At 70.6% G+C, this 57671-nt stretch carries 42 protein-coding genes and 1 pseudogene (1 of these 43 cut by a window edge); 24 read left to right on the forward strand and 19 right to left on the reverse strand.

What is annotated here, in order from left to right; genetic code table 11:
- Positions 1 to 158: 158 nt before the first annotated feature.
- Complete coding sequence (locus tag ACWFR3_RS23665) at positions 159 to 845, reverse strand: response regulator (RefSeq protein WP_453736604.1); 687 nt, start codon at positions 843 to 845, stop codon at positions 159 to 161.
- Positions 842 to 2518 (reverse strand): sensor histidine kinase, encoded by a 1677-nt coding sequence (locus ACWFR3_RS23670; protein WP_453736605.1) that lies wholly within the window; start codon positions 2516 to 2518, stop codon positions 842 to 844. Before ACWFR3_RS23670 ends, ACWFR3_RS23665 begins: the two co-directional genes overlap by 4 nt.
- Positions 2519 to 2699: 181 nt before the next feature.
- Here ACWFR3_RS23670 and ACWFR3_RS23675 point away from each other — a divergent pair, with 181 nt between their 5' ends.
- The 9 genes from ACWFR3_RS23675 to ACWFR3_RS23715 all read left to right on the forward strand — a co-directional run bounded on the left by ACWFR3_RS23675 (position 2700) and on the right by ACWFR3_RS23715 (position 10981).
- Positions 2700 to 4088 (forward strand): cation:dicarboxylate symporter family transporter, encoded by a 1389-nt coding sequence (locus ACWFR3_RS23675; protein WP_453736642.1) that lies wholly within the window; start codon positions 2700 to 2702, stop codon positions 4086 to 4088.
- Between the two features lie 158 nt (positions 4089 to 4246).
- On the forward strand, positions 4247 to 4474 hold the full coding sequence (locus tag ACWFR3_RS23680; protein ID WP_453736606.1) for a hypothetical protein: 228 nt from the start codon (positions 4247 to 4249) through the stop codon (positions 4472 to 4474).
- Entirely contained in the window at positions 4471 to 4998 is a 528-nt protein-coding gene (locus ACWFR3_RS23685; protein WP_453736607.1) for an HIT family protein, read from the forward strand. Before ACWFR3_RS23680 ends, ACWFR3_RS23685 begins: the two co-directional genes overlap by 4 nt.
- Positions 4999 to 5160: 162 nt before the next feature.
- On the forward strand, positions 5161 to 6066 hold the full coding sequence (locus tag ACWFR3_RS23690; RefSeq protein WP_453736608.1) for an SGNH/GDSL hydrolase family protein: 906 nt from the start codon (positions 5161 to 5163) through the stop codon (positions 6064 to 6066).
- Between the two features lie 26 nt (positions 6067 to 6092).
- Positions 6093 to 6698: a mycothiol-dependent nitroreductase Rv2466c family protein gene (locus ACWFR3_RS23695; RefSeq protein ID WP_453736609.1), complete on the forward strand. Its 606-nt coding sequence runs from the start codon at positions 6093 to 6095 to the stop codon at positions 6696 to 6698.
- 102 nt (positions 6699 to 6800) lie between these two features.
- A complete protein-coding gene (locus tag ACWFR3_RS23700) occupies positions 6801 to 7745 on the forward strand; it encodes an NAD(P)-dependent oxidoreductase (RefSeq protein ID WP_453736610.1) in 945 nt (314 codons plus the stop codon).
- A 35-nt stretch (positions 7746 to 7780) separates the two neighbouring features.
- Positions 7781 to 8173, forward strand: coding sequence for a MerR family transcriptional regulator (locus tag ACWFR3_RS23705; protein WP_453736611.1), 393 nt, complete (start codon positions 7781 to 7783; stop codon positions 8171 to 8173).
- A 20-nt stretch (positions 8174 to 8193) separates the two neighbouring features.
- Entirely contained in the window at positions 8194 to 8532 is a 339-nt protein-coding gene (gene trxA / locus ACWFR3_RS23710; protein WP_453736643.1) for a thioredoxin, read from the forward strand.
- A gap of 184 nt (positions 8533 to 8716) precedes the next feature.
- Positions 8717 to 10981: a HelD family protein gene (locus ACWFR3_RS23715; protein ID WP_453736612.1), complete on the forward strand. Its 2265-nt coding sequence runs from the start codon at positions 8717 to 8719 to the stop codon at positions 10979 to 10981.
- On the opposite strand, the gene glgB is transcribed toward ACWFR3_RS23715, so the two are convergent.
- The 5 genes from glgB to ACWFR3_RS23740 all read right to left on the reverse strand — a co-directional run bounded on the left by glgB (position 10938) and on the right by ACWFR3_RS23740 (position 20322).
- Positions 10938 to 13100 carry a 1,4-alpha-glucan branching enzyme gene (gene glgB, locus ACWFR3_RS23720; protein ID WP_453736644.1) on the reverse strand — a complete coding sequence of 721 codons (2163 nt, stop codon included), beginning with the start codon at positions 13098 to 13100 and terminating at the stop codon, positions 10938 to 10940. The two genes, ACWFR3_RS23715 and glgB, sit on opposite strands and share 44 nt — an antisense overlap.
- 185 nt (positions 13101 to 13285) lie before the next feature.
- Positions 13286 to 14737: a maltokinase N-terminal cap-like domain-containing protein gene (locus tag ACWFR3_RS23725; protein ID WP_453736613.1), complete on the reverse strand. Its 1452-nt coding sequence runs from the start codon at positions 14735 to 14737 to the stop codon at positions 13286 to 13288.
- A 118-nt stretch (positions 14738 to 14855) separates the two neighbouring features.
- The gene (gene treS / locus ACWFR3_RS23730; RefSeq protein ID WP_453736614.1) at positions 14856 to 16556 is read right to left on the reverse strand and encodes a maltose alpha-D-glucosyltransferase; all 1701 of its coding nucleotides are present in this window, start codon (positions 16554 to 16556) and stop codon (positions 14856 to 14858) included.
- A complete protein-coding gene (locus ACWFR3_RS23735; RefSeq protein ID WP_453736615.1) occupies positions 16553 to 18757 on the reverse strand; it encodes an alpha-1,4-glucan--maltose-1-phosphate maltosyltransferase in 2205 nt (734 codons plus the stop codon). The genes treS and ACWFR3_RS23735 overlap by 4 nt, the downstream gene beginning before the upstream one ends.
- Positions 18758 to 19110: 353 nt before the next feature.
- Positions 19111 to 20322 (reverse strand): S8 family peptidase, encoded by a 1212-nt coding sequence (locus ACWFR3_RS23740; protein WP_453736616.1) that lies wholly within the window; start codon positions 20320 to 20322, stop codon positions 19111 to 19113.
- A 296-nt stretch (positions 20323 to 20618) separates the two neighbouring features.
- Between ACWFR3_RS23740 and ACWFR3_RS23745 the strand changes: the two genes are divergently transcribed.
- Positions 20619 to 21062 carry a nuclear transport factor 2 family protein gene (locus tag ACWFR3_RS23745; protein ID WP_453736617.1) on the forward strand — a complete coding sequence of 148 codons (444 nt, stop codon included), beginning with the start codon at positions 20619 to 20621 and terminating at the stop codon, positions 21060 to 21062.
- Positions 21063 to 21066: 4 nt separating this feature from the next.
- On the opposite strand, the gene ACWFR3_RS23750 is transcribed toward ACWFR3_RS23745, so the two are convergent.
- Together ACWFR3_RS23750 and ACWFR3_RS23755 are read right to left on the reverse strand one after the other, a co-directional pair.
- Positions 21067 to 23352 (reverse strand): protein kinase domain-containing protein, encoded by a 2286-nt coding sequence (locus ACWFR3_RS23750; RefSeq protein ID WP_453736618.1) that lies wholly within the window; start codon positions 23350 to 23352, stop codon positions 21067 to 21069.
- Positions 23353 to 23445: 93 nt separating this feature from the next.
- Complete coding sequence (locus ACWFR3_RS23755; protein ID WP_453736619.1) at positions 23446 to 26088, reverse strand: protein kinase domain-containing protein; 2643 nt, start codon at positions 26086 to 26088, stop codon at positions 23446 to 23448.
- A 192-nt stretch (positions 26089 to 26280) separates the two neighbouring features.
- Here ACWFR3_RS23755 and glgP point away from each other — a divergent pair, with 192 nt between their 5' ends.
- Positions 26281 to 28911, forward strand: a complete 2631-nt coding sequence (gene glgP / locus ACWFR3_RS23760; RefSeq protein WP_453736620.1) for an alpha-glucan family phosphorylase — start codon at positions 26281 to 26283, stop codon at positions 28909 to 28911.
- A gap of 63 nt (positions 28912 to 28974) precedes the next feature.
- Here glgP and ACWFR3_RS23765 read toward each other — a convergent pair whose 3' ends face one another.
- From ACWFR3_RS23765 to ACWFR3_RS23780, 4 genes are all read right to left on the reverse strand, one after another.
- Entirely contained in the window at positions 28975 to 30609 is a 1635-nt protein-coding gene (locus ACWFR3_RS23765) for a M4 family metallopeptidase (protein WP_453736621.1), read from the reverse strand.
- 287 nt (positions 30610 to 30896) lie between these two features.
- Entirely contained in the window at positions 30897 to 32951 is a 2055-nt protein-coding gene (locus ACWFR3_RS23770; RefSeq protein ID WP_453736622.1) for a M4 family metallopeptidase, read from the reverse strand.
- 379 nt (positions 32952 to 33330) lie between these two features.
- Positions 33331 to 35271 carry an ABC transporter ATP-binding protein gene (locus ACWFR3_RS23775; protein WP_453736623.1) on the reverse strand — a complete coding sequence of 647 codons (1941 nt, stop codon included), beginning with the start codon at positions 35269 to 35271 and terminating at the stop codon, positions 33331 to 33333.
- The gene (locus ACWFR3_RS23780; protein WP_453736624.1) at positions 35268 to 37523 is read right to left on the reverse strand and encodes an ABC transporter ATP-binding protein; all 2256 of its coding nucleotides are present in this window, start codon (positions 37521 to 37523) and stop codon (positions 35268 to 35270) included. Before ACWFR3_RS23780 ends, ACWFR3_RS23775 begins: the two co-directional genes overlap by 4 nt.
- A 206-nt stretch (positions 37524 to 37729) precedes the next feature.
- Here ACWFR3_RS23780 and ACWFR3_RS23785 point away from each other — a divergent pair, with 206 nt between their 5' ends.
- Genes ACWFR3_RS23785 through ACWFR3_RS23800 form a run of 4 tightly spaced genes read left to right on the forward strand, consistent with a single transcriptional unit; the run spans position 37730 to position 41339 of the window.
- A complete protein-coding gene (locus ACWFR3_RS23785; RefSeq protein ID WP_453736625.1) occupies positions 37730 to 38632 on the forward strand; it encodes an ABC transporter ATP-binding protein in 903 nt (300 codons plus the stop codon).
- On the forward strand, positions 38629 to 39414 hold the full coding sequence (locus ACWFR3_RS23790; protein WP_453736626.1) for an ABC transporter permease: 786 nt from the start codon (positions 38629 to 38631) through the stop codon (positions 39412 to 39414). Before ACWFR3_RS23785 ends, ACWFR3_RS23790 begins: the two co-directional genes overlap by 4 nt.
- A 43-nt stretch (positions 39415 to 39457) precedes the next feature.
- Positions 39458 to 40717, forward strand: a complete 1260-nt coding sequence (locus tag ACWFR3_RS23795) for a sensor histidine kinase (RefSeq protein ID WP_453736645.1) — start codon at positions 39458 to 39460, stop codon at positions 40715 to 40717.
- On the forward strand, positions 40710 to 41339 hold the full coding sequence (locus tag ACWFR3_RS23800; RefSeq protein WP_453736627.1) for a response regulator: 630 nt from the start codon (positions 40710 to 40712) through the stop codon (positions 41337 to 41339). Before ACWFR3_RS23795 ends, ACWFR3_RS23800 begins: the two co-directional genes overlap by 8 nt.
- Before the next feature lie 113 nt (positions 41340 to 41452).
- Here the strand turns inward: ACWFR3_RS23800 and ACWFR3_RS23805 are convergent, their stop codons facing one another.
- From ACWFR3_RS23805 to glgX, 3 genes are all read right to left on the reverse strand, one after another.
- Positions 41453 to 42817 carry a carbohydrate-binding protein gene (locus tag ACWFR3_RS23805; protein ID WP_453736628.1) on the reverse strand — a complete coding sequence of 455 codons (1365 nt, stop codon included), beginning with the start codon at positions 42815 to 42817 and terminating at the stop codon, positions 41453 to 41455.
- Between the two features lie 98 nt (positions 42818 to 42915).
- The gene (locus ACWFR3_RS23810; protein ID WP_453736629.1) at positions 42916 to 43869 is read right to left on the reverse strand and encodes a LysR substrate-binding domain-containing protein; all 954 of its coding nucleotides are present in this window, start codon (positions 43867 to 43869) and stop codon (positions 42916 to 42918) included.
- Between the two features lie 75 nt (positions 43870 to 43944).
- Positions 43945 to 46281: a glycogen debranching protein GlgX gene (gene glgX / locus ACWFR3_RS23815; protein WP_453736630.1), complete on the reverse strand. Its 2337-nt coding sequence runs from the start codon at positions 46279 to 46281 to the stop codon at positions 43945 to 43947.
- Between the two features lie 221 nt (positions 46282 to 46502).
- Here glgX and ACWFR3_RS23820 point away from each other — a divergent pair, with 221 nt between their 5' ends.
- From ACWFR3_RS23820 to ACWFR3_RS23850, 7 genes are all read left to right on the forward strand, one after another.
- A complete protein-coding gene (locus ACWFR3_RS23820; protein WP_453736631.1) occupies positions 46503 to 47678 on the forward strand; it encodes an Ig-like domain-containing protein in 1176 nt (391 codons plus the stop codon).
- Between the two features lie 181 nt (positions 47679 to 47859).
- The gene (locus ACWFR3_RS23825; protein WP_453736632.1) at positions 47860 to 49101 is read left to right on the forward strand and encodes a L,D-transpeptidase; all 1242 of its coding nucleotides are present in this window, start codon (positions 47860 to 47862) and stop codon (positions 49099 to 49101) included.
- Between the two features lie 68 nt (positions 49102 to 49169).
- A complete protein-coding gene (locus ACWFR3_RS23830) occupies positions 49170 to 49940 on the forward strand; it encodes an enoyl-CoA hydratase/isomerase family protein (RefSeq protein ID WP_453736633.1) in 771 nt (256 codons plus the stop codon).
- A 169-nt stretch (positions 49941 to 50109) separates the two neighbouring features.
- Positions 50110 to 50718, forward strand: coding sequence for an ATP-binding protein (locus tag ACWFR3_RS23835; RefSeq protein WP_453736646.1), 609 nt, complete (start codon positions 50110 to 50112; stop codon positions 50716 to 50718).
- A gap of 386 nt (positions 50719 to 51104) precedes the next feature.
- Positions 51105 to 51872: a polysaccharide deacetylase family protein gene (locus ACWFR3_RS23840; protein WP_453736634.1), complete on the forward strand. Its 768-nt coding sequence runs from the start codon at positions 51105 to 51107 to the stop codon at positions 51870 to 51872.
- Positions 51872 to 53068, forward strand: a complete 1197-nt coding sequence (locus tag ACWFR3_RS23845) for a YncE family protein (RefSeq protein ID WP_453736635.1) — start codon at positions 51872 to 51874, stop codon at positions 53066 to 53068. Before ACWFR3_RS23840 ends, ACWFR3_RS23845 begins: the two co-directional genes overlap by 1 nt.
- Positions 53069 to 53165: 97 nt before the next feature.
- Positions 53166 to 53717, forward strand: coding sequence for a glycoside hydrolase family 25 protein (locus ACWFR3_RS23850; RefSeq protein ID WP_453736636.1), 552 nt, complete (start codon positions 53166 to 53168; stop codon positions 53715 to 53717).
- 30 nt (positions 53718 to 53747) lie between these two features.
- On the opposite strand, the pseudogene ACWFR3_RS23855 reads toward ACWFR3_RS23850, so the two are convergent.
- Positions 53748 to 54458, reverse strand: a pseudogene (locus tag ACWFR3_RS23855) (NADPH-dependent F420 reductase); the annotation flags it as partial.
- A gap of 132 nt (positions 54459 to 54590) precedes the next feature.
- Between ACWFR3_RS23855 and ACWFR3_RS23860 the strand changes: the two are divergent.
- Positions 54591 to 55268, forward strand: coding sequence for an RNA polymerase sigma factor (locus tag ACWFR3_RS23860; protein WP_453736647.1), 678 nt, complete (start codon positions 54591 to 54593; stop codon positions 55266 to 55268).
- The gene (locus ACWFR3_RS23865) at positions 55265 to 56413 is read left to right on the forward strand and encodes a CU044_5270 family protein (protein ID WP_453736637.1); all 1149 of its coding nucleotides are present in this window, start codon (positions 55265 to 55267) and stop codon (positions 56411 to 56413) included. Before ACWFR3_RS23860 ends, ACWFR3_RS23865 begins: the two co-directional genes overlap by 4 nt.
- Here the strand turns inward: ACWFR3_RS23865 and ACWFR3_RS23870 are convergent.
- Positions 56353 to 56844, reverse strand: a complete 492-nt coding sequence (locus tag ACWFR3_RS23870; protein WP_453736638.1) for an ABA4-like family protein — start codon at positions 56842 to 56844, stop codon at positions 56353 to 56355. The genes ACWFR3_RS23865 and ACWFR3_RS23870 overlap by 61 nt on opposite strands.
- Positions 56841 to 57671 carry the 3' portion of a hypothetical protein gene (locus ACWFR3_RS23875; RefSeq protein WP_453736639.1) on the reverse strand. The gene runs 156 nt beyond the window's last position, so the window shows 831 of its 987 coding nt (coding positions 157-987); its start codon lies off the right edge, out of view; it ends in the stop codon at positions 56841 to 56843. Before ACWFR3_RS23875 ends, ACWFR3_RS23870 begins: the two co-directional genes overlap by 4 nt.

Below are 57671 nucleotides of genomic sequence, written 5' to 3' on the forward strand. Positions count from 1 at the left end.
CTCTTTTTTCCGCCCCCCCTCGGGGGGGGGGGGCGGCGGCTCTTGGGGGGGGGCGGGGGGGGGGGGGGGGGGGGGGGCGGGGCGCGTTTTTTGGGCGCCGCCACCCCGCCCCCACCATTCGGGTGAGCCCGGGACGGCTGTATGCGCGGGGGCGCGGGTCAGGCCGCCGACGTCAGCCAGCGGTACACGTACTCCGGGCGGCCGACGTGCCCGTACTGCGGGGTGCGGGTGGCGCGGCCCGTGGTGACCAGGTGTTCCAGGTAGCGGCGCGCGGTGATGCGGGAGATGCCCACCGTCTCGGCGGCGGCAGCGGCGGTGACGCCCTCGGGAGGTGCGTCGCGCAGGGTGCGGGTCACTCTCTCCAGGGTGGGGCCGCTGAGCCCTTTGGGCAGGGCGGCGGGGCTCGGCGCGCGCAGGGTGGCCAGGGCGCGGTCCACCTCGTCCTGGCCTGTGGCCTCGCCCGCGGCGGTGCGGAACTCGGCGTAGCGGGTGAGGCGGTCGCGGAGGGTGGCGAAGGTGAAGGGCTTCAGTACGTACTGGACGACGCCGAGCGAGACGCCCTCGCGTACGACCGCGAGATCGCGGGCCGACGTGACGGCGATGACGTCCGCGCGGTGGCCCGCGGCGCGCAGGGTGCGGGCCAGCTGGAGGCCGTGGCCGTCGGGGAGGTGCAGGTCGAGGAGGAGCAGGTCCACCTCGGTGCGGTCCAGGGCGCGTTTCGCCTCGGCGGCGCTGTGCGCCTTGCCCACGGCGCGGAAGCCGGGGATGCGGTTCACGTAGAGGACGTGGGCGTCCGCCGCCACGGGGTCGTCCTCCACGACCAGAACCCGGATCGGCTCTGTCACTCGGTGCCTCCGTTAGCTGCGTCCGGTGCACCGGACGCGTTGTTGTCGGCACCCGGCGTCGCGGGGGCCACGGAAGCGGCATCCGTCCGCAGGAGAACCTCGAACTCCGCGCCGCCCCCGGCCGCCTCCCGCACCTTAAGCGTCCCCTCGTGCTTGGTCACCGTCTGGTGGACCAGGGCGAGGCCGAGGCCGCGGCCCGCCGTGGCCTTCGTCGACCAGCCGCGCTGGAAGACCGCCTCCGTGTGCGCGGGGTCCACGCCGGGGCCCGTGTCCGACACCCGCAGGGTCAGCCCCGCCCCGTCCGCGCGTGCCGTCACCGTCACCCGGGCCGCGGGCGAGCCCTGCGCCGCGTCCACCGCGTTGTCGATCAGGTTGCCAAGGACCGTCACCAGGTCGCGCGCGGGCAGCCCCGGCGGCAGCATGCCGTCGTCGATGCTGCTGTCGGGGGAGACGACGAGCTCCACGCCGTGCTCGTTCGCCTGGGCCGCCTTGCCCAGGAGCAGGGCCGCAAGGACGGGCTCGCTCACCGCCGCGACCACCTGGTCCGTCAGCGTCTGGGCGAGCTCCAGCTCGGCCGTGGCGAAGTCGACCGCCTCGTCCGCGCGGCCCAGCTCGATGAGGGAGACCACCGTGTGGAGACGGTTCGCCGCCTCGTGGGCCTGCGAGCGCAGGGCGCGCGTGAAGCCGCGCTCCGAATCCAGTTCGCCGGTCAGCGCCTGCAGCTCGGTGTGGTCGCGCAGGGTGACCACCGTGCCGCGGCGCTCGCCGCTCGACACGGGCGAGGTGTTGACGACGACCACCCGGTCCGCCGTCAGGTGCAGCTCGTCGACGCGCGGCTCGGCCGCGAGCAGCGCGCCCGTCAGCGGTACGGGCAGGCCGAGCTCGGCGACGTTCCGGCCGACCAAGCCGCCCGATACGCCGAGCAGCTCGCGCCCTCCGTCGTTGATCAGGGCGATGCGCCGCTGCCCGTCCAGCATGAGAAGACCCTCGCGCACCGCGTGCAGCGCCGCCTCGTGGTAGTCGTGCATGCGGCTCAGCTCGGCGGCGTTCATGCCGTGGGTGTGGCGGCGCAGGCGGGCGTTGATCACGTAGGTGCCGATACCGCCGAGCGCGAGCGCGCCCGCCGCGACGCCGAGCAGCGCGAGCAGCTGGCCGCGCGCCGTCGCGCTGATCTCCTCGATGGTGATGCCCGCGCTGACCAGGCCGGTGATGCGGTCGCTGCCGTCGGCGGCCCGGATCGGGGTGACCACGCGTACGGAGGGCCCGAGCGTCCCGGTGTACGTCTCCGTGAAGGTCCGGCCCCGCAGCGCCTCCGCCCGGTGGCCGAGGAAGCGCTCGCCGATCTCCGCCTTGTCGGGGTGCGTCCAGCGGATGCCGTCCCTGTCCATGATCGTGACGAAGTCGACCCCGGTGTGGTGCAGCACGTCGGTCGCGTACGGCTGCAGGGTCTTCGTCGGATCCTCGCCGCGCACGGCCTCGCGTACCGAAGGAGAGTCCGCGACCGCCCGCGCCGCGGCCGTCGCCTGGCGGCGGGCACCCTCCTCGGCCTGCTGCCGGTCGCTCAGGAAAGTGAACAGTGCACATCCGGCCACCACGACGGTGACCAGGACGATCTGCATCGCGAAGAGCTGCCCGGCGAGGCTGCGGGGCCGGGGCGGGCGGGCGAGGGGCATGGTGCCAGTCTGCCTGGCCCTATAAGTGCGAACTAAATGAACGCAAGGGTGACCGCCCTCACAGGGCGAGAGATAGTCACCCGAGATTCGCCTGCCCAGGACGTGAGCCGCACGCACTGGCCGAAAACGCCGACGTAGTCGTTCAAGGAGGGCCCTCGTGGCCGACACCACCGACAGCCAGGTGGCACCTGCGCCCGCAGCCAAACGGGACCGCACCCACTACCTGTACATCGCAGTCATCATCGCCGTGGTCTTCGGTATCGGTGTCGGACTGCTCTTCCCCGACTTCGCCACGGAGCTCAAGCCGCTCGGCACCGGCTTCGTGAACCTGATCAAGATGATGATCTCGCCCATCATCTTCTGCACGATCGTCCTGGGCGTCGGCTCGGTCCGCAAGGCCGCCAAGGTCGGCAAGGTCGGCGGGCTCGCGCTCGGCTACTTCGTCGCCATGTCGGTCGTCGCGCTCGCCATCGGCCTGATCGTCGGCAACATCCTGCACCCGGGCTCGGGCATGGACATCTCCGACTCCGAGAAGGGCGCGGGCCACGACGCGGCCGAAGAGGCGAACAAGGGTCTCGTCGACTTCGCGCTCGGCATCATCCCGAAGACGATCGTGTCCGCCTTCACCGAGGGCGAGGTCCTCCAGACGCTGCTCGTCGCGCTGCTCGTGGGCTTCGCCCTGCAGGCCATGGGCCGCTCCGGGGAGCCGATCCTGCGCGGCATCGGGCACATCCAGCGCCTGGTCTTCCGCGTACTCGGCATGATCATGTGGGCCGCCCCGATCGGCGCGTTCGGCGCGATGGCGGCGGTGGTCGGCGAGACGGGCACGGACGCCCTGAAGGCCCTCGCCACGATCATGATCGGGTTCTACGTCACCTGTGCGCTGTTCATCCTGATCGTGCTCGGCACGCTCCTCCGCCTGGTGACCGGCGTCAACCTCTTCAAGCTCCTGAAGTACCTGGGCCGCGAGTTCCTGCTCATCCTGTCCACCTCCTCGTCCGAGTCCGCCCTGCCGCGGCTCATCGCGAAGATGGAGCACCTGGGCGTCAGCCGCCCGGTCGTCGGCATCACCGTCCCGACGGGCTACTCCTTCAACCTCGACGGCACGATGATCTACCTGACCATGTCGTCGCTCTTCATCGCCGAGGCGATGGACCAGCCGCTCGGCGTCGGTGAGCAGATCTCCCTGCTCCTGTTCATGATGATCGCGTCCAAGGGCGCGGCGGGTGTCTCCGGTTCCGGCATCGCGGTCCTGGCCAGTGGTCTGCAGTCGCACAAGCCGGGCCTGGTGGACGGCGTCGGCCTGATCATCGGTGTCGACCGCTTCATGAGTGAGGCGCGCGCCCTGACCAACTTCGCGGGCAACGCGGTGGCGACGCTCCTGATCGGTACGTGGACCAAGGAGGTCGACCGGCAGCGGGTGGACGACGTCCTCGCGGGACGGCTGCCGTTCGACGAGAAGACGCTGCTCGACGAGGGCGGCGCGGATTCCGAAACGGTGGACCCGGACGCCGCGGACGCCGTCCCGACGCAGCCGGACAGCAGCGAGAAGAAGTCCCTGACGGCATAGCCGTCGGCCACCGGATCGGTGGCGTGTGCGAGGCGGGCGGGTCCGCCGTGGTCGAAACGTGACTGCGGGCGGGCCCGCCCGCTTTTCACGTACCGGATAGCCTCAAGATCAGTCAGGCAACGGGGAAGCGAGAAGCAGGGAAGGGGGGGCGGGAGCTCATGGGGAACAAGCCGAGGCGAGCCTCCATCGGGGAGACGTGGATCAACTGCCAGGTCTGCCAGGGGGATCTGTTCCGTGACCGGGAGGTCAAGCTCAACAGCTCCGGCATGGAGCTCATGAACATGGCGTGGGCGAACGAGTCGGCGACCGGGCTCATCTGCTGGCGCTGCGGCTACGTCCATCTCTTCGTGAACCGCGACATCCGGATGCACCGAGTGGACAAGTGAGGCCGCAAGAGCCGCAAGAGGCGGAAGCGGACGCTGGCTGTCTGGCCTGTGACCTCGCCGCCGGCACCGCCCCCCTGCCCGGCGGCACGCTCCTGCGCACGCCGCACTGGACGGTCGAGCACTGCGTCGGCCCCCTCGGCACCGGCACGCTCATCGTCAAACCGCTGCGCCACATCACCGGCGTACACGAGATGAGTACGGGGGAGAGCGCCGAGCTCGGCCCGCTGCTGACCCGGGTGACTTCCGCCCTGCGTACGGCAGTCGGCGACGAGTGCGAGCAGGTCTACGTCTGTCTCTGGTCCCACGCCGGGCGCGTGCCCGGCCACATCCACTTCGTGGTGCAGCCCGCCCGTACGTCCGACATCGACCGCCACGGCGGTGCGTACGGACCCGCCCTCCAGGCGGCGATGTTCGCCGGGGGCGCGGAATTCGAGCAGGGTGCGGTGGAGGAACTGTGCGCGCGTGTGCGGCGTGCGCTCGCTGAGGATTCCGCCATCCAGGTGGGCCCGTGCGCAAACTGTTGACTGTTATTCAAACCTGCCAGTAACTTCAGCGTTGTACCACCAAGAACCGCCGAAAGCCGCTGAAGCCTGCCCAAATCCCCCACACAGCAAGGCTGTTGGCGCCCGCGGCTTGATCGCTCATCTCCGGGACTGACCCCCCATCGGATTCAAAGGAGACTCCAGATGGTGATCCGCGCACGCGCCCGCACCCGCTCCCTCCGCCCGGCAGCCGCCCTCGCCGCCCTCGCCACCGTCGGAACCGCCGCCCTCGGCCTGGCCGCACCGGCCCAAGCGTCCGGGAGCAGCAGCGAACCGCTCGACTACGTGGCCCTCGGCGACAGCTACAGCGCCGGATCCGGCGTTCTGCCCCTCGACGTGACCGCGCCGCTCCTCTGCGCACGCTCCACGGCCAACTACCCGCATGTCGTGGCCAAGCGCACCGGCGCCAAGCTCACCGACGTGACCTGCGGCGGCGCCCAGACCAAGGACTTCGCGGGCTCGCAGTACCCCGGTGTCGCCCCGCAACTCGACGCGGTCACCGCCGAAACCGACGTCGTGACGCTGACCATCGGCGGCAACGACAACAACACCTTCATCGGCGCGATCCTCGCCTGCGGCAGCGCCGGCGTGCTCTCCGGTGGCAAGGGCAGCCCCTGCAAGGACGCCAACGGGGACAAGTTCACCAAGGAGATCGACGACAGTACGTATCCCGCCCTGAAGAAGGCGCTGCGGGACATCAAGGCCAAGGCCCCCAACGCCCGTATCGGCATCCTCGGTTACCCGTGGATCGTCCCGGCCAAGGCCGACCCCACGTGCTTCGCCAAGATGCCGATCGCCACCGGAGACGTCCCCTACCTGCGGGATCTGCAGACCCATTTGAACAAGGCCGTGCAGAGCGCCGCCTCCGAGACGGGCGCCACGTTCGTCGACCTGGCCGCCGCGTCGGAGGGGCATGACGCCTGCAAGCCGAAGGGCACCCGCTGGATCGAGCCCGTGCTGTTCGGCACGAACTTCGTCCCGGTCCACCCGAACGCCCTGGGCGAGGCCAGGATGGCCGACCAGGCCATCGGCGGACTCAAGCTGGGCTGAACAGGGCGCTCTCGTACGGTGGTTGAGTGAACGCGACGCCGAACGCCGACTTCTGGTTCGACCCCGTGTGCCCGTACACCTGGCTCACCTCGCGGTGGATCCGCGAGGTCGAGCGGGTGCGGGACGTCACCGTGCGATGGCGCGTGATGAGCCTGTCGGCCCTGAACGAAGACCTCGACGTCGACCCCGAGGACCCCGAGGGGCAGTGGGGCGACTACATGCGGGGGCCGGGCCGGGTCTGCGCGGCCGTGGACGAGCGGTACGGGAGCGAGGCCCTCGGGCGGTATCTCGACGCGCTCGGGGCGCGGTTGCACGAACGGGGCGAGTGGGACGGCGCCGAGCGGGCTCTCGCCGACGCCGGCCTTCCCGCGGAGCTCGCGTCGGTGGCCTGGACTGGGGAGTACGACGATGCCGTACGGGCCTCGCACGAGCAGGGCGTCGCGCTGGTCGGCCCCGAGGCCGGCACCCCTGTGCTCTCCGTGCGGGGCGTGGGCGCGGTCTTCGGCCCGGTCGTCTCACCCGCGCCGAAGGGGGAGGCGGCGGGGCGGCTGTGGGACGGGGTGGTCCTGATGGCGGGCGTGCCGGACTTCCACGAGTTCAAGCGGCCGTACGGCGCACTCGATTTCGGCTGATGGCGGACGCCTCAACTCGCCCTCCATGCTTACCTTTTCGTAAGTACCTGACTAATTAGTCGGTACTTGTGAGGAAGCGGGCGTCCGCGAAGCATGGTCGTCATGACGAACCAGAGCCACAACCCTTCCGCGTCTCCTTCTGCCTCCCCTTCTCCTTCTCCTTCTTCTTCCACTGCCTCTGTCACTGTCCTCGGCCTCGGCGCCATGGGGCAGGCACTCGCCGGTGCTTTCCTCCGGGCCGGACACTCCACCACCGTCTGGAACCGCACGCCGGGCAAGGGCGACGACCTGGTGGCCAGGGGTGCCATTCGCGCGGTCACCGTCGCCGATGCGGTCCGCGCCTCGGATCTGGTGGTCGTCTGCCTCTACGACTACGAGGTGTCGCGGGCCGTGCTGGGCCCGGTCGCCGCGGAGTTCGAGGGCCGCGTCCTGGTCAACCTCACTTCGGACACCCCGGAGCGCTCGCGCGAGGCCGCCGCCTGGGCCGCCGAACACGGGATCGACTACCTGGACGGCGCCATCCTGGTGCCGGTGACGGTGATCGGTACGGCCGACGCGCTGCTCTTCCACAGCGGCCCGAAGTCCGTGTACGACCGGCATGCGAGCACGCTCAAGGCGCTCGGCGGCAACACCGTGCACCTCGGCGAGGACCACGGCCTCGCCGCCGTCTACGACAACGCCCTGCTCGACTTCTTCTGGACCAGCATGTCTGGCCTCGTGCACGCGTTCGCGCTGGCCGGGGCGGACGGCGTGAAGGGGGCGGATCTCGCCCCCTATATGAGCGCCCTGCTCTCCATCTTCCCGGCGGCCGTCGAGTCGACGGCAGTAGAGGTCGACTCCGGCGAGTATCCGGGCGAGCAGGCCCCGCTCGTCACCGAGGCCGCCAACGTCGACCACATCATCCACGCCTCCGCACACCGCGGTCTGGACGTGGAGTCCTTGAACGGCATCAAGGCCACCCTGGACCGGGCCATCGCCAAGGGCCACGGCGCGGACGGCTGGACGGCCGTCATCGAGGCCATCCGCGCGCCCGAAGCGGCGCACTAGCCTTGACGCCTGCGTCAAGGATTACCGTCGTAGACATGCGCATCGGCGAACTTGCGGAGCGGGCCGGCACCACCACGCGGACGCTTCGGTACTACGAGTCACGGGGGCTGCTGCCCGCTCGTCGCAGCGGCAACGGCTACCGCACCTACGACGAGGACGACGTACGCCTCCTCGAGCAGATCAGGACCTTGCAGGACTTCGGGTTCGATCTGGAGGAGACGCGGCCGTTCGTGGAGTGCCTGCGGTCGGGGCATCCGGCGGGCGACTCCTGCCCCGCGTCGCTCGACGTGTACCGCCGCAAGCTCGGTGAACTCGACTCGCTGATCAGTGAGTTGAGTGCGGTGCGCGAACAGGTGGGCGCGCAGTTGGTGCGTGCCGAGGCGGCGGTTCCGGGGGGTCCGGACCCGCAGTGCGAGCTGACGGGCTGAGAAGGAGCGCAGGCATGGGGATGGTCAAGGCGGACGGCGTGGCCGAGGTGACGGACGCGGACTTCGAGGGGGAGGTACTGGGGGCGGAACTGCCCGTGCTCGTGGAGTTCGGCGCGGAGTGGTGCGGGCCGTGCCGGCAGCTCGCGCCGGTGCTCAGCGAGATCTCGCGCGAGGAGGCGGACCGGCTCAAGATCGTGCAGGTGGACGTGGACCACAGCCCGCAGACCGCGATCGCGTACAACATCCTCTCGGTGCCGTCCCTGCTGGTGTTCCGGGGCGGTGAGCCGGTGAAGTCCATGGTGGGCGCCCGGCCCAAGCGCAAGCTCCTCGCGGACCTCGCCGAGGCCGGAGTGCTCTGACCCGGATCGCTCTGACACAGGCAGCCACCCGGTCACCGGCACAAGAAAGAGAAATACCCCGGACGAATTGACGTCCGGGGTATTTCTTCGCGTATATTGGATCCTTTCGCGACCCCTGGCACATTTGGGCAGACTGGAATCGCGAGAATCTGTATAAGAGCACTGTAACTGGCGAGGGGCTGAATTGTCAACCGAGGAATTGCGGGAAGAGCAGCAATTCGTCTCCGGGCTGTACGCGCGCCTCGACGCGCTGCGCGAGGAGGCGCAGGCCGCCGTGCAGGCATCGTTGTCGCAGGTCGGCAACGGTCTGCAGGCCAGGCTTGAGCGCGACGTCCTGGTGGCCGAGCGGTCCGGACTGCTGGCCGCCTTCGACGCGGGGGAGAACGGTCTCTGCTTCGGCAGGCTGGAATTCCGTGACGGCCGTGATCACCACATCGGACGCATCGGAATCCGTGCGTCCGACGTCGAACGCACCCCACTCGTGATCGATTGGCGTGCCGAAGTCGCGCGCCCCTTCTATCTCGCGACCGGTCATACGCCCATGGGGCTGCGTCGGCGCAGGCACATCACCACAAAGGGCCGTGACGTCACGGCCCTGCACGACGAGATCCTCGATCTCGGCGACACCACCCGCACCGGCCACGAGGGCGCGGACGCCGACGAGGTGCTGCTCGCCGCGCTCGACTCGGCCCGCACCGGACGCATGCACGACATCGTGCAGACCATCCAGGCCGAGCAGGACCGCATCATCCGGGCCCCGCACCACGGCGTCCTCGTCGTCGAGGGCGGCCCCGGCACCGGCAAGACGGTCGTGGCGCTGCACCGCGCCGCGTTCCTCCTCTACGCCCACCGCCAGCTGCTCGCCAAGCGCGCGGTCCTGATCGTCGGCCCGAACCCCGCCTTCCTCGGCTACATCAGCGAGGTCCTGCCCGCGCTCGGCGAGACGGGCGTGCTCCTCTCGACGGTCGGCGAGCTGTTCCCCGGCGTGACCGCGACCGGCACCGAAACGCCCGAGGCCGCCGAGGTGAAGGGCCGCGCGGAGATGGCGGACGTGCTCGCCGCCGCCCTGCGCGACCGGCAGCAGACCCCCGAGCCCGGCGCCCCGCTGATCATCGAGCACGACGACGGCGACCTCGTCCTGGACTGGACGATCGCTCACGAAGCACGCGAGGCGGCCCGTGAGGCGGACGTCCCGCACAATCTCGGCCGCCCGCACTTCGCCTTCCGCGTGATCGACATGCTCACCGAGCAGCTGGCCGAACGGCTCGGCGCGGACCCGTACGGCGGCCCGAACTTCCTCGGCCCCGACGACATCGCCCAGCTCGGCAAGGCGATCGCCGCGAGCCCCGAAGTGCACGCGGCCATCGAGGAGCTGTGGCCGCAGCTCACCCCGGAGCGCTTCCTCACGGACTTTCTTGAGGAGCCGACGCACCTCGCGGACGAGGACGCCGACCTGGTGCGGCGCCCGCGCGGCGGCGCGTGGACGGCCGCCGACGTCCCGCTGCTCGACGAGGCCGCCGAGCTGCTCGGCAACGACGACAGCGCGGCGAAGGCGCTGGCGGAGGCCGAACGGGCCAAGCAGATCGCCTACGCACAGGGCGTCCTCGACGTCTCGTACGCCTCGCGGACCTACGAGTTCGAGGACAAGGACGACGAGGAGTCCGAGGTCCTGCTCGCACACGACATCATCGACGCCGAGCGGATGGCCGAGCGCCAGGAGGAAGAGGACCACCGGAGCGCCGCCGAGCGTGCGGCGGCCGACCGGACCTGGGCGTTCGGGCACATCATCGTGGACGAGGCGCAGGAGCTCTCCGCGATGGCCTGGCGGCTGCTCATGCGGCGCTGTCCGACCCGCTCGATGACGCTGGTCGGCGACCCCGCGCAGACGGCGGAGGCCGGCGGCTGCGGCTCCTGGGAGTCGATCCTCGACCCGTACGTCGAGGACCGCTGGGAGTACACCCGGCTCGGCGTCAACTACCGCACGCCGGTGGAGATCATGGACGTGGCCGCCGAGGTGCCGCGCGTCGAGTACCCCGACTTCGAACCGCCCAGTTCGGTGCGGTCCACCGGGGTGCTCCCGTGGGCGCACCGCACGGACGACCTCGCCGCGGCGGTGGCCGACGCGGTGGCGGCCGAGGCGCGGGACGAGGGCCGCCTCGCGGTGATCGCACCTCGCGAGCTCCATGCGGAGCTCGCCGGAAAGCTCCCCGGTGTGACGGCCGGGGAGGCCCCGGACCTGACGCGGGCGGTCGTCCTGATCGACCCGCGCCAGGCGAAGGGCCTGGAGTTCGACACCGTCCTGGTCGTGGAGCCCGCCGGCTACGGCGCGAGCGACCTGTACGTGGCCCTCACCCGGGCCACGCAGCGCCTCGGCATCCTGCACGCGCAGGAGCTGCCGGTGGCGCTCAAGCAGGTCGCAGCCACACCGTGGCCAGCGGCGGCAGGGTGAGACGGAGGGACGCGGGGCGGCCGTGCGACGCCACCGGCTCGGTCTTGACCGGGTCCGGGTTGGTGACGTCGCCGCCGCCGTAGCGCGCCTCGTCCGTGTTCAGGACCTCGTGCCAGGCGGTGAACTCGCCGGGGACGCCCAGGCGGTACTCGTGGCGCACCACCGGTGAGAAGTTCGAGACGGCGAGGAGCGGTGAGCCGTCCGTGTCGTCGGCGGCATAGCGCAGGAACGCGAAGACGTTGTCCTCGGCGGCGTCGCCGTCGACCCAGGCGAAGCCGCCGGGGTCGGTGTCGCGCTGCCACAGGGACGGCTCGCGGCGGTAGACGGTGTTGAGGTCGCGCACGAGGTCCCGTACGCCTCTGTGGTCGGCCTCGGCCCCGTACGCGGGGTCGAGCAGCCACCAGTCCGGGCCGTGCCCCTCCGCCCACTCGGCGCCCTGGGCGAACTCCTGGCCCATGAAGATGAGCTGCTTGCCGGGGTGGGCCCACATGAAGCCCAGGTAGGCGCGGTGGTTGGCGCGCTGCTGCCACCAGTCGCCGGGCATCTTGGAGACCAGGGACCGCTTGCCGTGCACGACCTCGTCGTGGGAGATCGGCAGGACGTAGTTCTCGCTGTACGCGTACACCATCGAGAACGTCATCTCGTTGTGGTGGAACTTGCGGTGCACCGGCTCCTTCGACACGTAGTCGAGCGAGTCGTGCATCCACCCCATGTTCCACTTCAGGCCGAAGCCGAGCCCGCCGAAGCCGCCCGGGCCCTCGTGGTGCGTCGCGCGGGTCACGCCGTCCCAGGCCGTGGACTCCTCGGCGATGGTGACGACGCCGGGGGCGCGGCGGTAGACGGTGGCGTTCATCTCCTGGAGGAAGGCGACGGCGTCGAGGTTCTCGCGGCCACCGTGCGCGTTCGGGGACCATTCGCCGTGCTCGCGCGAGTAGTCGAGGTACAGCATCGAGGCGACGGCGTCCACGCGCAGGCCGTCGATGTGGAACTCCTCGCACCAGTAACTGGCGTTGGCGACCAGGAAGTTGCGCACCTCCTTGCGGCCGTAGTCGAACTCCAGGGTGCCCCAGTCGGGGTGCGCCGCCCGGTCCGGGTCCTCGTGCTCGTACAGGGTGCGCCCGTCGAACTCGGCGAGCGCCCAGTCGTCACGCGGGAAGTGCGCGGGCACCCAGTCCATCAGGACACCGATGCCCGCTCTGTGCAGCGCGTCCACGAGGAACTTGAAGTCGTCGGGCGTGCCCATGCGGGCGGTCGGCGCGTAGAACCCGGTGACCTGATAGCCCCAGGAGCCGCCGAAGGGATGCTCGGCGACGGGCATCAGCTCGACGTGCGTGAACCCCAGGTCGGCGACGTACGCGGGAAGCTGCTCGGCGAGCTGGCGATACGTCAGGCCCGGTCGCCAGGAAGCCAGATGGATCTCGTAGACGGAGAACGGCGCCTGATGCACGGGCACCTCCGCCCTGCGCTCCAGCCACTGGGCGTCATGCCACTCGTGGTGCGACTCGTGCACGATCGAGGAGTTCGCGGGCGGGGTCTCCGTGCGCTGGGCCAGCGGGTCGGCGCGCAGTGTCTTCGAGCCGTCGGGCCGGGTGATCTCGTACTTGTAGAGCTCGCCCTCGCCGACCGAAGGGACGAACAGCTCCCAGACACCGCTGCTGCCGAGCGACCGCATCGGGAATCCGGTGCCGTCCCAGAAGTTGAAGTTCCCCACCACGCGCACGCCCAGGGCATTGGGCGCCCACACCGTGAAGCGTGTCCCGGTCGCCCCCTCGTGCACCATCGGGCGTGACCCGAGCGCGTGCCACAGCTGCTCGTGGCGCCCCTCGCCGATCAGATGCAGATCGAACTCGCCGAGCGAGGGCAGGAAGCGGTACGCGTCGTGGATCTCCAGTTCGGCGTCGTCGTACGTGACGTGGAGCCGGTAGTCCCCGGGGATCTCCCGCAGCGGAAGCACCCCGGAGAAGAACCCGTCCCCGTCGTCCCGCAGCTCGGCCCGCACATCCTTGGCGACGACGGATACGGAGCGCGCGTACGGCCGCAGCGCGCGGAAGGCGATGCCCTCGCGCACGACGTGGGCGCCGAGGACTCCGTGTGGGTCGTGGTGCGTGCCGCCGAGCAGGCGGGCACGGTCGTCGCGGGGGACGGGCGACGTGGGGCGGCTGCTCTTGCGCTGCTTCTGCTTGGGCGGTTCGGGCGTCCGGCCCGCGGGCTCCGCCTTTCTCCTGCCCTTCTTGCTGGCCTCGTCGGACGGTTTGCGCGGCTGCGGGCGGGGGGTCACGGGGGCGCCTCCTCGGCGATGACGGATCAGTGCTGTTCGGTGGCGGGGCCGTTCGTGGCGAGACGCTTGATCGCCGAAAGGGGTACGGGGAGCCAGTCGGGGCGGTGGCGGGCCTCGTAGAGGACCTCGTACACCGCCTTGTCCGTTTCGTAGGCACGCAACAGAACCGGGTCCATGCGCGGATCGCGGCCCGAGACCTCCGCGTATCCCGTGCAGTACGCGGCCCGGCAGTCGCCCGCCCACTCCGGCGCCCACGGCTTGGGGGCCTCCGCCGCCCGAACGGAGTCGAGAGCCCGGGGACGCGAGCGTGCCGCGTAGTCGAAGGAACGGAGCATGCCCGCCACGTCACGCACCGGCGGCTGTGGCATCCTGCGCTCGGACAGCGGGCGGGAGGGCTCACCCTCGAAGTCGATGAGCGACCACTCCCCGGCGGGCGAGCGCAGGAACTGCCCCAGGTGCAGGTCCCCGTGGATGCGCTGCGCCGTCCAGGTTCCCTCGCCGCGGCCCAGGTCGGCGAGCGCCTCGAAGGTCGTGCGCAGGGCGGGGGCGTACGGCTGCAGGGCGGGCACCGCCTTGGCCGCAGCGTCCAGGCGCTCCGCCATGCCCTCGGCGATCAGCTCCATCTGGGCGCGGCCCAGGGTGACGGTGGGCAGCGCGCGGGCGAGCGCCAGATGCACCTCGGCCGTCGCGCGCCCGAGCGCCCGTGCCTCGCCGCTGAAGTCCCGGTCGGCCGCGAGCTCCCGAAGGGCCAGCTCCCAGCCGTCCGCGGTGCCTTTCAGATAGGGCTGGAGCACGCCCAGGACGTTCACCTCGTCGCCGGCGTCCGCCAGGAACCAGGCGGCGGGAGCCGGCACCTGCGCGCAGCGCTCGCGGGCCAGCATCAGGGGCAGTTCCAGGTCCGGATTGACTCCGGGCACGATGCGGCGGAACAGCTTCAAAATGAACGTATCTCCGTACACGAGCGAGGAGTTGGACTGCTCCACTCCAAGGACGCGCGGTGCGAGATCATCGCCTATGGCCTTGCGGGGGTCCCGCTCGAAGCGCAGTTTGCCGACGCGGGCCTGCGTCCGCAGTGCCTCCAGGAGGAAACCGGACATGCGGGTGTCGTGCAGTGCTTCGTAGACCGTGAACCCGGCGAGCGGGCCCTGTGTCACATGGCCGATCAGCGCGGACGCGAGCCGTGGCGGCAGCTCGCGCCTTACGCCGAGGAGGAGTTGATAGCAGTCCGGGGGCAGCGGGGGTGCGCCGCCGTTCTGCCCCGGCACCTGTGGCTGCCGGACCTGTATGAGCAGGTGCAGGAGCCCCAACTCGGAAGTCGGGGGCAGTAGTTCGGTCGCGGTGACCAAATTGAAGTCGCTGATCGGGCGGCCCTTGCCCGCGAACCAGCGCTGTCGTGGCAGCCACGCGCGCAGCAGCGGATCGAGCGAGGCGAGCAGCGCGTCCGCGGTGATGCCCGGGCGGGTGACGGCTTCCGACATGGCGTCGCGTCCTTTCCGCGGTGCGGACAGGGGTGAGTGCGGGAGTGCCGGTTGTGCGGGAGAGTTCCCGGGGCGGGGCGGTGGAAACCGCCCCGCGCAGGAGTAGCAGGGGTGGAGCCTACGCCGGATCCTTGCGCAGCCGGAACCAGTAGAAGCCATGTCCGGCCAGGGTGAGCAGGTAGGGCAGTTCACCGATGGCGGGAAAGCGCACCCCGCCGATCAGCTCGACCGGGTGGCGGCCGTTGAAGGTCTGCAGGTCGAGTTCGGTGGGCTGGGCGAAGCGGGAGAAGTTGTGGACGCACAGCACGAGGTCGTCCTTGTACTCCCGTAAGAAGGCGATCACGGCCGGGTTCGAGGAGGGCAGTTCGGTGTAGGAGCCGAGGCCGAAGGCGGGGTTCTGTTTGCGGATCTCGATCATCCTGCGGGTCCAGTGCAGGAGGGAGGAGGGCGAGGACATGGAGGCTTCTACGTTGGTGACCTGGTAGCCGTAGACCGGGTCCATGATGGTGGGCAGGTAGAGGCGGCCGGGGTCGCAGGACGAGAAGCCCGCGTTGCGGTCGGGGGTCCACTGCATGGGGGTGCGTACGGCGTCACGATCACCCAGCCAGATGTTGTCGCCCATGCCGATCTCGTCGCCGTAGTAGAGGATCGGGCTGCCGGGCAGGGAGAGCAGCAGGGCGGTGAAGAGTTCGATCTGGTTGCGGTCGTTGTCCAGGAGGGGTGCCAGGCGGCGGCGGATGCCGATGTTGGCGCGCATGCGGGGGTCTTTGGCGTATTCCGCGTACATGTAGTCGCGCTCTTCGTCGGTGACCATTTCCAGGGTCAGCTCGTCGTGGTTGCGCAGGAAGATGCCCCACTGGCAGCCCGCGGGGATCGCGGGGGTCTTGGCGAGGATCTCTGATACCGGATAGCGCGATTCGCGGCGGACGGCCATGAAGATGCGCGGCATGACGGGGAAGTGGAACGCCATGTGGCATTCGTCGCCGCCGTCCTTGAAGTCACCGAAGTAGTCGACGACGTCCTCGGGCCACTGGTTGGCCTCGGCGAGCAGGACCGTGTCGGGGTAGTGGGCGTCGATCTCCGCGCGCACCCGCTTCAGGAGGGCGTGGGAGCGCGGCAGGTTCTCGCAGTTGGTGCCCTCTTCGGCGAAGAGGTAGGGGACGGCGTCGAGGCGGAAGCCGTCGATGCCCAGGTCGAGCCAGAAGCGCAGGGCGGAGATGATCTCTTCCTGGACGGCGGGGTTCTCGTAGTTGAGGTCGGGTTGGTGGGAGAAGAAGCGGTGCCAGAAGTACTGCTTGCGGACGGGGTCGAAGGTCCAGTTGGAGGCTTCGGTGTCGACGAAGATGATGCGGGCGTCGGCGTACTGCTTGTCGTCGTCGGCCCAGACGTAGTAGTCGCCGTAGGGTCCGTCGGGGTCGGTGCGTGAGGCCTGGAACCACGGGTGCTGGTCGCTGGTGTGGTTCATGACGAAGTCGATGATGACGCGCATGCCGCGCTGGTGGGTGGAGTCGATGAATTCGACGAAGTCGGCCAGGTCGCCGAATTCGGGCAGGACGGCGGTGTAGTCGGAGACGTCGTAGCCGCCGTCGCGCAGCGGGGACTGGAAGAAGGGCGGCAGCCAGAGGCAGTCGACGCCGAGCCATTGGAGGTAGTCGAGTTTGGCGGTGATTCCTTTGAGGTCGCCGACGCCGTCGCCGTTGCTGTCCTGGAAGGAGCGGACGAGGACTTCGTAGAAGACGGCGCGTTTGAACCATTCGGGGTCGCGGTCCTTGGCGGGGGTGTCTTCGAAGGTGTCCTGGACGGGCTCGTTGATGATCATGTGGGTGACCCTCCGATCAACGGGGAGGACGGTCGCAGGACCGTGAGGAGGTGCGCGGGGGCGCGGCCCGGTTCCAGGCGCACGTAGTTGGTCCTGCCCCAGTGGTAGGTGTGGCCGGTGAGCTCGTCGCGCACCGGCACGCTCTCGTGCCAGTCGAGGCCGAGCGCCGGCATGTCCAACGACACCGTCGCCTCCCGGGTGTGGTGGGCGTCGAGGTTCACGACCACCAGAACCGTGTTCGATCCGTCCTTGTCGTGGGCCGTTTTCGAGTAGGCGATCACCGCGTCCTGGTCCGTGTCGTGGAAGTGCAGGTCACGCAGTTGCCGCAGCGCGGGGCTCGCGCGCCGCACGCGGTTCAGCGTGGTGATCAGGGGCGCGATGGTGGAGCCCGTGCGCTCCGCCGACTCCCAGTCACGCGGCCGCAGTTGGTACTTCTCCGAGTTCAGGTACTCCTCGCTGCCGGCCCGCGCAGGGGCGTTCTCGCACAGTTCGTATCCGCTGTAAACGCCCCAGGTCGGCGAGAGGGTTGCGGCGAGCACGGCGCGCGCCTCGAAGGCGGCACGTCCGCCGTTCTGCAGGTAGGCGTGCAGGATGTCCGGGGTGTTGACGAAGAAGTTGGGCCGCAGGTAATGGGCGGTCTCGCCCGCCAACTCACGCGAGTAGTCGGTCAGTTCACCCTTGTCGTTTCGCCAGGTGAAGTACGTGTAGGACTGCTGGAAGCCGATCGCGGCCAGGGTGCGCATCATCGCCGGGCGGGTGAAGGCCTCGGCCAGGAAGATGACGTCGGGGTCGGTGCGGTTGATGTCACCGAGCACGTGCTCCCAGAAGACGACGGGTTTGGTGTGCGGGTTGTCGACCCGGAAGATGCGCACGCCGTGGTCCATCCAGAACCGCAGCAGCCGTACGGTCTCGGCGACCAGGCCCGGCAGGTCGCGGTCGAAGGCCAGCGGGTAGATGTCCTGGTACTTCTTGGGCGGGTTCTCCGCGTAGGCGATGGAGCCGTCGGCGCGGTGCGCGAACCAGTCGGGGTGCTTGTCCACCCAGGGGTGGTCGGGGGAGCACTGCAGGGCGAAGTCCAGGGCGATCTCCAGGCCCAGGCCGACGGCCCGGCGCACGAAGGCGTCGAAGTCCTCCAGGGTGCCCAGCTCCGGGTGGATCGCGTCGTGGCCGCCCTCGGGGGAGCCGATCGCCCAGGGCACCCCCACGTCGTGCGGGCCGGGGGACAGGGAGTTGTTCGGGCCCTTGCGGAAGGTGGTGCCGATGGGGTGGACGGGCGGCAGGTAGACCACGTCGAAGCCCATCGCGGCGATCGCCGGGAGCCGGTCGGATGCGGTACGGAACGTGCCCGAGCGGGGCGGCTCGCCCTCCTTGACGATGGCTCCCTCCGAGCGCGGAAAGAACTCGTACCAGGACCCGAACAGCGCCCGCTGCCGCTCCACGACGAGCGGCAACCGCGGTGTTTCCGTGACCAGTTCGCGCAGTGGATGCGCGGCGAGTACCGCGTCCACCTCCGGGGTGAGGGCGGCGGCGAGGCGGGCCGCGACCGGGCGTTTTGTGTCGCGCAGGGCCTTGGCGGCGGCGCGCAGGACGGCCCGGCGGCCCTTGCTGGCCGGGGCGTCGGCGGCCGCGCGTTCGTACAGGCGGGCGCCCTCCTCCAGGACGAGGTCGGTGTCGATGCCCGCCGGTATCTTGATGTGCGCGTGGTGGCGCCACTGGGTGACGGGATCGCCCCACGCCTCGATGGAGTACGTCCAGTCGCCCTCCGCGTCCGGAGTGACGTCCGCGCCCCACCGGTCGGTGCCGGGGGCAAGTTCACGCATCGGGGTCCACGGTCCGGGGCGGCCCCGCGGATCGCGCAGGACGACATTGGCGGCGACGGCCTCGTGGCCCTCGCGGAAGACGGTGGCGGTCACCTGGAAGGTCTCGCCCACCACGGCTTTGGCGGGCCTTCGCCCGCCGTGGACGAGGGGTGCCACGTCGAGGACGGGTATGCGGCCGGTGACGGGGCCCGGCCGGGCCGGTCGCGGGGGCGGGTCCTGCGCGTCCTGCGGTTCGTTCGGGCCCGGGTCCTGCGGATCGTTCGCGACGTGCGGGTTTTTCGGGTGCTGCGGGTCCTGCGGGTCCTGCTGTGGTGCCGGTGATCCGGGCACCCTTGTAGAGGCCTTTCCCGAGGGCGAAGCCGACGGGCGAGTTGAGGGCATGACCGCTCCTGTCCGCGTTACATGAGTGGGGCGGATACGGGGGTGTGGAGGGGTTCTGCTTCTGTGCCGCGCTTGTTGGCCGTACCTAGCCGTACCTAGCCGTGACTGACCGTACTGAGCCGTGTGCGTTCCGGGGGAGCCTTCCCACCAATTTCGGGTGGGCAATCCGGCGCTTTATTAACTACTGGTGCGTAAGGCCCATACGAGGCCGCGTCGTATCCGAGGGTGCGTCGCCTCGGCCCCGGAGGCAAGTCCGCCGCCACGCGCAGAGAACCGGCCCCGCCGTGTGCGGCGGAGCCGGTTCTGTGTCGCGTCGTGGACGCGTCGCGTCCCACAGGCCTTCTGCGGGTGCCCTACGGGTTGTTGACCTGCAGCAACTTGTTGGGTGAGCCGAGCCCCGCGCCGGTCACCTTGCCCGCCGCGGCCCGTCCTGCCAACGCCTTGCTCACCTCGGCCGGTGTGGCCGACGGATGATCGGCGAGGTAGAGCGCCGCCGCGCCCGCCGCGTGCGGCGAGGCCATCGACGTACCCGAGATGGTGTCCGTGGCGGAGTCGTCGGTGTTCCACGCGGAGGTGATGTCCACGCCCGGCGCGAACAGGTCCAGGCTGCCGCCCCAGTTGGAGAAGCTCGCCTTGGCATCCTTCACGTCGGTCGCGCCGACCGTGACGGCTTCCTTCACGCGGGCCGGCGAGAACAGGACCGCCGGGAGTCCTTCGTTCCCGGCAGCGACCGTGTAAGTAACCCCGGACGCAATCGAGTTGCGCACGGCGGCGTCCAGCTGGGCGTTGGCCGTGCCGCCGAGGCTGAGGTTGGCGACCGCCGGCTTCTCGGCGTTCTTGGTCACCCAGTCGATGCCGGCGATGACCTGCGCGGTCGTCCCCGATCCGGCGTCGTCGAGCACCCGGACGCCCACGACCTCCGCCTTCTTGGCGACGCCGTGGCTCTTGCCCGCCACGGTCGCGGAGACGTGCGTGCCGTGTCCGTTGCCGTCCTGCGCCGTGGCGTCGTTGTCGATGAAGTCCCAGCCACTGCTCGCCCGGCCGCCGAAGTCCTTGTGCGTGGTGCGGACCCCGGTGTCGATGACGTACGCGGTCACGCCCTTACCGGCCGTCTCGGGCCAGGTGTAGGACTTGTCCAGCGGCAGGTTCTTCTGGTCGATCCGGTCGAGCCCCCAGGAGGGCGGGTTCTGCTGTGTGTGGTCCAGGGACACGGTGCTGTCCTGGACGACGGAGGCGACCCTCGGATCCCCCGCGAGTCTCTCGGCCTGGTCCGAACCCACCTTCACCGCATAACCGTTGAGCGCGGTGCTGTAGGTGTGGCGTATTTTCGCCCCGTACTTCGACGCGATGTCCTGGCCCGCGTCCGACGGGGCCTGCGTCCCGCCCTTGAGCGTGACGATGTAACTCCCGCTGACGGAACCGGGTTCCCCGGCGCCGAGTATCTCCCCCAGCGGGGCATCGGCGGGAGCGGCGTGTGCGGGCAGCGTGATGGCCGAAAGCACCGCCGCCGTGGTGGCGGTGACGGCTCCGGCCCACCGCAGACGCTTCGTTCGCGACAGAGTCATACGCTGGTTTCCCTCCCCAACTTTACGTGCCACCCGTGGAGTTGGACCGATACATGCCGGATTCCCCGTGTCCTCCACGAGCGCCACTTGGCAGCCTCTCGTGCGGCGTGAGGGCCTACAAGACCACACGACGTGGGGGAATCGGCCATACCGCCGGTGGGGGTGCTGTGAGGGTTGCGCCGATTTTCGGACGGGTTCGGGACGCCTGCGTGAGGTGCGGGGCCACGGGGTGACCGCCGCAGGTCAACGTCCGTTTCCCGCCGGTCGGGGGGCGCAGGGTCCGGCACGCTTTCGGCATGACTTCTCAAGCGGCGTCCGCCGCGCCGGACACGACGACCGTCCTCACCGGCATGTACGAGGCGGAGTCCCGCTACCTGGCGGCGGGCGGCCCCGGCAGCGCCTCGTTCGACCTGCTCGCCCCCTATTTCGCCCCCGATGTCGTGCTGCACCAGGCGCGGGCACTCCCGTACGGCGGCACCTGGCACGGTCACGAGGGGATGACCCGCTTCTTCCTCGCCATGAGCGAGACCTGGGAGACGTTCGAGATCGGCGAGCAGGAGTTCCTGGCCACGGGCGGGACCGCGGTGGTCCACACCACGGTCCGCGCGCGGGCCCGCGCCACGGGGCGTGAACTCGCCTTCCCGATCCTGCAGACGATCACCGTGCGGGACGGGCGGATCTCGCGGGTGCGGCCGTTCTACTGGGACACGGCGGCGATCGTGGCGGCGACGACTCCGTAGCGCGTCAGAGGGCGCGGCCGGAGACGAGGCGGCCTTCGACGGACTCCGCGAAGATCGCACCACCGAGGTAGAGCGGCGTCGACAGGGTGTCCGTCAGGCCGTCGATCGCCTTCGTGTCGGTGGTGGGGACCGTGCGCTGGGTCATGTTCTCCGCGTCGCCGTCCAGGGGCACGGTGCGGATCTCGTAGGAGCCCACGGACAGGAGCCGGTCACCGGAGAGGCCGAGGGCGCTGGGGGTGCCGCGGGCCGGGAGGTCCCAGAGCTCCCTGCCGGACTTCCACTCGTACGCGGTGAGGCGGTCTTGGAGCCCGGCCTTCTTGTCGGTGCTCGCGATGACCAGTACGCCCTTCTCGCCCACGACCGGCGCGACGTCGGGCTGCTTCCCGCCCCCGATCGTGCGGCGGGAGGCAAGCGTGTCGCCGTCGAGCACGCTGACGCCGGCCCGCTCCACCGACCAGCACAGGACCGCGCCGCCGTATCCGATGAGGTCGCCGCACGCGGGCTTCGACACCTTGGCCTTCTCGTCGCCGGTCCGGGTGGAGAGGGCGATGACGCCGCCCGCCTCCAGGGCCGCGTACAGCCGGTCGCCCGACACGAGCAGCGTGCCCGTGGGCTTGCCGTCGATCCTTGTCTCCCACAGCTGCCTGCCGGTGCTCGCGCGCCGGGCCCGCAGCACCGTCTTGTACGGGGCCGGCGCTGCCTGACTGCTGAACTCGGCGGTGTACAGCACCCCTTGTGCGTACGTCACCGATATCACGCCCGCGTACTCGGGAGCCTTGTGCCGCCAGACCTCGTCGCCCGTTGCCAGGTCGATGCCGCTCACGCCCAGTTCGCTGGGGACGAAGACCCGCTTGCCGTCGGTCTCGGGCGGGATCTCCTGGACCCCGGACGGCTGACCGCTGAAGCCGGGTGACTTCCAGCGGTCCTTGCCCGTCGCCGTGTCCAGGGCGGTCGCCGCGCCCCACCCGTCCCGGCACACGAGTGCGGACCGCGCGATGACGCAGCCCTTGCCCATGCTGTCCACGCCTTTCGGCTTCTTGCGCGACCACGGCCGCCAGCCCTCGGGAAGCGCGGCCTCGCGCACCGCCGACGTACCGAACTCGCCGGAGTGGCCCTGGTTGCCGTAGGCGGTGACCGTGCGGCTCGTGGAGGAGCCAGAGCCGGGGCCCGCCGTCCGGTCCGGACCCGGACTCGCGGCGGGAGTACCCGCCGGGTCGTCCGCGAGAGCGTCCGGCAGAACGATCGCCGCCACGGTGACCACCGCGGCGGCAGCGGCGGACGCCACGATCCACGGCAGGCGGCGGCGCCGCAGGACCGGTGCGGGACCGAACGACCCCAGGGCGGGCGGTGTCTCCGGCGGGGGCGGAGGCGGGGCGTCGTCACCGGTCGACTCGAACGCGGCCGCGGCGGAGCGGTACTCGGCGAAGAGGGACAGCACGTCGGAGGGCCAGGGGAACGGGCCCGGCGCACAGGCGCCGCTCAGGCGCTCGGCCAGCCCGGCAGGCGCGGGGCGGCGGGCCGGATCGGCGTCCAGGCACTCGGCGATGATGCCGCGCAGCTCGTCCGGCACACCGGAGAGGTCCGCGTCGCCCTGCGAGATGCGGAAGACGACGGATGCGAACTCCGGGTCGTCGAAGGGGCCGCGGCCCGACACCGCGTGGCACAGGACCGCTCCGAGGGAGAAGACGTCCGACGCGGGGACGACCGCGTGCGAGCCCGCGATCTGCTCCGGAGCCATGAATCCCGGCGTGCCCACGAGCATGCCGGTCGTCGTCAGGGCCGTCGCCTCGAAGGCCCGCGCGATGCCGAAGTCGATCAGGCGGGGCCCTTCGGGGGTGAGCAGCACGTTCCCCGGCTTCAGGTCGCGGTGCAGGACCTCGGCCGCGTGCACCGCGGCGAGCGCGCGGGCAAGACCCGCCCCGAGGGCGCGGACCGCCGCCGCGGGCAGCGGGCCCCGCCGGGCGACCGTGTCGGCGAGCGACGGGCCCGGCACGTACTCCGTTGCCAGCCACGGGAGTTCGGCGTCCGCGTCCCCGTCGAGCAGGGCCGCGGTGTACGGACCGGTGACCGCACGGGCCGCCGCGATCTCCCGCCGGAAACGGACACGGAACGCGGCGTCCGGACTCGCGCCGAGGTCCTGCCGTACGGCTTTGAGGGCGACCAGCCGCCGGGATGCCCCCTCCTGTGCCCGCGCGAGATAGACCTGGCCCATACCGCCGGCCCCGATCCCGGCAAGGAGACGGTAGGGGCCGATGCGGCGGGTGTGGCCCGGCGGCAGAGGGGTGAGCATGGGACTCCTCGACTCGGCGGCTCGATGGGTGCGTCAGGCCGGTTGGGTGCGTCAGGCCGGACGGGTGCGGCAGGTCGGCTGGCTGCGCGGTCGTCAGGGCAGGGCCACCGACGAGATCTTTCCTTCGTCGTAGATGACGTGGGCGACGCCGCCCAGGGCCAGGACGGTCGGTGCGCGCAGCGTCTCCGAGATGACGGTGCCGTTGACGTTCGGCGGTGGCTCGGGCCGGTCGCCCGGCGCGCCGGGCACGGGATGCCGCGACACCTGCCCCGTACCGGCGCCGAGCGGCAGCGTGTACAGCGCGCCGCTGTCCGCGTAGAGCGCACGCCCGCCGAGGACCAGCGGCGACGAGGCCGGGACGTTCCCGTCGGGCAGCTTCGCCGAGCGCAGCACCTTCCCGTTGCCCCGGTCGTTGACGAGCACGCTGCCCTTGCCCGGGTCCACCCCGACCGCGAGGGAGCGGTTCACGGCCGTCGGCCCCGCGGTCGGCCCGAACCCCTCGGTCTCCGGGTAGTAGAAGGGTTCACCCGCCTCCTTCAAGGTGCGGGCCCGCAGCTGCAAGGTCTTCACGCGTGGCGGCAGAGCGTCGGTCCCGGACGCGTCGCCGGTGGACGTCGTGCACAGTACGTCCGTGCCGACCAGGACGGTCCGGCACTCGCTTCCGGCCCGGCCGACCTCGTCGCCGGTCCGTGCGTCGTACGCCGTAAGGCCGCCCTTCTCGTCGGCGTAGACGACTCCGTCGCGCAAGGCGCGCATCTGGTAGCGGTTGATGTCGGCCTTGGCCTCCAGCGGGGTGCCGAGATCCTCGTGCCACAGCGGGCGTCCGCGGTCCAGGTCGTAGGCGTGCAAGGAGGCGATGGACCCCTCCTTCACGTACGAACCCTCCGCGGTGACCAGGAGCGTGTCGTCGTCGAGGAGCGGGCGCAGGTTGAACGCGCCGGCGCCGTCCGGGGGTGGCGCGTCCCAGATGACATCACCCGTCGCGGAGTCGCGGACCTGCAGGACACCGTCGCTCGCGATGACCGCCCTGCCGCCGCGCACCTGCGGTTCGACCACGTCACCGGGCCTGAAGTAGGCGCCGCTCGGGCCGATGTACGCCTCGTCCACACCGCCTTCGGGGTCGACCTTGCCGGACTTCCACAGCCGCTTGCCGTCGACGGCGCTCACCGCCTCGTACGTGCCGTTGGTCAGCAGGCAGACGATGGCGCGGGTGTCGGCGGAGCAGCTCATGGGGGAGTGGCCGAGACTGCCCCGCCACGCCTTCCACCCCTTGGGGCGCTGGGCGGCGACCTGCTTCACCACCCCGGACCGGTCGGCCGTGCCCTTCGCGTCGACACCGGCCTGTGCGATCAGTTTCTTGACGGCGGCGGGGTCGGCCGACCCCGGATCGCCCCTCCCCGCCGCGCCTCCGTCGCCGTCCCCGTCGCCGCCTCCGGACCCGTCGGAGTTGTCAGAGGCGCCGGAACTGCCGGAGTCGCCCTGCCAGGGCGCCCACACGGCGAGCCCCCCGCCCAGCGCGCCCGCCAGCACGGCCACGGCGACCGTGGCGAGCAGCACGCGCGACGTGCGGCGGCGGGGAGGGGCCGCCGGGGCGGGCGGCGGCGAACCGCTCATCGTCGGCAACTGATGCACGCCGAGGGGGCCGGGCGCCCCCGGAGCGGTGACCGGATGCCCGGGTGCGGCGGCCGGATGTCCGGGTGCGGCGGCCGGATGTCCGGGCGCCGTGACCGGATGCCCCGGTGCGGTGGCGGGGCTGCCCTGCGCCGTCGCCGGACGCCCGGCCTCCGCTTCCGGCCAGACCGGAACCGGCAGCAGCGGCAGCCCCGACGCGCACAGCTGCTCCACGTCCCGCAGCGTCTCGCCGACCGCGTCCCGCACCGCCTCCGGCCACCGGGCGTCCGTGGCCGCGTCCCGCAGCCGTACGAATCGTTCGGCGACGTCCGCCGCGCCGGGCCGCTCACCCGGGTCGCGGGCGAGACACGCGGACAGGATGTCCCGCAACTCGACCGGCATGGCCCCCAGTTCGGCCTCGGCGCGCGAGACCCGGTACAGGACGGCGGCCATCGGCCCGTCCCCGAAGGGATCCCGCCCCGACACCGCGTAGGTGAGCACCGAGGCCAGGCAGAACACGTCCGATGCCGCCACCACGTGCTTGCCGCCCGCCACGTGCTCCGGCGACATGAAACCGGGGGTGCCGACGAGCAGGCCCGACCGGGTCATGGTCGTGGCGGACTGCACCCGCGCCACGCCGAAGTCGATCAGTTTGGGGCCGTCCCGGCCGAGCAGTACGTTGCCCGGCTTCAGGTCACGGTGCAGGGCGCCCGCCGCGTGCACCGCCGTCAGCGCCCGCGCCACGCCCGCCCCGAGTGCGGCGACCGCGCCGGGCGGCAGCGGACCGTGCCGGCGCACGGCCTCGGAAAGGGTGGGCCCCGGTATGTACTCCGTCGCCAGCCAGGGCACTTCGCCCTCGGCCTCGCTCGCCACGAGCCGCGCCACGAAGGGACTGTCGACGGACGCCGCGACCTGCGCCTCGCGCCAAAAGCGCCGCCGGAATATGTCGTCCGTCGCCAGTTCGTTGCGGATGGCCTTCACGGCGACGAGGTCCGCGGGCCCGAATCCGGCGGCATCGGCGGGGCGCGCCAGAAAGACCTCGCCCATCCCGCCGGCCCCGAGCCGGGCCAGCGTCACATACGGTCCGATCCGCCGAGGCGACGCGTCACGCAACTGCCCGATCATCCGCCCCGTCCCCCTGTGCCCCTGTCAACTTCCGTCCCACCAGGTCACGTTACCCGTGACCCGGAACGTGCACCCTGTGCGCCGTGGTGACAGGGGCGGCGCAACGCTAACGTCGGGGCGACACATCGATACGAGACTCACGAACGCCCCCGTCATACGCCCCGTCAGACACCCTGTCAGAGGTGCACCGTGATGAAGGCCATCCGTCGATTCACCGTACGACCCGCTCTTCCCGAACCTCTCGCCCCGCTATCGGAGCTTGCCCGTAATCTGCGCTGGTCCTGGCACACCGGGACCCGTGAACTGTTCAAGGCCGTCGATCCCGCACTGTGGGCCGCTTCGGGCGGTGACCCCGTGCGGCTGCTCGGCAGCGTGCCGCCCGCGCGGCTCGCCCAGCTTGCCGGGGACGAGGTCTTCCTGCGCCGCCTCGCCGAGGCCTCGGACGGACTCCGGGAGTACGTCACCGGGGATCGCTGGTATCAGGAGCAGTCCGCCGAGCGGGGCAGCGAACTGCCCAGCGCCGTTGCCTATTTCTCGCCCGAGTTCGGTATCACCGACGCCCTGCCGCAGTACTCGGGCGGGCTCGGCATCCTCGCCGGCGACCATCTGAAGGCGGCCAGCGACCTCGGACTCCCGCTCATCGGGGTCGGCCTGCTCTACCGGCACGGTTACTTCCACCAGTCGCTGTCCCGCGACGGCTGGCAGCAGGAGACCTACCCCGTGCTCGACCCGAACGAGCTGCCGCTCTCCCTCCTGCGCGAGGCGGACGGCACCCCCAGCCTGGTGGCGATCGCGCTGCCCGGCGGACGTTCCCTGCGCGCGCACGTATGGCAGGCGAGCGTGGGGCGCGTGCCGCTCCTCATGCTCGACTCGGACGTCGAGGAGAACGACACCGGCGCCCGCGAAGTGACCGACCGGCTCTACGGCGGCGGCAGCGAACACCGCCTGCTCCAGGAGATGCTGCTCGGCATCGGCGGGATCCGCGCCATAAGGACGTACTGCAGGCTGACCGGGCACGCCGAGCCCGAGGTCTTCCACACGAACGAAGGCCACGCGGGCTTCCTCGGCCTGGAGCGCATCCACGAACTCGCCGATCAAGGGCTTGAGTTCGACACCGCACTCGAATCCGTACGGGCCGGGACCGTCTTCACCACCCACACCCCCGTACCCGCCGGAATCGACCGCTTCGACCGCGAGCTGGTCGCCCAGCACTTCGGACCCCACGCCGAACTGCCCCGCATCGATGTCGGAGGCATACTGCGCCTGGGCATGGAGACCTACCCCGGCGGTGAGCCCAACCGCTTCAACATGGCGGTGATGGGCCTGCGGCTCGGGCGCTGTGCCAACGGCGTCTCCACGCTGCACGGCAAGGTGAGCCGCGAGATGTTCGCGGGCCTGTGGCCGGGGTTCGACGCCGAAGAGGTGCCGATCTCCTCCGTCACGAACGGCGTGCACGCCCCGACCTGGGTCGCCCCCGAGGTGTTCCGCCTGGGCGCCCGGCAGATCGGCGCCCAGCGGACCGAGGACGCGCTGTCCGTGGGCGGCTCGGAGCGCTGGGACGCGGTGGCCGAGATCCAGGACGCGGACATCTGGGAGCTGCGGCGTGAGCTGCGGGGCCAGCTGGTCACGGAGGTCAGGCAGCGGCTGTACGCGTCTTGGCGTCAACGGGGCGCGGCCAGCGCCGAGTTGGGGTGGATCGACGACGTACTGGACCCCGCTGTCCTGACGATCGGCTTCGCGCGCCGCGTCCCCTCGTACAAGCGCCTGACGCTGATGCTGCGGGACAGGGACCGTCTCATGGAGCTGCTTACGCACGAGGAGCGGCCGATCCAGATCGTCGTGGCCGGAAAGGCGCATCCGGCGGACGACGGGGGCAAACGGCTCATCCAGGAGCTGGTGCGCTTCACGGACGATCCGCGGGTGCGCGGCCGCATCGTCTTCCTGCCGGACTACGGCATGGCGATGGCGCAGAAGCTCTATCCCGGCTGCGACGTGTGGCTGAACAACCCCCTCCGGCCCCTTGAGGCGTGCGGGACGAGCGGGATGAAGGCGGCGCTGAACGGCTGCCTCAACCTGTCGGTTCTCGACGGCTGGTGGGACGAGTGGTTCGAACCCGACTTCGGATGGGCGATTCCCACGGCGGACGGGGAGGCCACGGACGACGACCGGCGGGACGACCTGGAGGCCGCGGCGCTGTACGACCTCCTTGAGCGCAGGATCGCGCCCCGCTTCTACGAGCAGGGGCCGGGGGGACTGCCCGACCGGTGGATCGAGATGGTCCGGCGCACGCTGACCCGGCTCGGGCCGAAGGTACTCGCCGGGCGGATGGTGCGTGACTACGTGGAGCAGCTGTACGTTCCCGCCGCGCGGGCGCACCGCACGCTGGGCGCGGACGCCGCGGTGGAGCTCGCCTCGTGGAAGTCGCGGGTGCGTGCGGCCTGGCCGCGGGTCGCCGTCGACCACGTCGAGGCGTCGGCGACCGGCGCCACCGCCGAACTCGGCGCCACGCTCTCGCTGCGGGTCCGCGTGCGGCTCGGCGAGCTGACCCCGGACGACGTGGAGGTGCAGTCGATCGCGGGCCGGGTGGACCCCGAGGACGTCATCGCCGACGCGAGGCCGCTGCCGCTGAAGGCCGTGGGCGGCCCCGACGCGGAGGGCCGGCGCCTCTACGAGGGTCCGCTGGCCCTGGACCGGACGGGACCGTTCGGCTATACGGTCCGCATCCTGCCCGCCCATCGATTGCTGGCCAGTGGGGCGGAGTTGGGGCTCGTGGCCGTGCCGTCCGAGGGGACGGGCGAGGCCGCGGGAGTGTTGCTGCGGTAGAGCGGGACACCAAAAGACAGCGGACGGGCCGGAGGTTCCCGGCCCGTCCGCTGTCGGTGGCAGTTACTTGACGTTGACGCCGGCCCAGGCCGCGTCCACGCCCTTGTACTCGGCGGAGTCCGCGCCGTACAGGTCCTTCGCGGCGCTCAGCGTGCCCTCACGGGCCGCCTTGTAGTCCGTCGTCGTGGTGAAGTACGACGTCAGGGCCTTGAACCAGATCTTCTCGGCCTTGTCGCGCCCGATGCCCTCGACCTTGGAGCCGTCGGCGGTCGGCGAGTCGTACTTGACGCCGTTGATCTCCTTCGCGCCGCTGCCCTCGGACAGCAGGTAGAAGAAGTGGTTGGCGATGCCCGAGGAGTAGTGGACGTCCACGTTGCCCGCGTCCGCGCTCCAGTTGTCCAGGGACTGGCCGTCCTTGGAGGGCTTGTCCATGTAGCGCAGCGGCGATCCGTCGCCGTTGATGTCGATCTCTTCGCCGATGAGGTAGTCACCGACGTCTTCCTTGTTCTTGGCGTTGAACTCGACGGAGGCGCCGAAGATGTCGGAGGTGGCCTCGTTCAGGCCGCCCGACTCGCCGCTGTACTCCAGGTTGGCGGTGGCCGCGGTGACGCCGTGCGACATCTCGTGGGCCGCCACGTCGATCGACGTCAGGGGCTTCTTGTCGCCCTCGCCGTCGCCGTACGTCATGCAGAAGCAGCTGTCGTCCCAGAAGGCGTTGACGTACGACTTGCCGTAGTGGACGCGCGACGTCGCGCCCTTGCCGTCGCCCTTGATGCCCTCGCGGCCGTGCACGCCCTTGTAGTAGTCCCAGGTCAGCTGGGCTCCGTACGCGGCGTCGACGGCGGCGGTCTGCGGGTCGTCCGCCTTTCCGGTGCCCCACGTGTCGTCGTCGTCCGTGACGAGCTTGCCCTCGCCGCTCTGGGCGTGGTTCAGGTCGAACGTCGAGTGGCCGCCGCGCGAGTCGTCGGTCAGGTCGAAGCCGCTGGAGCCCTTCTTGGAGCCGACCTCGACATCGCCGCTGTACTGGCTGTGGCCCGCGCCGTTCTCGATGGCCTGGTACTGGAAGAGCTTCTTGCCCGTGGCCGCGTCGGTGATGACGTGCAGCTTGCTGGGCGTGCCGTCCTTCTGGACGCCGGTGACGACGGTCTCGTGGGCGAGGACCGGCTTGCCGGACGCGGCCCAGATGACCTTGCGCGGGTCCTGTGCGTCGGCCTTCTTGGTGTCGCCGCTCTTCGCGGCGGTCGACTCGGCGGACTTCGCGGCCGACTTGGCGCCGACCTTCGCGGAGGTCGATGCGACCTTGATGGTGGCCTTGGCCGCCTTGGTCACGCTCTTGACCTTGCCGCTCTTGGTGGCGTGGACGACGAGGTCGCCGCCGAGGACGGGCAGACCGTCGTAGGTGCGCTCGTAGCGGGTGTGCGTGGTGCCGTCACGGTCCTTGACGACATCGCGTACGACGAGCTTTTCCTTCGCGCCGAGGCCGATCTTCTCGGCGGTGGCGGCCTTGTCCGCGTTCGCGTCCTGGAGCAGTCCGGCGCGTGCGGTGGAGGAGAGTGCGATCTGCGAACCGGCGGGCGCAGCGGCCTGGTCGGGCTGCGCGGAGGCTCCGGTGGCCAGTCCGCCTGCGAGCAGTGCTCCGGCGGCAACAGCGGTGGCGATGGCCAGCGTCGAGCGCTTCCGGGATATGTGGGGGGTCACGCATGCTCCTTCTGTGGGGGGCCCGGGCGGCGTTGGGGAGCTGTCCGGGCTGAAAGATGCGGTGCGGGTGTACAGATGTTCTGTTGTGTCGTGCGAGGGAAGAGTGTCAGTTGAGCCAGGTGCATGTCAGGTACCTGGCCGCAGGTTGGCCGGAAATCGTCCGTTGAGCGATGGTCCATGTACGCAATGCGAACGGCGTGTTACGCACCTGTCCGCACACATGGCTGCGCCGCTCCGGGGAGTTGATCCACCCGGAGCGGCGCAAGTCGGTGCGTTCACCTACCGGTTTACGGGAAGGTGAGCTTCCAGCTGTTGATGCGGCCGGTGTCCTGCGCGGCCACGTCCTGGACCTTCAGCTTCCAGGTCCCGTTGGCCACCTCGGACGAGGCGTTGACCGTGTAGGTCTCCACGACGTTGTCCGCCGAGTCGTTCGCACTCGAATTCTTCAGGCGGTACGTCGAGCCGTCCGGGGCCACCAGGTCGACGACCAGGTCACCGCGCCAGGTGTGCACGATGTCGACGCCGACCTTCAGCGCGGCGGGCGCATTGCCCGTGCGGCCGGTGACGTTGATCGACGAGGTGACGGCGGCGCCCCGGTCCGGGATGGCCACGTCGGTGGTGTTCTCGAAGTCCGTGCCGCCGCCGCCACCGGGCCGCGATCCGACGTTGACGCCGGCCCACGCGTGGGCCACCGCCGCGTACTCGGCGCTGGTGGTGCCGTACAGCTCACCGGCCACCGCGAGGGTTCCGGCACGGGCCGCCGCGTAGTTGGTGGTTGTGGTGAACTTCGTCGTCAGTGCCTTGAACCAGATGAGCGACGCCTTGTCACGACCAATTCCGGTCACAGGCAGACCGTCCGAGGTGGGCGAGTCGTACGAGGTGCCGTTGACGACCTTGGCGCCGCTGCCCTCACTCAGCAGGTAGTAGAAGTGGTTGGCGACACCGGACGAGTAGTGGACGTCGATGTTGCCGATGCCCGAGTACCAGGAGTCCTTGGAGCCGCCGTCCTTGGAGGGCTTGTCCATGTAGCGCAGCGGGGTGCCGTCGCCGTTGATGTCGATCTTCTCGCCGACGAGGTAGTCGCCCTTGTCCTGCGCGTTGTTGGCGTGGAACTCCACGGCCGCCGCGAAGATGTCGGACGTCGCCTCGTTCAGGCCGCCGGACTCACCGCTGTACGTCATGTTGCCGGTGGCCGCCGTGACGCCGTGCGTCATCTCGTGGGCCGCCACGTCGATGGACGTCAGCGGCTTGGCGTTGCCCGAGCCGTCGCCGTACGTCATGCAGAAGCAGGAGTCCTGCCAGAACGCGTTGACGTAGTTGTTGCCGTAGTGGACCCGCGAGTACGCGCCGACACCGTCACCGCGGATACCGGAGCGGCCGTGCACGTTCTTGTAGTAGTCCCAGGTGAGCTGGGCGCCGTAGGCGGCGTCCGCGCCCGCGGTCTCCGCGTTGGACGCCTGGCCGTTGCCCCACACGTCGTCCGGGCCCGAGAAGAGCGTGCCGGTGCCCGACGTGCCCCGGTTGAGGTTGTACGTCTTGTGGCTGCCGCGAGCGGTGTCGGTCAGGGTGTAGTTCGACCCCGACTGAGCGCTGCCCACGGTGACCTGACCGCTGTACTGCGTGTTGCCCGTGCCGTTCTCGACGCCCTGCCACTGGAAGAGCTTCTTGCCGGTGGCCGCGTCCGTGATGACGTGCAGCTCGTTCGGCGTGCCGTCGTGCTGAAGGCCGCCGACCACCGTCTCGTACGCGAGAGTCGGCTCGCCCTTGGCCATCCAGACGACCTTGCGGGGCTCGCGGTTCGCGTCGGTCTTCTTCGAACCCTCGGCCTTCGCCGCGCCGAGCGCCTGCTTCTCGGCGGTCGCGGCCTTCACGTCGGCGGTGGTGTCGACGCCCTTGAGCTGGGCCTTCGACGCCTTGGTGACGCCCTCGGTCTTGCCGGACTTCGCCTCGTCGACCACCAGGTCGCCGCCCAGGACGGGCATGCCGTCGTAGGTGCGCTCGTAGCGGGTGTGCGTCGTGCCGTCGCCGTCCTTGGTGACGTCACGTACGACGAGCTTCTCCTTGGCGCCGAGCCCCAGGTCCTTGGCCGTGTCCGCCTTGGTGGCGTTGGCGTCCTTGAGGAGCGCCGCACGCTGGGCGGGAGTGAGCTTCACGGGCAGGGAGCCGGGGTCGGCCTTGCCTATCTTGGCCGCGGCCGAGGGCTTGGCCGGTGGTATCGCGGGGTCGTCGGCGGATGCCGGGCCCGTCTGGAAGGCCACCGCGACGAGGGCGGCGACGGCGGTCAGGGCGCCCGCGGCGGTGGCGCGTCTGTGGGAGGCAGGTCTGTGAGAGGTGCTTCTCAACACGGACTCCTTCTGCGTGGCCGCGGGGTACGCGGCCAGGGGGACCGGGCGGCGCGGTCGTGCCGTCCGGGCAGAACAAGGCAGAACGTGGAGCTGGGAATTGCACGGTGGAGCACTGGTGCAACACGGTGGTGCCGGGAATCGAGGGGAAGAGTGGCATCGGCGCGCTCTGTTTGTCAGGAGTGCGTCAAGAGTTGGCCGGAAATGGTCCGCTGCCCGGTCGGTCACGTTCGATAAACGGAGGGGTCGCTCAAGGTGAGGGGCTCGTCATTGTTCGACGAGAGCCCCTCACCGGGTGCATACAAGGGTGTGGCTGATTCCGGCCCCTCCGCTGGGCCGGGCTCGGGATGGGCGCGGGGCGGGCGCGGGATGGCGGCGACTACCCGACCACGCTGTCCCGCCACGCCCGGTGCAGGTCCGCGAACGACCCGCTGCCCGCGATGAGTTCGGCCGGAGTGCCGTCCTCCACCACACGGCCGTGCTCCATCACGAGCACCCGGTCGGCGATCTCCACCGTGGAGAGCCGGTGGGCGATCACGACCGCGGTCCGGCCGCGCAGGACCGTGTGCATGGCGCGCTGCACGGCCCGCTCGCCGGGGATGTCGAGCGAGCTGGTCGCCTCGTCGAGGATCAGCACCGCCGGGTCGGCGAGCAGCGCCCGCGCGAAGGCGACGAGCTGGCGCTGACCGGCGGAGATACGGCCGCCCCTCTTGCGTACGTCGGTGTCGTAGCCGTCGGGCAGGGACGTGATGAAGTCATGCGCGCCGATGGCTTTCGCCGCCTGTTCGACGTCCTCGCGGGTGGCGTCGGGGCGGCCGATGGCGATGTTCTCGGCGACGGTCCCGGAGAAGAGGAATGCCTCCTGGGTCACCATGACGACACCGCGCCGCAATTCCGGGTTGGCGAGATCCCGCAGGTCGACGCCGTCGAGCAGGACCCTGCCCTCCGTCGGGTCGTAGAAGCGGGCGAGCAGCTTGGCGAGCGTCGACTTGCCGGCGCCGGTGGAGCCGACCACCGCGACGGTCTGCCCGGCGGGCAGGGTCAGGTCGAAGCGGGGCAGGACCTCGCCGCCGGTCCGGTAGGCGAACCGCACGCCGTCGAAGTCGACCTCGCGGCCGGGGTGTTCGGAGGCCAGGGCGGGCAGCGGCCGGGTGCGGTCGGGGTGCGGTTCGGGCACGGAGGGGGTCTGGGCGAGGAGACCCGCGACCTTCTCCAGGGACGCGGCGGCGGACTGGTAGGAGTTCAGGAACATCCCGAGCCGGTCGATCGGGTCGTACAGGCGCCGCAGATACAGCACGGCAGCGGCGAGGACGCCGAGCGCGAGGGTGTTCTCGGTGACGCGGTAGGCGCCCCACAGGACGATCCCGGCGACGGCCGTGTTGGCGACGAGCCGCGAGCCGACCACGTAGCGGGCCATCTCCAGCATGGCGTCTCCGTTGGCCCGCTCGTGATGACGGTTGAGCGCGCCGAATTCCGCTTCGTTCGCCCGCTCGCGGCGGAAGGCACGGACGGGCCGGATGCCGTTCATCGTCTCGGCGAACTTCACGATGACGGAGGCGATGGCGGTGGACCGCTTGCCGAAGAGGGGGCCCGCGCGGCGCTGGTAACGGCGTACGAGGAGGTAGAGCGGAACGAACGAGGCGACGGCCACGGCTCCGAGGCTCAGGTCGAGCCAGAGGAGCATCGCCGAGATGTAGACGAAGGACAGGATGACGGTGATCAGCTCCTGGAGCCCCTCGCTGAGGAGCTCCCGCAGCGACTCCACGTCGGTGGTGGACCGGGAGATGAGCCGTCCCGAGGTGTACCGCTCGTGGAAGTCCACGCTGAGGGCCTGCGCGTGCCGGAAGATGCGGCCGCGCAGATCGAGCAGGACGTCCTGGTTGACGCGGGCCGAGGCGACGATGAACGCGTACTGGAAACCGCCGGACGCGGCCGCGCAGAGCAGGTATCCGATGCCGATGGCCACGAGCGGCCCGTAGTCACCGCCGCGGACGGCGGGCACGCCGCTGTCGATGGCATAAGCAACCAGCAACGGCCCGCCCTGCACGGCGGCCTGCTGCAGGAGCAGCAGTACGGCCGCCAGAATGACGCGCCTGCGCAGGGGCGAAAGCAGCGAACGCAGCAGGGCGGAGGTGGCGCCGGGCGCCGCGGGGAGGGTGTCCTGGTCGAAGTCGTCGGCGGGGGAGGCGGGTTCGGGCACCGCCTCTGCGCCGGGGGCGGTGTGCTCGCCGGGGGGAGGTGCGGGGCGACCGGCATCTTGCGAGAAGGGGTCCTCCTCGTCCGTCCCCGTGGTCCGTGACGCCGGCGTGGACGCGCTCATCGCAGGCCCTCCCCTTCCGCGGACACAACGCCCGCCTCAGCCTGTACATCCGCAAACGCGGGGCCCATTTCCGCCGCCCCGCCGGCGGACGCCGGTCCGGCGTCGTCCGTCGCGGGAGCGAGGGGTGTTCTCAACTGCCCGGTCGCGGAGGCGGGATCGGCGCCCCGCGTCGCAGGAGCGACGCCTGCTTCCGCCGGTCCGGTCGTGTAGATCGGTTTGGCTTCCTCCATCGCGGGAGCGGCGCCTGGCTCTGCCGGGGGAGCGTCCCGCACCTCCGTCCGCCCGGTCATGGGCGGAGAGCCCGTATCCCCTGTCGCGGGAGCGACGCCCGTCTCGGTCTGTGCGGTGGCGGGCGGCAGGTCGGTTTCCCCTGTCGCGGGGGCGGCGCTCGTCTCGGTCTGTGCGGTGGCGGGCGGCAGGTCGGTTTCCCCTGTCGCGGGAGCGACCCCCGCTCCCGACATCAGCCACGCGTACTCCGCGTTCTCCCGCAGCAGTTCCTGGTGCGTGCCCACCGCGGTGATGCGGCCCCCGGAGAGCAGTGCCACCCGGTCCGCGAGGAGGACCGTGGAGGGGCGGTGGGCCACCACCAGGGCCGTCGTGTCCCGCAGTACGCGGCGCAGGGCCGCTTCCACCAGGGCCTCCGTGTGGACGTCGAGCGCCGAGAGGGGGTCGTCGAGGACCAGGAAGCGCGGGCGGCCCACCACCGCGCGGGCCAGGGCAAGGCGCTGGCGCTGGCCGCCGGAGAGGCTCAGGCCCTGCTCGCCGACCTGCGTGGCCGTGCCCTGCGGCAGCGCGTGCGCGAAGTCGGCCTGGGCGACGTCGAGGGCGCGCTCCAACTCGGCATCGCCCGCGCCCTCCCCGGCCCCCATCAGGACGTTCTCGCCCACCGAAGCGGAGAACAGAGTCGGCTCCTCGAAGGCGACGGCCACCAGCGTGCGCAGCCGTTCGCGTTCCATCCCCGCGATGTCCTCGCCGTCCAGCGTGATGCGGCCCCCGCTCACCTCGTGCAGCCGGGGCACGAGCGCCGTCAGCGTCGTCTTGCCGCTGCCCGTCGCGCCGACCAGGGCGAGCGTCTCGCCGTGCCGGATGTGCAGATCGATCCGGTCGAGCGCGGGCGGGGCGTCGTCGGGCGCGTCCGGGTAGCGGAACTCCACGCCGTGGAAGCGGAGCCCGGAAGCGCCGGAAGACCCCTCTCCGGACGACGGGGCGAGCGCCGTCGAAGACTCCGGCTCCGCGTCCATCACCTCGAAGTACCGCTCCGTGGCCGTCGCCGACTCCTGGCTCATCGCGAGCAGGAACCCGATCGACTCCACCGGCCAGCGCAGCGCGAGCGCCGTCGAGAGGAACGCGACCAGCGTGCCCGTGGACAGGCCGCCGTCGGCCACCTGCACCGTCCCGAGGACGAGCGCCGCACCGATCGCGACCTCCGGCAGCGCCATGATCACCGCGTATATCGCCGCGAGCAGCCGCGCCTTGGCCAGTTCCGTGCCCCGCAGCTCGCGCGAGAGCTCGCGGAACGCGCGCGCCTGACTGCGGTGGCGGCCGAACCCCTTGATGATGCGGATGCCGAGCACGCTCTCCTCGACGACCGTCGTCAGGTCGCCGACCTGGTCCTGGGCCCGCCGCGCCACGGCCATGTACCGGCCCTCGTAGTACGCGCAGACGATCACCAGCGGAACCAGCGGCGTGAGCAGCACGAGGCCAAGAGCCCAGTCCTGCGCCACCAGGATCACCATGCCGACGACGATCGTCGTCCCGTTCACGATCAGGAACGTCAGCGGGAAGGCGAGGAACATCCGCAGCAGCATCAGATCCGTCGTGCCGCGCGACAGCAACTGCCCCGAGGCCCACCGGTCGTGGAAGGCCACCGGAAGCCGCTGCAGATGGCGGTAGAGATCCGCCCGCATCGCCGCCTCGACCGAGGCGAGCGGCCGTGCCACCAGCCAGCGCCGCAGACCGAAGAGCAGCGCCTCCGCGACACCGAGCAGCAGCAGGAGCAGCGCCCCGAGCCAGACCCCGCCGAGATCACGGTCCGCCACCGGACCGTCCACCAGCCACTTCAGTACGAGGGGGAAGACGAGCCCCGTACAGGAAGCGAGGATGGCGACGAAAGCAGCGCTGAACAGGCGGGTGCGCACGGGACGGACGTACGGCCACAGCCGGAGCAGCGTCCGCGCCGCGGACCCTTCCCGGGCAGGCCCCCCGGCGGGCCCTTCGGCAGGTTCCTTGGTCGGTGCATCTGGTTTCGGCATCAGGAGCGAGCCTACGGACGACCACTGACAGAGCCCACCGAGTTTTGACCCGTCCCCGCTCGTCCGCTGGTCCTACGACCGGGCCACGCGGCGCAGGGACGAGACCGCACCGGCGAAGTCGTATCCCGCCATCAACCGATCGGCTGATGCCGCTTCGAGCGCGATGGGCGATGCCCGGACCCCCGCCCACCGGCGAGGCTCGAACCATGCCCATCATCGAAGTGCGGGACCTGCGCAAGGCCTACGGCGGACGGACCGTCGTCGACGGTGTCTCCTTCACCGTCGAGGAGGGCGAGATCTTCGGCGTCCTCGGACCCAACGGCGCCGGCAAGACCACCACCGTGGAATGCGTCGAGGGCCTGCGCGTCCCCGACACCGGCACCATCCGCGTCGCCGGGCTCGACCCCGTCGCCGACCACGACGAGGTCACCCGCATCCTCGGCGCCCAGCTCCAGGAGAGCGAGCTCCAGCCGAAGCTCACCGTGCGCGAGGCCCTCGAGCTGTACGCCGCGTTCTACCCGAACCCCGCCGACTGGCGCCCCCTCGCCGAACGCCTGCGCCTGACCGACAAGCTGGACAGCCGCTTCGGCAAGCTCTCCGGAGGCCAGAAGCAGCGCCTGTTCATCGCGCTCGCCCTGATCGGCAACCCGAGGGTCGTCGTGCTCGACGAGCTGACCACCGGCCTTGACCCGCGCGCCCGCCGCGACACCTGGCAGCTCATCGAGGACGTACGCGACAGCGGCGTCACCGTCCTCCTCGTCACCCACTTCATGGAGGAGGCCCAGCGCCTCTGCGACCGCATCGCGGTGATCGACAAGGGCCGCATCGCCGCACTCGACACACCGGCGGGCCTGATCAGCCGGGCCGCGAACTCCACCGTCATGTCCTTCACGCCGTCCGCACCGCTGGACGAGCACGCCCTCGCGGCCCTGCCCGCGGTCACCTCCGTCGACCACCGCGACGGCCGCTACACCCTCAACGGCACCGACGAGACCGTCGACGCCGCCATCACGCTGCTCGCCCGGCACCACATCACCGCCCACCAACTCCGGGTCTCCGACGCCACGCTGGACGACGCCTTCCTCGACCTGACGGGAGCCACGGCATGAGCGCCGCCATCACCGCACCGCACCCCACCGCCCCCGCGAAGAACAAGGCATCGGCCGCGGTGTTCAAGGCCGAGCTCCGGATCTTCCGCCGCGAGCCGGGCGCCCTCTTCTGGATCATGGTGTTCCCCACGGTCCTCCTGGCGGTCCTCGGCTCCATCCCGTCCTTCCGGGAGACCGACGCCTCGCTGGGCGGCATCCGCCTCGTCGACGCGTACGTCCCCGTGACCGTCCTGCTCTCCCTGATCATGGCGGGCCTCCAGGCCATGCCGCCGCTGATCACCGGCTACCGCGAACGCGGCATCCTGCGCCGCATGTCGGCCACACCGGTCCGCCCCTCCGCCGTGCTCGGCGCGCAGATGGGCATCCACGGAGCCGCCGCGCTCGTCTCGTCCCTGCTCTCCCTGACCGTGGGCCGCCTGGTCTTCGACGTGGCACTGCCGCGCCAGGCCTTCGGCTACGCCCTCGCGCTGCTCCTCGCGATCGCCTGCGGGCTCGCCCTCGGCGCCCTGGTCTCGGCCCTCGCACGCACCACGAAGGCCGCGACCGCGATCGGCTCCGCCGTCTTCTTCCCGACGATGTTCAGCGCCGGGGTCTGGCTGCCGGTGCAGGCGATGCCGGACGCGCTCGCCCACATCGTGGAGCTCACCCCGCTCGGCGCCGCCGCGCAGGCCCTGGGCGAGGCGGCGGGCGGCGACTGGCCCGCCTTCTCCCACCTCGGCGTGCTCGTCCTGTGGGCGGTCGCCCTCTCGGCGGGGGCCGCGCGCTGGTTCCGCTGGGAATGACGCACGGGCGGCCCGGCAGGTGACCGACACTGGAAACGTGAGCATGAGTACGGCGGACGCCACGCAGATGATCGAACAGCGCTGGGGCACGTTCTACCGCTGGGGTCCCTACACCCTGCTCGGGTTCGGCGTCCTCATGTCGGTCGCCACGAGCGGCGTCGTCGGCATGGGGCCCGGCGACTGGTACGTGTCCGGGGCCCTGGTCGCCGCCGCGCTCGCCCTCCAGGCGTGGTGGGGCGCCGCTGCCGGCTCCCGGCCCGGGCCCTCGCCCGCGGGGACCCTCTACTACGCCGTGCGCTGGGCGATCGCCTTCGTCCTCACCTGGATCAACCCGTTCTTCGCGTTCTACGCGGTCGTCGGCTACTTCGGCGCCGAGCGGCTGCTGCCGCCACGCCTGGTCAAGCCCGGCCTCTTCGCCACCGCGATCATCATGGCGGGCTCCCAGTCGGGCGGGCTCCCGCCCGGCGAGGAACTCGGCTGGACCGTCTTCGGCGGGCTGCTCGCGGTGAACATCGCGCTGCTCGCCGTCTTCGCCCACCTCGCGGAGCAGGAGGAACAGCGCGCCCGCGACGCGGCGACCACCATCGTCGAACTGGAACGCACCAACACCGCCCTCCAGCAGGCCATGGACGAGAACGCCGCCCTGCACGCCCAACTCCTCGTCCAGGCGCGGGAAGCGGGCGTCGCCGACGAGCGGCGGCGGCTCGCCGCCGAGATCCACGACACCATCGCGCAGGGCCTGACCGGCATCATCGCCCAGCTCCAGGTCGTCACGAACGCGCGCGACGAGAAGCTGGCCCGCGAACACCTGGACCGCGCCGCCGCCCTCGCCCGGCACAGCCTGGGCGAGGCCCGCCGCTCCGTGCACAACCTCTCCCCGACGGCCCTGGAGCACGACGCGCTCCCCGAAGCGCTCAAGAAGACCGTCACGGAGTGGGCCGAACGCACCGGTGTCCGCGCCGACTTCACGGTCACCGGCCCCGCCGAGCCGCTCCATGAAGAGATCGAGGCGACCCTCCTGCGCATCGTCCAGGAGGCCCTGTCCAACGCCGCCCGGCACGCGGACGCCGCCCGCCTGGGCGTCACCCTCTCCTACATGCGGGACGAGGTCGCCCTGGACGTACGCGACGACGGCCGCGGCTTCGACCCGCTGGCCCTGGTGCAGCGCAGCGGCTCCGGCGGCTTCGGCCTCGACGGCATGCGGGCCCGCGCCGAACGCATCGCGGGCTCCTTCACCGTCGAATCGGAACCGGGGCACGGCACCGCGCTCTCGGCTCGCGTACCGTTGGTCCGCCATGGCTGACCTGATCACTCTGCTCATCGTCGACGACCATCCCGTCGTACGGGACGGTCTGCGCGGCATGTTCCTCTCCGACCCCTGCTTCGAGGTGCTCGGCGAGGCGGCGGACGGCGTCGAGGCCGTCGCCCTGGTGGAGCGCCTGGACCCGGACGTCGTCCTGATGGACCTGCGCATGCCGGGCGGGGGCGGCGTCGACGCGATCGCAGAACTGAGCCGCCGTGGCGCCCGCGCCAGGGTCCTCGTCCTCACCACGTACGACACGGACTCCGACACGCTGCCCGCGATCGAGGCGGGCGCGACCGGCTACCTCCTCAAGGACGCGCCCCGCGACGACCTGTTCACCGCGGTCCGCGCGGCGGCGCAGGGCCGCACGGTCCTCTCGCCCGCCGTCGCGTCCCGGCTCGTCTCACGCGTACGTGCCCCCGGCAACGAACCGCTGAGCACCCGGGAACGGGAGGTGCTCGCGCTCGTCGCCAAGGGCACGTCGAACCGTGCGATCGCCGCGGAACTCTTCATCAGCGAGGCCACGGTCAAGACACACCTCACCCACATCTACGGCAAGCTGGGAGTCAAGGACCGTGCAGCGGCGGTGGCCACGGCATACAGCAGAGGCATCCTCAGCTGACGCCGCCCGGGCCCGAAGGGGCGCCCTGTAAGGGGCGCGGGGCTGTGACATGTGCGGCTCCGCCGCGTGGGCGCGACCAGCCACGGACAACCCGCAGCCAAACCTACGAGCGACTAGGCGGTCTGCCACAAGGCGGGCGTATTGGGCGGCTCCCAGCCAGGCTGAGCCTGATGCCCCTGCAGGCAGCGGTAAGTGACGCCGCCATAGGTGACGGAGTCACCGGGGGCGTACACCTTGCCTGCGGCCCACGTGCCACCAGGCTCGGGCTCACCGGGACCGGGGTCGCCACCCCCGGTGGTCTTCAGCGTCAAGCCATACTGCTGCAGCAGCGGATTGATCGGCTGATGGAACGTCGTCCCGCCGCCGGAACAGTTGCCCGACCCGCCCGAAGTGACGCCCTGCGCCTGGCTCCCGGATATGAAGGAGCCGCCCGAGTCGCCGGGCTCCGCGCAGACCGTCGTACGCGTCACGCCGCTGATGGTGCCCTCGGGGTAGGTGACGCTGGTGTTGTGCTGCTGGATCGTGCCGCAGTGCCACCCCGTAGTGGAGCCGGAACGGCAGATCGACGCACCCACCGGGGACTGCGTGGAGCCCCCGACGCCGACCTTCTGCCCGCCCTGGCCCTTCACGTACGGGGTGGCGGTCCACTGGGAGTTGGTGGCGACCCAGGCCATGTCCCTGCCGGGGAAGACCGACGCCTGGAACGTGCCCTGTGCCACCTGGTTGTAGCCGCTGGTCGCGGTGCCCGCGCGCCCGCAGTGACCCGCCGTGGCGAAGCCCTGCTGGGTGCCCTTGGTGACGGGGAAGCCGATGGAACACCGGCCGCCCATGTAGTACGCCTCGCCGCCCACGAGGTCGTACAGCGGACGCGGCCGTTCCGCGGTCCGCTCGATCTGTACGAGGGAGGACCGGACCCCCGCGGCGGACACGAGGGACTTCGCGGCGGAGGCGTGCACGGCCCGCACCACGACGGCGTTGGACCGTACGTCGACGTACCAGACCGGTGCGTCGCGCGTGACCGTCTTCTCGGCGGCACGGTCCAACCGAGCCTTGGCCGCGTCGAGTTGCGCGACCGAGTGCCGAACGACCTCGGCCCGCGCGCCCCGCGCCTCGATCGCGGGCACGTCCGAGGCATCGGTGGTGGCCACGGTCAGCCCCGCCGACGTGGCGCCCCGCACCCAGGCGCCCGCGAAATCACGGCCCAGGGTGTTCTGGAGGGCTCCCGCGACGGCGCCGGCGTCGGCCTCGTTGACCAGACGGGCCTCGGCCTGCGCCGACGTGAGGCCGAGGTCCCGCTGCATGGCCTTCAGGACCTCGGGCGAAGTCCTGTCGACGCCGGCGGTCTCGGCGGGGGAGGGCAAGGGGGCAGAACCGGCCCGGGCGTTCGCGGTGCCGGGCAGCCCCGCGAGGACCAGGGCACCGGCCGCGGCCAGCGCGGCACACGCCGCGGCGGCGCGTCTGTGATGGATGGGGGGCATGGGGGCATCTCCTCGGTTGCGAGGGGCAAGCGGATCGCCCACAACGTAGAAGCCTCAACAGCTCCCCAATAGCTGTCATCCGACCCCCGTCCCCGGCGTTATGGAAGGCGCGGAGAAGAGACCGCCAGCCACGCCGTGTAGCTCTCGCTGCGGGCCGCCGCCTCCGCGTGTGCCGCGCGGGCCTGGGCGAAGACCGTGGGCGCCAAGTCGTGGGCCGGGGCCTGCGGGTGCCAGCCGAGCAGATGCCGCCAGTACAGCGGCGCCCCGGAGAGCGGCCTCGTCACCAGGCCCGGCGTCGGCGGGAACGTCGCCCTGCAGAGCCCCACCGCCCGTCCCACCTGGACCAGATGAACGCAGGACGCGACGTCCGTCTCGTACACGGAGGAAGGCGTGAATCCCGCCCGGGCGCACGCCGCGGTGAAGCAGTCCGCGAAGCAGCCGTCGCCCGGCACATCCGTCCACGCCTCGTCCGCGAGCCGGGCCAGATCGATCTCGGGGCAGGCGGCCAGCGCATGATCGGTGGGCAGCATGACGAACACCGGGTCACGGGCGACCTCACGCCACACGAGCAGCTCGCTCTCCGGCGGCGCACTCGCCCCGCACGTCCCCACAAGGGCGAAGTCGAGCCGCCCGTCGGCCGTACGGGACGCGATCTCCCGCTCCGACCAGGACGTGTGGGTGGTGACCCTGGCCCCGGGATGCGCGGCGGCAAGGCGGTCCACCAGGCCCCCGAGCAGCGGCCCGTGGGTCGCGCCGAGCCGGAACCCCGCACCGTCCGCCCACTCCCGCCCGAACCGCAGCGCCTCCTCCCGCAGTCCGCTGACCGCGGGCAGCACGACACGCGCGCGGGCAAGGACGAACTCCCCGAGCGCGGTGGCCCGCACCCCGTGCCGCCCCCGCTCGAAGAGCTCGCCGCCCAAGGCGCGCTCGATCCGCTTCAACTGTGCGCTCAGAGCGGGCTGCGCGAGCCCCAGCGCGGTGGCGGCCTTGGTCAGGCTGCCCGCGTCGGCGATCGCCCGGATCGTCTTGAGGTGCCGCAGCTCCAGGTCCATGGGCCGAGCTTGGCCCGTGGCCCGAACGTCGGCAATGGGCAGGTACGGACCAATGCCGACGGCAGCCGGACGCCGTCAGGCACCCCTGCCCGCCACCTCCTCCCGCACCCGGAGGAGCAGCACCGACCGCGCGGCCATCACGACCGCCGAATCGGCATCCAGCACGGTGCCGGGCGCGACCCCCTGCTCCTCCAGGGACGTGTCCACCACCACCTCGTACGCCCTGGCCCAGGGCGCCCCCGGCAGCACGAAACTCGCCGCACGGTCCGCCGCGTGCAGGATCGCGAGGAAGCTGTCGTCGACCACCGGCGCACCCCGCGCGTCACGGCCGGGAATGTCACGCCCCGACAGATACATGCCGAGCGTCGCGGCCGGCGCGTACCAGTCGCCCTCCGTCATCTCCGTCCCCCGCGCCGTGAACCACGCCAGATCCCGAAGACCGTCACCGTTCGTCGAATGCGCACGGCCGGAGAAGAACGCCCGCCGCCGCAGCACGGGATGCTCGTGCCGAAGGGCGATCAAGCGGGACGTCAGATCACACAGCGCCGCCCAACCCGGCTCCTCCAGGAGCCCCCAGTCCACCCAGCTGACCTCGTTGTCCTGGCAGTACGCGTTGTTGCTGCCCCCTTGCGTGCGCCCCATCTCGTCGCCCGCGACGAGCATCGGCACCCCCGTCGAGAGCAGCAGTGTCGTCAGGAGATTGCGCAGCTGCCGCCGCCGCAGCTCCGTGACCCGCTCGTCGGCACTCTCGCCCTCCGTGCCGCAGTTCCAGGAGCGGTTGTCGTTCGAGCCGTCCCTGTTCCCCTCGCCGTTGGCCTCGTTGTGCTTGCGCTCGTAACTCACCAGGTCCCGCAGCGTGAACCCGTCGTGCGCCGTCACGAAGTTCACCGACGCGTACGGCCGCCGCCCGCCCCACGCGTACAGGTCGCTCGACCCGGAGAGCCGGTAGCCCAGATCCCGCACATCGGGCAGCGCGCCCCGCCAGAAGTCCCGTACCGCGTCGCGGTAGTGGTCGTTCCATTCCGTCCACAGGGGAGGGAATGCCCCCACCTGATAGCCGCCGGAGCCCACGTCCCACGGCTCGGCGATCAGCTTCACGCGCCGCAGCACCGGGTCCTGCGCGATCACCGCGAGGAAGGGGGAGAGCATGTCGACGTCGTGGAACGAACGTGCGAGCGCCGCCGCGAGATCGAAGCGGAAGCCGTCCACGCCCATCTCGGTCACCCAGTAGCGCAGGGAGTCCGTTATCAGGCGCAGTACGTGCGGCTGCACCACCTGGAGCGTGTTCCCGCAGCCCGTGTAGTCCGCGTACCGCCGCGCGTCGGAGGGCTGAAGCCGGTAGTAGCCGCGGTTGTCGATGCCCTTGAGCGAGAACATCGGGCCCAGTTCGCCCGCCTCCGCGGTGTGGTTGTAGACCACGTCCAGGATCACCTCGATCCCGGCCTCGTGCAGCGCCCGCACCATCCGCTTGAACTCGCCGACCTGCTGGCCCCTCGTCCCCGATGCCGCGTACGCCGCGTGGGGAGCGAAGTAGCCGATCGAGTTGTAGCCCCAGTAGTTCCGCAGGCCTCTCCGCAGAAGATGGTCCTCGTGCGCGAACTGGTGCACCGGAAGCAGCTCCACCGCCGTCACGCCGAGGCGTACGAGATGGTCGATCGCCGCCGGATGCGCGAGACCCGCGTACGTACCCCTCAGCTCCTCCGGAATCCCCGGATGCAGCTTCGTGAAGCCGCGTACGTGCACCTCGTAGATGACCGAGTCCGCCCACGGCGTCTTCGGGCGCCGGTCGTCCGCCCACTCGTCGTCCGGCGCGTCGTCGTGCACGACCACGCCTTTGGGGACGTACGCGGCGGAGTCCCGGTCGTCCCGCACCGTGTCGGCCACCTGCTGCTGGGGCCAGTCCCGCACGTGTCCGTACACCTCGGGCGGCAGGCCGTACGTGGCGAAGTCGCCGTCCACCGCACGCGCGTAAGGATCGAGGAGCAGCTTCGCCGGGTTCCAGCGCGCGCCCGTCCACGGGTCCCAGCGGCCGTGCACGCGGTAGCCGTAACGCTGGCCGGGCAGGACGCCCGGCACGAAGCCGTGCCAGATCTCGTGCGTCAGCTCCGTCAGCGGCGAGCGCGTCTCGACGTCATCGGCGTCGAACAGACAGAGCTCGACGGCCTCCGCACCCCCCGCCCACAGCGCGAAGTTGGTGCCCGCGACGCCGTCGGGCCCCACTCTGAACCGCGCGCCGAGCGGCGTCGGCGCCCCCGGCCACACGGGCAGGGCGCGTACGCCCGACACGGCCCCCGACTCGGCGCGCGAAGCCGTCGACGTCCCGTTCACGGCGGCCGCCTCACCGTTCACGGAGGCCGCGCCCGCCCCGCGCCGCCCACCCCGGAGTGCTTCCTGTTCGGCTGCGCTGGACACTCATCCGCCTCCTGCGGCTCGACCCCTGCCGCGTCCCGGCGGCAGGGGCGTACCAGACCGGACGACGCGCGTGGACCCGAGAGCCCGTGCCGTCCTCCCCACTGTTCTGCCCAGCGGGTGCGTCGCACTCACGTTTCCCCAGGAGGGGGACGGTCGTTGGGACGGGCGTGAGACAGGTTGCGAGGCGCGCACGGCGCGCAGGGGCCGCGCTGGCCGCCGTAATGACATGGGCAGGACTGCTCGCCGGAGCCGCCGGATGCACCGCCGACAGCGGCGGCATCGACCGGATCGTGGGCAAGCCGCGCTCGCCCGACGACGCCATCCGGGTGACGCCCGACGACGGCAGCAAGGCGGTCAAGGGCGACGAACGGCTCCAGGTCGAGGTGCCGGACGGACGCCTCGAATCGGTGAAGGTCGTCCGCGTGCAGGACGCACAGGAGGCTCCGGTGCCGGGCCGCATCGAAGAGGACGGCATGACCTGGAAGCCGCTGGACCAGGGCCCGCTGGCGCTCGGCGCGAAGTACGCGGTGGACGCCGTCGCCCTCGACGGCCACGGCCGCCGCTCGGCCCGGCACACGACGTTCACGACGTACGTCCCCGACGAGCGGTTCACCGCGTACGTGGGACCGGAGAACCGCGCCACGGTCGGCACCGGCATGATCGTCTCCCTGGAGTTCAACCGGGAGGTCGAGAACCGCGAGGCCGTCCAGCGGGCCATCAGCGTCACCGCGAAACCCGAAGTCGACGTACGACCCCACTGGTTCGGCGACACCCGCCTGGACTTCCGCCCCGAGAAGTACTGGAAGCCCGGCACCAAGGTCACCGTCGGCCTGCGCCTGCGCGACGTCGAGGCCGCCCCCGGCGTCTACGGACTGCAGGACAAGAGCTTCTCGTTCACCGTCGGTCGCAGCCAGACCTCCCTGGTCGACGCCGCAGACAAGACCATGGAGGTACGCCGCGACGGCGAACTCCTCTCCACGGTCCCGATCACCGCGGGCGCCCCGCGGACCACCACGTACAACGGGAAAATGGTGGTGACGGAGATGCTGGAGGTGACCCGGATGAACAGCCGCACCGTCGGCTTCGGCGGGGAGTACAACATCCCCGACGTCCCGCACGCGATGCGCCTGACGACGTCCGGCACCTTCCTGCACGGCAACTACTGGGCGCCGAACGCCCCTGGCAACACAAATGTCAGCCACGGCTGCGTGGGCCTGCGCGACGTGAAGGGCGGCAGCTCAGAGACCCCGGCGGGGTGGTTCTTCGACCGCACTCTGATTGGCGATGTGGTGGAAGTTGTCAACAGCGATGACAAGAAAGTCGCTCCTGACAACGGGCTCGGCGGCTGGAACATGGAGTGGAAGGAGTGGACGGCACCGCCCGGCAGCAAGCCGTGAGCGGGCCCCACGGACCCGCGCTGAGGCAGTGCCCGCACCCCATGCGCAGTTGGGACTGAACAGTGACATTGGCGAGGAGTCATCGGTCAATGGCGTGTGGTTATCTAGCCACGGCGCGTGTCTGTGCGCGCTGATGCACTGGGGTGCGGGCCTGACCAGGCCGTGCGAGGGGAGACACATCTTGAACGGGCGACCGATATCGGGGACGTCGGTTGGTGCGCGGGGGCGCGCGCGGCGACGGGGCACCAAGGGCCTCTTTGCGGTGGCATCGGGTGTGACGCTGCTGTTGGTCACGGCATGCGGCGGGGGAGGCGGCTCGGACTCGGGCGGCGACGGCAAGGACAAGGCCGACAAGAACGCGCCGTCGACCGCGGTGGTGAACATAGCCCCCAAGGACGGCGCCGACTCGGTGGCCACCAGCGGGGCGCTGAAGATAGCCGCCGACAAGGGCAAGCTGTCCAAGGTCGAGGTCAAGGACAGCAAGGGCAATCCGGTGCCGGGCAAGATCGCCTCGGGCGGCGGCAGCTGGACGCCCGCGCACCACCTGGCGGCCTCCACGAAGTACAAGGTCCACGCGATAGCCGAGGACTCCGAGGGACGTGAGTCCGCCAAGGACACCACGTTCACGACGCTGACGCCGAAGAACACCTTCATCGGCCAGTTCACGCCGGAGGACGGCTCGAAGGTCGGCGTCGGAATGCCGTTCTCGGTCCACTTCACGCGGGGCATCACCGACCCGGAGGCCGTCGAGAAGGCCATCGAGGTCAAGACCGAGCCCGCCGTCGACGTCGAGCCGCACTGGTTCGGCAACGACCGCATCGACTTCCGCCCCGAGAAGTACTGGAAGGCGGGCACGAAGGTCACCGTCAAGCTCAACCTCGACGGTGTCGAGGGCCGGCCCGGGGTCTACGGCGAGCAGGCCAAGACCCTGAAGTTCGAGATCGGCCGCAGCCAGGTCTCCACCGTCGACGCCAAGAAGCACCAGATGAAGGTCGTCCGGGACGGCAAGCAGATCAAGAAGATCCCGATCACCGCGGGCGCCCCCGGCACGACGACGTACAACGGCCAGATGGTCATCAGCGAGAAGCTCAAGGTCACGCGCATGAACGGCGAGACCGTCGGCTTCGGCGGCGAGTACGACATCAAGGACGTGCCGAACGCCATGCGCCTGTCCACGTCGGGCACGTTCATCCACGGCAACTACTGGTCGGGCGGCGCCTTCGGCAACACGAACGCCAGCCATGGCTGCATAGGCCTGAGCGACGTGCGCGGCGGCTACAGCAAGAAGACCCCCGCCGGCTGGTTCTTCGAGAACTCCCTCGTCGGGGACCTCGTGGTCGTGAAGAACTCCGCGGACAAGACGATCCAGCCCGAGAACGGCTACAACGGCTGGAACATGTCCTGGGAGAAGTGGAAGGCCTAGGTCATACCGCCGGGATCACACCCCGGCCGCATGTCCCCGTCATGCGGGGCACGGCTAACGTGCCCCGCATGACATCTGTGCATCTCGAAGTCGCCGAGGGCGTCGGCACGATCCGCCTCGACCGCCCCCCGATGAACGCGCTCGACATCGCCCTCCAGGACCGGCTCAAGGAGCTGGCCGAAGAGGCGACCCGGCGCGACGACGTCCGCGCCGTGATCATCTACGGCGGCGAGAAGGTGTTCGCGGCGGGCGCGGACATCAAGGAAATGCAGGCGATGGACCACGCGGCGATGGTCGTACGGTCCCGCGCCCTCCAGGACTCCTTCACCGCGGTCGCCCGCATCCCCAAGCCCGTCGTCGCCGCCGTCACCGGCTACGCGCTCGGCGGCGGCTGCGAGCTTGCGCTCTGCGCCGACTTCCGCATCGCCGCCGACAACGCCAAGCTCGGCCAGCCCGAGATCCTGCTCGGCCTGATCCCCGGCGCGGGCGGCACCCAGCGCCTGTCGCGTCTGGTCGGCCCGTCCAAGGCCAAGGACCTCATCTTCACCGGCCGCATGGTCAAGGCCGATGAGGCGCTCACCATCGGCCTGGTGGACCGTGTCGTGCCCGCCGCCGAGGTGTACGAGCAGGCGCACCAGTGGGCCGCGCGGCTCGCGCAGGGGCCCGCGCTCGCGCTGCGCGCCGCCAAGGAGGCCGTGGACGCGGGCCTGGAGACGGACATCGACACCGGGCTCGCGATCGAGCGCACCTGGTTCGCCGGTCTGTTCGCCACCGAGGACCGGGAGCGTGGCATGCGCAGCTTCGTCGAGGAGGGTCCGGGCAAGGCGAAGTTCCTCTGAAATACCGCTGCAAAGCAATCAGTTGAGGGCGCGTCAGCCAAAGTGTCCCCCGAAGGAGCGGATTATGCGTGGCTTAAGAGAACCTTAAGCCTGCCCTGTTCGCGGCCGTAAGTGATCACTCGTGCGCGGGTAGTCATCGCAGGTCAGCAGGGGTGCTAGAGGGTATTAACTGCCACTGGCATATGCCTACACGGCCCCCCGGAATGGATGGTTCCGGGGGGCTTATTCCGACGGAACGACCCCGGGAGGCGCTCTGTGCGGCCATGATGGGGGCATGGCGGGGCTGGAGGGTATCGAACAGCCGCGGCGACACGGGAGTGCGACCGCGGCCCGCTGGTCGCCGGCGGTGGAGGACGAACACGCGCTGAAGGCGCTGGAGTTGTTCGGCAATCCGACGGACGCGGAGGTTCCGTTGCCGTCCCGTCCGGAGTCCGCCGCCATCGCGCGCCGGCTCGCCCAGGTCGTGGTGCTCCGGCACTGGGGACTCTCCCCGAAGCTGACCGAGGACGCGGTTCTGCTCACCTCCGAACTCGTCGGCAACGCCGTCCGGCACACCGGTGCCCGCGTCTTCGGGCTGCGGATGATGCGGCGGCGCGGCTGGATCAGGATCGAGGTGCGCGACCCCTCGCGCGGGCTGCCCTGCCTGATGCCGGTGAGCGAACTCGACCTCAGTGGCCGCGGACTCTTCCTCGTCGACAAGCTTTCCGACCGGTGGGGCGTGGATCTGCTGCCGCGCGGCAAGACGACGTGGTTCGAGATGCGGGTCGCGGACCGCTGACGTACTGATCGCTGATACGCGAAAGCCCCCGGTTGCCGGTTGCGGCATTGCGGGGGCTTCGCGGAGCGCCACGGACAAAGGGGTGTGGTCCGCGGCGCTGTTGACGACTCGGCCCGGGTCAAAGGGGGTCGTGAGTCCGACTATGGCAGACGGGCGCCGACGATCCAAAAGCCCGTAAGGGGGTGTATGGGTGCAAACCATGACAGTTTAGAGGTGAATCCTTGGTGAGCTGGGACACCTGCCTGGTAAACGCTGGTTAAGTTCTGGCTGTGCCAGGGGTACGCAAGGCGTCCCGTGAGGGCCGGCCACCCTCGCACCCTCGGTCCGTGAGCCCGGTGCGCGGGTCGATCGGCGGCTTTTGCTCTCTTTTCCCATTAAATGGCCGGGTGATCGAGACTGACCGCCGCGGAGCCCTGCGCGCGGGCGCCGGACTGGCCGTCGCCGGCGCGCTCGCCGGGTGCGCCACCACCGGCCCGGACCCCGCGCGCGACCGCCCCGCCCCACCACGCAAGGCCCACCGTGCCGCCGCCCCGGCGCCCGGACGCTTCCCCGGCCTCCCCGACCAGATCGCGCACGGCCCCCGCGACCGCCCCCGGGTCGCCCTCACCTTCCACGGCCAGGGCGATCCGGCCACCGCGCGATCCCTGCTCTCCACCGCCGAGAACGCCGGCGCCAAGATCACCGTCCTCGCCGTCGGCAGCTGGCTCGACGCACACCCCGGACTCGCCCGCCGCATCCTCGACGGCGGCCACGACCTCGGCAACCACACCCACCACCACATCACGATCAACGACATGCCCGAGGCCGACGCCTACGCGGAGATCACCGGCTGTGCCGACCGACTGCGCCGCCTCACCGGCTCCATCGGCACCTGGTTCCGCCCCTCGCGCGCCGAGACCGCCACCCCGCTCGTCGCCCGCCTCGCGCGCCGCGCGGGCTACCCCCACGTCCTCTCGTACGACGTCGACTCCCTCGACTTCACCTCGCCCGGCGCCCCGGCCGTCGCCCGCAAGATCGCCTCGGAAGTGCGCCCCGGCTCCGTCGTGAGCCTGCACTTCGGGTACGCGGACACGGTCGCCGCGCTCCCCGCCGTCCTGGAAGACCTTGACCGCCGCGGCCTGCGCGCGGTGACGACCACGGAGCTGCTGACCTGATGACCCTGCACCTGAATCTCACCCGGCGCACCGGAGCGGTCATCGCCGTCGGCGCGGTAATCGCCGCCGCGCTCGCCGGCTGCGGGAGCGGCGACAGTGACACTCGCGAGAACGAAGCGCTCGGCACCAAGGGCATCCAGAAACCCGCCAAGACCAAGGCGGAGCCCGGCCTGCCCGGCATGCCGCCCGTCCTGGACCCCGAGGACGTCTACGCCGCCGACCGGCCCGGCAAGCTTTCGCCGGTGGTCAAGGACTTCCCCTCCCGGATCTACGTCCCCAACACCAACACCAACACCGTCTCGGTCATCGACCCCAAGACGTACGAAGTGATCGACACGATCGACGTCGGGATCCAGCCCCAGCACGTCGTCCCCTCCTGGGACATGAAGACGCTCTGGGTCAACAACAACCGCGGCCACTCCCTCACGCCCATCGACCCGAAGACCGGCAAGGCGGGCAAGCCGGTCCCCGTCCACGACCCGTACAACCTCTACTTCACGCCCAACGGCAAGTACGCGATCGTGATGGCCTCGATGGACCGCGAACTCGTCTTCCGCGACCCGCACACCATGAAGGAGGTCAAGACCGAACCGGTCAGCTGCTACGGCGTCAACCACGCCGACTTCTCGGCGGACGGTCGCTACTTCATCGTCTCCTGCGAGTTCTCGGGGGAGCTGCTGAAGGTCGACACGGAGAAGATGAAGGTCATCGGCCAGCAGAAACTGCCCTTCAAGGGCGCGATGCCGCAGGACGTGAAGATCTCGCCCGACGGCAAGACCTTCTACGTCGCCGACATGATGGCCGACGGCATGTGGGTCCTGAGCGGCGACAAGTTCGACAAGCCGAAGCTCCTGCACACCGGCAAGGGCACCCACGGCCTCTACGTCAGCCGGGACTCACGCGAGATGTACGTGTCCAACCGCGGCGAGGGCACCATCTCCGTCTTCGACTTCCCCAAGAACAGACTCACCAAGAAGTGGAAGCTCCCCCGGGGCGGCAGCCCCGACATGGGCGGAGTGTCGGCGGACGGCAACACCCTCTGGCTGTCCGGCCGTTACGACTCCGAGGTGTACGCCATCGACACCCGCACCGGAGTCCAGACGGCCCGCATCCCCGTCGGCGGCGGCCCGCACGGCCTGGCGGTCTACCCGCAGCCGGGGCGCTACTCGCTCGGACACACCGGTATTTTTCGCTGAGTAATACAACGGTTGACCACCACGGCCACCGGGCACCAAAGGGGTAGATCCACCCGCACTCCCTCCCCCCACTGCTCTGCCGCCCAGGAGGCCGCCCGTGCTCAAAGGCATCGACGTCAGCTCGTACCAGTCCAGCTTCGACACGGACGGCATATCTTTCGTCATCATCAAGGCGACAGAGGGCCGTTCGTACGTCAACCCAAGACTGACCGCCCAGGTGAAGCGGGCACGGGACGGCGGCTGCGTGGTCGGCTTCTACCACTTCCTGTGGCCGGGGAACATCAAGGCCCAGGCGGAGTATTTCGTCAGCAAGGCCCCCGAGAAAGCGGGGGACTTGCTGGCGGTGGACTGGGAGTGGACGGGTGAGCACACACGCGCGAGCAACGCGGAAAAGGACCGCTTCATCAAGGAGGTAAAACGCCTCCGCCCGAACCACCGGACGATCTTGTACACGAACCGCGATTTCTGGCTCAACCACGACACCACGTCGTACGCCGGTGACGGCCTCTGGATCGCCGACTACGTCTCGGCGGGCAAACCGCGGATACAGGCGAAGTGGCGGATCCACCAGTACACGTCCACGCCGCTGGACAAGAACGTCGCGGACTTCGAGAGCGAGGACGCGCTGCGGGACTGGGCCAAGCCTTAGCAGTCCCGAGCGCGGCCCGCGCTCACGATCTCAGGCGCGCCACTCCGCCGTACGCTCCGAGGACGCTTCGGCCAGCGCCTTGGTGATCGCCTCGGTGTCCTTCGCCAGGCCGTAGACCGGGGTGCCCGGCTGTTGGCGCCAGGAGTTGTCCTGGCCGCCGTTGTCGACGGTGTCGAAGCCGATTTCGTCGATGAGGTCGCGTACGACCTTCTTGGCGGCCTCGTCGTCGCCGGATACTGGGAGCGCGACGCGGCCGGGAGTGCCCTTGGGCTGGGGCTTGTCGAGGATGTCCTGGGCGTAGGTGCCGTTGAAGGCCTTGATCACCGGGTGGCCGATCTGCTGCTCGGTCCAGCGGCTCTCGGTCACGCCCTCCTCGATCTCGGCGATCTTCCCGTCACGCTGCTGCGGGTAGTAGTTGCCGGTGTCGATGACCGCGAGGCCGTCGGCCGCGCCGTCGAGGAAGCCCGAAGGCAGGTTCGGGACGGCCTTCAGGGGGATCGTCACGACGACGACCTGCGCGTCGCGCGCGGCCTCCTCGACCTTCACCGGGGTCGCGCCCGTCTCTTCGGCGAGGGCTGTGAGGGTGTGCGGGCCGCGGGAGTTCGCCACGGAGACGTCGTGGCCGAGGGCGGTGAGGCGCCGGGTGAGGTTGCCGCCGATGTTGCCCGCGCCGATGATGCCGATCTTCATGACTCGTCGCCCTTCCGGGGTTCGTTCGCCAGTGTCGTAACGGAGCCAACCTCCGGAACGGGTGAGGTATTCCTGTACGGGGTGCCTTCACCGAGGCGTCCATGGGTGTGACGAGGGGCACTGGAACTCGTCGGAGGGTGCGGAGAGATACGTGGTGTGAGGCCTACTGAACTGGGAGATGGCATCCATGCACGTATCCGGGCAGGTGAGCGCGAGGCGTTCGGGGAGTTGTACGAGGCGTATGCGCGGGCGGTCTACAACCATGCGCTTCGGCTGACCGGCGACTGGTCGACCGCCGAGGAAGTCATGTCCGAGACCTTCCTGGCTGCCTGGCGTACCCGTGAACGGCTCGAACCGGACGGCGGTTCGCTCAAGCCGTGGCTGCTCGGCATCGCGACGCACAAGGCACAGAACGCCAACCGCGGCCTGCGCAGACGGCTCGCCTTTCTGCACCGGCAGCCGCCCCCGCCCGACGTGGCGGACTTCTCGGAGGAGTCCGCGGGGCGGATGGACGATGCGCGGCGGCTCGCGGCGGTGCACGGCGCCCTGCGGCGGCTGCGTCGGCCGGAGCGTGAAGTGCTCGTGCTCTGCGTGTGGTCCGGGCTCGATTACGCGCAGGCCGCCGAGGCGCTCGGCATTCCCGTCGGCACGGTGCGATCGCGGCTCTCGCGGGCTCGCGCCCGGCTGCGGAAGCTCAGTGAGGACGGGACCGGCGGGGCCAGTGGCGCCAGTGGCGCCGACGGGGCTGGCGGGGCCGGTTCGGAGGATGTGAAGAACGTGACGGAACCGCTCCGTGGTCGCGGAGAGGTAGAGAGTAAGGCCGCGTTCGCGGCCCTGCCCCTGCGGGAGGAATTCCGATGAACGCCGCCACCCCGTCCCCGGGAGAGGCCGAGGCCGCCGAACTGGCCCGCCTGCTGCCGGAGTCGGACGAACACGAATGGCAGCTTCCGCCGGGGCGTCACCTTCACCACAAGGACGTCCTGATGCAGCAGATCGACCTCGACACGGAGCAGAGCCGGACACGGCAGGTCCCAGTTTCCGCCCCCGCATCGCCCCGGCGCCGTCTGCTGCGCCCCGCATTGCTCATGCCGGCCACCGCCGCTCTCGCGGCCGCCGGGGTCCTGATCGCCGCGCTTCCCTCCGGCGACGCCGACGGTGTCCGTGACATGGGCGCGGGCAAGGGTGCCACCGCCGGTGCGGCCGTCACCCTGGGCCGGATCGCGAACGCCTCCCTGAACGCCGACACCCCGCGGGTGAAGGCGAGTCAGTTCGTCTACACGCGCAGCTTGGTCCAGGGCAACGAGGGCGAGTTGGACGGGCCGGTGAAGCTCGGCGCCCCGTACAAGCAGCAGACGTGGTTGTCGCAGGACCCCGCCCCCGTCACGAACATCGGCATGATCCGTGAGAGCGGGAAGGGGGCGATGATGCCGGGCCAGGACGTGCCCATCGAGGCGTCCGCCGTCGACGGTTCCGATGACTCGGGAGCCATCCCGGAGGGGCCCGACCGGCCCACGTACAACTGGCTCGCCTCACTGCCCACCGACCCTGACGCCCTGCTGGAGAAGCTGTACGCCGAGACGGAGCCGGCCGACGAGCGCGAGACGAAGGCGCAGGCCGTCTTCGACAAGATCGGTGACCTGCTCGGTGCGACGGTCATGCCGCCGGAGAACGCCGCCGCGTTCTACAAGGCCGCCGCCAAGCTTCCCGGGGTGACCGAGGTGCCCGACGCGGTGGACGCGGCGGGCCGCCACGGAATCGGCATCACCCTTGACGAGTCGTCGTACGCGACGCGCAGTGAGTGGATCTTCGACAAGGAGTCGTTCGAGTATCTCGGTTCCCGCGGCTACATGACCAAGGACCACAAGCCGGGCGGCAAGCCGGGCAAGGCGGGTAACCCCGAGGTTCTCTACGGGAGCGACGCGGTCCTGGAGCGTGCGGTCGTCGATCAGAAGGGCATGGAGCCCGAATCGGCCGGCGAGCGTGAGTCCGCTGACGAGCGCGGCTGAGCAGTACGGTTCGGGCGCCCGCTTCGCACCGCCCGCAGCAGCAGGAAGAGCAGCAGCCCGAAGGGCGAGAGCAGGATCGTCAGGACCAGGAGTGGTCCCGTCACCAGCGCGTGGATGCCGATGCGCCGCGCCTCGCGGTACATCCACTGTCCGATCAGCAGGTCCCAGGCGATGACCTGGGCCCAGATCGCCCCCGCCCCATTGGCGAGGACGAGCAGATCGCGGAACGTGTCGATGTCCGGGCTGCTGACGGCGGCCCAGAGTTCGGGGAAGACGGGCAGCGCCATCGCGGTGTAGACGGCGAGGATCGGTACGACGGTGAGGGGCGAGGCGGCGACGCGGGCGGTCGTCCGCCACCCCGGCGCGAAGATCATGAGCAGCCAGACCGGGGCGGCCAGCCAGAAGGAGAGTTCGAAGAGGAAACCGGTCATGGCACTAGCTCCTTGTGGTCGTCGTCTTCCTTGCCGCTGAGGGGTATCTGAACTGCGCTGTCCATGCGGTCAGTTGGGCTGCGCAGGACTCCGTACGCGGCGGCGGCCGTGGCGCCGATGACCAGTCCCGCCGCCGTCAGCGTCGCGCCGTCCGGACGGATGAGCGGCTGGCCGCGCAGGGCCTGCCAGGTGACCAGGGCGAAGACCGCCGTGTACGCGCCCGAGGCGATGAGTACGAGCCGCGTCCGCACCCGTCCGTCGGTCAGTCGTACGAATCGGGGGCGGGCCGCGAGCGCCGTGAGGGCCATGAGCAGCAGCGGGATGAACTGCAGTGCGTGGATGCCGACGAAGTGCGGGATGCGCAGATCGCCGCCGACCGTCGACCAGCCGGTCAGCGGCATGGACGGACCGCCGTCCGGTACGCCGACGCTGTGGGCGCCGACGATCGGTGAGGTGTCCCGCTGCTGACCGGGAGCCGGTTGGGTCATCAGGAACCCGGTGGCGGTCCCGGCGAGCGCGATGACGATGCCGCAGCGCATGGCCAGGGCGGAAGCCCGGTCGGCGATCCGGGCGCGCAGCAGCAGGATCGCGATGAGCAGGGTGGCGAACCACAGGATGACGATGGAGACGGACATCGCGTTGAACAGCGCGTCGTCGAACGGGGTCGCGCGGTTGAAGTGGCTGCGTCTGCCCCGCACCACCTGTCCGGTGATGATCACCATCTCGACGAGGCTCGTCGCGGCGACGGCCGTGCCCGCCCACCAGCCCGCCCTCCGGTGGCGTTCGAGCAGTGACAGCAGCCAGGCCAGCGAGAGTCCGTAGGCGGC

Source organism: Streptomyces sp. NPDC055189 (genome assembly GCF_053606765.1).

Coding starts and splice junctions, on each gene's coding strand:
- ACWFR3_RS23795 (WP_453736645.1), top strand. CDS start 39,458: ATGAGTACGGCGGACGCCACGCAGATGATCGAACAGCGCTGGGGCACG.
- ACWFR3_RS23805 (WP_453736628.1), bottom strand. CDS start 42,817: ATGCCCCCCATCCATCACAGACGCGCCGCCGCGGCGTGTGCCGCGCTG.
- ACWFR3_RS23790 (WP_453736626.1), top strand. CDS start 38,629: ATGAGCGCCGCCATCACCGCACCGCACCCCACCGCCCCCGCGAAGAAC.
- ACWFR3_RS23725 (WP_453736613.1), bottom strand. CDS start 14,737: ATGTCGGAAGCCGTCACCCGCCCGGGCATCACCGCGGACGCGCTGCTC.
- ACWFR3_RS23845 (WP_453736635.1), top strand. CDS start 51,872: ATGACCCTGCACCTGAATCTCACCCGGCGCACCGGAGCGGTCATCGCC.
- ACWFR3_RS23820 (WP_453736631.1), top strand. CDS start 46,503: ATGACATGGGCAGGACTGCTCGCCGGAGCCGCCGGATGCACCGCCGAC.
- ACWFR3_RS23780 (WP_453736624.1), bottom strand. CDS start 37,523: ATGCCGAAACCAGATGCACCGACCAAGGAACCTGCCGAAGGGCCCGCC.
- glgP (WP_453736620.1), top strand. CDS start 26,281: ATGAAGGCCATCCGTCGATTCACCGTACGACCCGCTCTTCCCGAACCT.
- ACWFR3_RS23750 (WP_453736618.1), bottom strand. CDS start 23,352: ATGCTCACCCCTCTGCCGCCGGGCCACACCCGCCGCATCGGCCCCTAC.
- ACWFR3_RS23755 (WP_453736619.1), bottom strand. CDS start 26,088: ATGATCGGGCAGTTGCGTGACGCGTCGCCTCGGCGGATCGGACCGTAT.
- trxA (WP_453736643.1), top strand. CDS start 8,194: ATGGTCAAGGCGGACGGCGTGGCCGAGGTGACGGACGCGGACTTCGAG.
- ACWFR3_RS23810 (WP_453736629.1), bottom strand. CDS start 43,869: ATGGACCTGGAGCTGCGGCACCTCAAGACGATCCGGGCGATCGCCGAC.
- ACWFR3_RS23735 (WP_453736615.1), bottom strand. CDS start 18,757: ATGCCCTCAACTCGCCCGTCGGCTTCGCCCTCGGGAAAGGCCTCTACA.
- ACWFR3_RS23705 (WP_453736611.1), top strand. CDS start 7,781: ATGCGCATCGGCGAACTTGCGGAGCGGGCCGGCACCACCACGCGGACG.
- ACWFR3_RS23690 (WP_453736608.1), top strand. CDS start 5,161: ATGGTGATCCGCGCACGCGCCCGCACCCGCTCCCTCCGCCCGGCAGCC.
- ACWFR3_RS23700 (WP_453736610.1), top strand. CDS start 6,801: ATGACGAACCAGAGCCACAACCCTTCCGCGTCTCCTTCTGCCTCCCCT.
- ACWFR3_RS23740 (WP_453736616.1), bottom strand. CDS start 20,322: ATGACTCTGTCGCGAACGAAGCGTCTGCGGTGGGCCGGAGCCGTCACC.
- ACWFR3_RS23775 (WP_453736623.1), bottom strand. CDS start 35,271: ATGAGCGCGTCCACGCCGGCGTCACGGACCACGGGGACGGACGAGGAG.
- ACWFR3_RS23865 (WP_453736637.1), top strand. CDS start 55,265: ATGAACGCCGCCACCCCGTCCCCGGGAGAGGCCGAGGCCGCCGAACTG.
- ACWFR3_RS23785 (WP_453736625.1), top strand. CDS start 37,730: ATGCCCATCATCGAAGTGCGGGACCTGCGCAAGGCCTACGGCGGACGG.
- ACWFR3_RS23830 (WP_453736633.1), top strand. CDS start 49,170: ATGACATCTGTGCATCTCGAAGTCGCCGAGGGCGTCGGCACGATCCGC.
- ACWFR3_RS23870 (WP_453736638.1), bottom strand. CDS start 56,844: ATGACCGGTTTCCTCTTCGAACTCTCCTTCTGGCTGGCCGCCCCGGTC.
- treS (WP_453736614.1), bottom strand. CDS start 16,556: ATGATCATCAACGAGCCCGTCCAGGACACCTTCGAAGACACCCCCGCC.
- ACWFR3_RS23680 (WP_453736606.1), top strand. CDS start 4,247: ATGGGGAACAAGCCGAGGCGAGCCTCCATCGGGGAGACGTGGATCAAC.
- ACWFR3_RS23800 (WP_453736627.1), top strand. CDS start 40,710: ATGGCTGACCTGATCACTCTGCTCATCGTCGACGACCATCCCGTCGTA.
- ACWFR3_RS23670 (WP_453736605.1), bottom strand. CDS start 2,518: ATGCCCCTCGCCCGCCCGCCCCGGCCCCGCAGCCTCGCCGGGCAGCTC.
- ACWFR3_RS23745 (WP_453736617.1), top strand. CDS start 20,619: ATGACTTCTCAAGCGGCGTCCGCCGCGCCGGACACGACGACCGTCCTC.